Raw genomic sequence first — 56,810 nt, 5'->3', positions numbered from 1 at the left:
CTCGAGGGCGTAGTATTCGCACTGGAGGGGGATGAAGACGGAATGGGCCGCGGCCAGGGCGTTGACGGTGAGAAGGCCGAGCGACGGCGGCGTGTCGAGGATGACGATCTCGTAGCCGAGGATGGGCCGCAGGGCCTCCCGGAGAACGGTCTCGCGGCCGGGGCGACCGGCCAGTTCCATCTCGATGCCCACGAGGTCCACGTTGGCGGGGAGGATGTCGAGCCCCTGGACCTCGGTCGGGCGGATGGCCTCCTCGGGCGCGGCCGAGCCCTCCAGGACGTGGTAGAGGTGGCGATCGAGGGCGGCGGGGTCCAGGCCCACGCCGCTGGTGGCGTTGGCCTGCGAGTCGCAGTCCACCAGGAGCACGGCCTTGCCCAGCAGGGCGAGGCCCGCCCCGAGGCTCACCGCGGTGGTGGTCTTGGCCACGCCGCCCTTCTGGTTGGCGACGCAGAGGATCTTGGCAGAGGCAGTGGGGGTTGTCATCTCAACGGGTGCACCATACCTTAGGAACAGTCGAGCTGACAAGAATGATGGTGCCGCCCCGCGGCGGCGCCGCGCACCTTTCCCGGGAGGATCGCCCGCATCGGCGTCGTTTTCGGAGATACCCGGGGCCTTGCCCCGTCCCAGCGGCGGGCCCTCGAGCGCCTGGCCCGCCGGCGGCTCCCCAAGGACCGCCTGATCACCCCGGAGGTCGGCCAGGCCCTGGCCCGCCTCTCCTTCGATCTCCAGCGGCAGGTGGGGCTCCTCGTGGACCGGGCGGGGTTCGTCCGCCGGGTCCTCGTCGGTGACCATACGAGCATCCTGATCCCCGACCTCTCCGCCTGGCGCCGGGGCGGCGGGGGGTTGCGGGGCCTGCGCTGCCTCCACACCCACCTCGGCCCCGGCCGCGGGCTCGACACCGAGGACCTCACCGACCTCGCCCTCCTCCGCCTGGACGCCATGGCGGCCGTGGAGGTGGGCGAGACGGGCCACGCCGGCGCGGTCCACTTCGCCGCCCTCCTGCCGCCGAATCCCGACGGGCGGCAGTGGGACGTCCAGACCTACCCGCACCCCGCCGCGGTGGACCTCCCCTTCGACGCCTTCGTCCGGGAGTTGGAGGGGGAGATCCGTCGGATCCAGGGCGCCCGGGACGTGGAGGGGCAGGAGGAGCGGGCCATCCTGGTCCATGCCGGCGGCGGGCCGCGCCACGAGGCCGAGCGGAGCCTGGCCGAGCTGGCGGAGCTGGCCCGGTCGGCCAACGTCCGCGTGGTAAAGACGGTCTGGCAGCGGGTGACACGGTACCACCCGGCCCACCTCATCGGGCGGGGCAAGCTCCGCGAGGTCCTCATGGAGGGCCTCTACCTCGGGGCCACCCTGGTGGTCTTCGACCAGGACCTCACCCCGGTCCAGGCGAACAACATCGCCCGGATGATGGACCTCAAGGTCATCGACCGGACCCAGCTCATCCTCGACATCTTCGCCCGCCGGGCCCGGAGCCGCGAGGGGAAGATCCAGGTGGAGCTGGCCCAGCTCCGCTACCTCCTGCCCCGCCTCGTCGGCCGGGGGACGGCCATGTCGCGCCTCATGGGCGGCATCGGGGGACGTGGCCCGGGCGAGACCCAGCTCGAGGTGGACCGCCGGCGGGTGAAGCAGCGGATCGCCGGCCTGGAGCGGGAACTCCGGGCGCTCCGCAAGGGCCGGCGCGAGCGGCGGAAGCACCGGGCCCGCCGCGGCCTCCCGGTGGTCTCCATCATCGGCTACACCAACGCCGGCAAATCCACCCTCCTGAACCGGCTCACCGGGAGCGACGTGCTCGCCGAGGACCGGCTCTTCGCCACCCTCGACCCCACCAGCCGCCGTCTCTCCTCACCGGAGGGGACGACGGTCCTCCTGGCCGACACCGTGGGCTTCATCCGGCACATGCCCCGGGACCTCCGGGTGGCCTTCCGGGCGACCCTCGAGGAGCTGGCCGACGCCGCGCTGTTCCTGCACGTGGTGGACGCCGCCAGCCCCTACCGGGCCGAGGAGATCGCCGCCGTGGAGCGCATCCTCGACGAGATGGGCCTCCAAGACGTCCCCCGGCTCCTCGTCTGCAACAAGGTCGATCTCCTCGACCCGGGCCGGATCAACGGGCCCTGCCGGGGGGCCGTCCTTGTCTCGGCCCTCGAGGGGCGGGGCCTGGACGAGCTGCGGACCCGGCTCTTCGCGGCCCTCCGGGCCGCGCGGCCGGCGGCCTGAGCCGATCGTCCCCCTCCCTCCCCGGCCACTGCCTTCCGGGGCACCCCGTAACGGGCCATCCGCCCAAGGTGGCAACTCGTCGACGATGGCGCCGCAAAAGGTCGCGGGCTGCTCCGTTGCTTCGGATGCTCCCGTCACTGCGGCGTACTGCCGAGCACGCCTCGTTTCCCGCGATGGTCGCGCCTTGTCTTGGCGATTCTCGCCTGTCCACCCCCGCGCCGTGTATTCGGCCATCTTTGCCGAGCCATCCACGCGGAAGCCTTCTTGCGCGCCATCAAAGATTGGCCCGGCACACCGGCAGGTAGCGCCGGGCGGCCTCCGAGTCGGGGAAGCGTTCGAGGTGCGCCAGGGCGCCGGCGAAGTCGCCCGTGTTCATGAGGCTCACGGCGAGGCAGAGGTGGAGCTGCTCGTCGTCGGGGAACCGGGCAAGCCCCGCCTCGAGCACCTCGATGGAGCCGGGAAAGTCCCGCGCCTTCTGCCGGAGCACCCCGAGCCCCAGGTAGGCGGCGGGGAGGGGGTGCCATTCCAGCGCCCGCCGGAAGAGGACCTCGGCCGTCTCCGCCTTCCGCGGGATGTCCCCCACCCGGGCATATTCCCCGTGGCTGAAGGTCATGGCGAGCCGCGAGAGGAAGTCGGCGTGGAGAGGGCGGAGTTCCGGCCGGTCCTCGAGTTCCAGTGATTCGGCGAATTCCGGCAGGCCCTCGTGGAAGGCCCGCTTGAGGCGGCGGCCGAGCCGGTGCACCTTTTCCCCGTCCAGGGCGGGGTCGGTCTCGAAGTAGAGGAGGTCCTCCGCGGGCGAGAGCCACACGTCGTCCGAGACCCGGTGGCGGCGCTTGTACTCCTCGTAGAGCCGGGTGCCGGGATAGATGTCGAGGACGTAGGCGGCCAGGGCCAGGGGCCGGATCTCCCGCATGAGGCGGATGCTGGCGTCGATGGTCTTCCGGGATTCGCCCGGGGCCCCGTAGATGAAGTAGGCCCGGGGGAGGATCCCGAACCGCCGCGTGAGGTCGAAGGCGCGGCGGACCTCGTCGTCGGTGAAGCGCTTCTCGAAGAAGGCCCGGATCCGGGGCGACCCGCTCTCCACCCCGTAGCTGATCTGGCGGCAGCCCGCCCGCCGCATCCAGTAGAGGACCTCCCCGTCCACGCAGTTGACCCGCGAGATGGCCTGCCAGGCCACGGGGAGGCGGGCGTCCGCGATGCGGCGGCAGATCTCGATGACGCGGTCCTTTCGCAGGGTGAAGGTGTCGTCCGAGACGAAGAAGTACGTGACGCCCTTGCGGGCCAGGGTCTCGATCTGGCCCACGAAGTAGTCGGGCGAGTGGAACCGGACGCGGCGCTTCCAGAAGCGGGGCGACCCGCAGAAGCGGCAGTTCCAGGGGCAGCCGCGGGACGAGACCACGTGCTGGAAGGTGAAGCGGCGGGCCGGGTCGGGCAGGGTGTCGAGGTCCTCGATGAAGGGGCGCTCCGCGGTGCGGACCGGCCCCTCGGGCCCGCGGAAGGCCAGGCCCGGCACGGCGGCCGGGGCCGCCCCGCCGCCGGCCTCGAGGTGCGCGGCGAGGTCGGCCATGGTCTCTTCCCCCTCGCCGATCACCACGTAGTCCACCTCGGGAAAGTGCGCCAGGAAGTGGCGCCAGAGAAAGGTGGCGCCCACGCCTCCGAAGACCACGCGGACGGACGGGTCGAGACGCTTGGCCTCCCGCGCCACCGCCAAGGCCCCCCACCGGTTGGCGTTGAAGAGGGAGAGACCCAGGACGTCCGGCCGGAACTCGGCCAGGGTGCGCGCCACCTCGCCGGGCCGGCGGTGGACGTCGTGCCAGTTTGCGAGGCGGACGCGGTGGCCGCGCTCCAGGAGCCGGGCCCCCACGTAGTAGAGCCCGATGGGGACGGCCCGGACGTCTTCGTCCCGAATGCGTTCCTCGGAGAAGGGGGGATAGGCGAGCAGGATCTTCATGCCGGCGGCCTCCGGGGGCATATTACGCGCCGCCGGCCCGGGGGTGCAACGCACCCCGGCGCCCGACCGAATTTCGGAATTCTGCCACCTCGCAATTCGTATAATGCTGTAAATTATTTATTTACTTAAAGAAAGTAATCTTTTTGGTTGCATTGAGAATGTTTCTTGGCTAACATTTTGGGGAAACCGGGCCGCGCGCGGTTGCAGGCCCGGGGCCATCCCAACGCCCGTTTTCAAGCAAGGAGGAACCCATGTCCAAGAGTCCTGCTTCGGCCCTCGTCCAGAGCCTTCCGGGACGGCTCTCTTCCCCCCCGCTGCTGCTCGCCGCGGTCTGCGCCACGGTGAGCGCGGTGGGCCTGGCCTTCGCGGGCCACGCCCTCCTCGTGGGGCATGAACACACCTTCGGGACCACCCGCGAGGTGCCCTGGGGCATCCTCATCGCCTCCTACGTCTTCTTCGCCTCGTTGTCCACGGGCCTTTGCATCGTGGCGGCCCTCGGGCAGGTCTTCAAGATCGAGGCCTTCCAGCCCTTCGTGAAGCGGGCGGTCTTCCTGGCCCTGGCGGCCATCATGACCGGCCTCATGAGCATCTCCCTGGAGCTCGAGAACCCCTGGCGCGTCGGGCTCTACAGCTTCCTCTCCCCGCACCCCGAGTCCAACATCTGGTGGAAGAGCACCCTCTACAGCTCCTACATGTTCTTCATGCTGGTGAACCTCGTGTTGCTCCTCCAGGGACGGACCCGGGCCGCGGCCCGCTTCGGGCTCCTCGGCCTCGTCGCCTGTCTCGCCGCCAACCTGAACCTCAAGGCCGACATGTCCATCATCGGGGCCCGCGGCTTCTGGCGCGAGCAGTACATGCCCGTCTTCTTCCTCACCCTGGCCGCCCTGGCCGGGTGCGCCGCCATGATGTTCCTTTCCTGGGCCTCGGCCAAGCTCCGGGGCCGGGAGCTGGCCCCGGACGAGGAGCGGGCCGTGGGGGCCACCGGCCGCCTGGCCCTCGGTCTCCTGGTGGTGGCGGGTTTCTTCACCGCGTGGAAGATCCATGCCGGCCTGTCCGGCGCCACCGAGAACCCGGAGGCCATGGACCTCCTGGTCAAGGGTGCCTATGCCGGCAAGTTCTGGATCGGCGAGGTGGTGCTGGCCGTGGCGCTGCCCGTGGTCTTCCTCCTCGCCGGCCGCCTGAAGAACGCCTACGCCCTGGCCACGGCGGGGCTCGTGAGCCTGGTGGGCATATTCTTCGTCTACTACGACCTGGTGGTGGTGGGCCAGCTGGTGCCCCACTTCCACAAGTACAACGTGGTGGATCTGCCGCGGTACTTCTCCTACACGCCGTCCCTCCACGAGAACATGATCCTCGCCGGGGCGGTGTTCTTCTTCCTGGCGCTCTACCTGGCCGGAGAGGAACTCCTCTCCGGCGGGCGCCGGTCCGGCTGACCGGCGGCGCCGCCGGCGCCCGAAGGCCCGGGTCGGCCCACGAGGCCTGCCCGGGCCTTTCGCATTCCGGGCCCGGCTATTCCACCGTGACGCTCTTGGCGAGGTTGCGGGGCTGGTCCACGTCGCAGCCCCGGGCCACGGCGATCTCGTAGGCGAGGAGCTGGAGGGGCACGGCGTAGAGGAAGGGATTCAGGGCCGGGTCCGGCGGCCGGGGCACCTCCACCACGTGGTCGGCCGTCTGGCGGAGGGCCTCGTCGCCTTCTTCCCCCAGGGCGATGAGGATGCCGCGGCGGGACCGGACCTCCTCCATGTTGCTCAGGACCTTTTCGTAGACGTGGTCCCGGGGGGCCACGACGGTCACCGGCATCTCGCGGTCGATGAGGGCGATGGGACCGTGCTTCATCTCGCCCGCGGCGTAGCCCTCGGCGTGGATGTAGGAGATCTCCTTGAGCTTCAGGGCCCCCTCGAGGGCGAGGGGAAAGCCGAGGTGGCGGCCGAGGTAGAGGAAGTCCCGGCAGCCGTAGAAGCGGTCGGCCAGCTCCCGGCACCGGGCCTGCCAGGCCCCGAGCCGTCCCTCGAGGATCCCGGGGACGGCCACCAGGGCGCGGATCTTCTCCCGCCGGGCCGCCGCATCCAGGTCGCCGCGGACCTGGGCGAGGTAGAGGCCGAGGAGGTAGAGGGCGGCCAGCTGGCTGGTGAAGGCCTTGGTGGAGGCCACCCCGATCTCCGGCCCGGCGTGGGTGTAGAGGGTGCCGTGGGCCTCCCGGGTGACGGTGCTCCCCACCACGTTGCAGATGCCCACCACGGGCGCCCCGCGCTCCTTGGCCATGCGCAGGCCCGCCAGGGTGTCGGCGGTCTCCCCGGACTGGGAGACGGCCACGGCGAGGACCTGCCCGTCCAGGAGGGGGCGCCGGTACCGGAACTCCGAGGCGAGTTCCACCTCCACGGGGAGGCCGGTCCACTCCTCGATCCAGTACTTGGCCACCAGCCCCGCGTGCCAGGAGGTGCCGCAGGCGATGATGGAGAGGCGGCGGAGGGCGCGGACGGCCGCCTCGTCGAGCCCGAGCTCGGGCAGCCGCACCTCCCCGGTCTCGGGGACGACCCGACCGCGGATGGTGTTCAGCACCGCCTGGGGCTGCTCGTGGATCTCCTTCAGCATGAAGTGGCGGAAGCCGCCCTTCTCCGCCATGGCGGCGTCCCAGGAGATGGCGGTGGCGGCCTTCTCCACCGGCCGCCCGTCGTCCAGGCGGCAGACGGCCGCCCCCTCCCGGGTGAGGACGGCGGTCTCGCCGTCGTCGAGGAAGAGGACGTCGCGGGTGAAGGGGAGCAGCGCCGGGATGTCCGAGGCGAGGAAGGCCTCGTCCGTCCCGAGGCCCAGGACGAGGGGGCTCTGCCTGCGCGCCGCCACGATCCGGTCCGGCGCCCCGGTCCAGAGGACGCCGAGGGCGAAGGCACCCTCCACGTCGGCCAGGGCCCGGCGCACGGCGGCCAGGAGGTCGCCGTCGAGGTACTTCTCCACCAGGTGGGCCAGCACCTCCGTGTCGGTCTCGGACCGGAACCGGTGGCCCTCCGCGGCGAGATCCTGCCGGAGGCTGTAGTAGTTCTCGATGATCCCGTTGTGGACCACCACCACGGAACCCGTGCAGTCCGTGTGGGGATGGGCGTTGGCCTCGGTGGGGGCGCCGTGGGTGGCCCAGCGGGTGTGGCCGAGGCCGATCCCGCTGGCGGCGTCGCGCCGCCCGTCGAGGAGTCCGTCGAGGCCGGTGAGTTTTCCGGGGCAGCGGACCAGCTCGATCCGGCCGTCCTCCAGCCAGGCGACCCCGGCGGAGTCATAGCCCCGGTACTCGAGGCGGCGCAGGCCTTCCATCAGGACCGGGAGCACCCGTCTGCCGCCGACGTAGCCGACGATGCCGCACATGTCCCACCTCCCTCAGGCGGTCTCCCCGCCCGGGTCCGCGTGGGACAGTGACGCCAGGTACCGTTCCCACTCCACGGGGAGGAGGTATTTCTTCCGGTTGTTGCAGTCCTTGCAGGCCGGGACGAGGTTGTGGCGCTCGCTGGTCCCGCCGCGGGCCAGGGGCACCACGTGGTCCATGGTGAGGGCCGCCGCCCCGACGAACCGGCCGCAGTAGTGGCAGCGGCCGGCGGCGCACTTCCGGCGCCACCACCGGGTGCGGCGAAGCTCCCGGGCCCGCTGTTTCTCCCGCCGCAGGCGCTCCTCGTCCGGCGGCCGCGGGGGAAGATGGAAGGATCGCTCCTGCGCCACGACACCACAGGATAGCCGGAAGGTGTTCCCCCTGCAAAGCCGCCCGCGGCGCCGTTTGGGAAATCCATCGAAATGGCCGATAATAGTAAAACGGAGGCAGGTGACGAGCATGCATCTTCCCGGCGAGCCCCCCGAGCCCGGGGTCGAGGTGGACCTCCCCGAGGAGATCCCCCCGTCCCGGCGTGCCGAGCGCACCCTCTCGGCCGCCGTCCAGGCCCTGGTGCCGGCCGATCCCCGTCACCTCCGCGCCCTCTTCGCCCTCTGCGCCCATCCCCACTCGGACGCCGCCGAATTCACCGACGTGATCCTCCGCGATTTCGGCCTCACCCTGCAGCTCCTGCGCCGGGGCAACGCCGCCTTCTTCGGCCGCGGCCGCCAGCGGGTCATCCGGATGCGCCACATCGTGGTGCTCCTCGGCATCGACAACATCTCCAGGGCCATCTCCCCCTTGCCGCTTCTCCCCGAGGGGGATCGGGCCGCCGACGGGGAGGCGGGGCCGCTCCTCCGCCTTCTGGCCCGGTCCGTTTTCGAGGCCACCCTGGCCCGGTCCCTCACGCCCACCGGGCTCGAGGCCCAGGAGGTCACCGCCTGCGCCATGCTCAAGCGGCTCGGGCAGGTGCTCCTCTCCGTGGTCCAGCCGGGGGTCGGCCGGACCCTCTGGGCCCTCCGGGCCAAGCCCGGCCTCCTCGACCGCACCGCCAAGCGGATGACCGGGTGGCGTCCAGGGGAACTCGGTCTCGCCGCCGCCCGGCGCTGGAACTTCCCCGGCATCATCCGCCTCTCCATCGCCCCGGCCCGCCAGCGGCTCCGGGCCGGCCGGGGGCGCGACCGGCGCCTCGTCACCCTGGTGGACGAGGTCCACGCCTGGGTGGACGGGGCGGCCGTCAAGGAGACGAGCCGGCGCTACCTGGAAGAGATCCAGGAGGACCTCTTCAAGCTCACGGGCTTTTCCCCCAAGCGGTTCGAGCGCCTGGTGGCCCGGTCGGTCTTCGACTTCGAGAAGGGAAACCCGGGCTTCTTCCGCCTCCTCCGGGACGAGGGGGTCTTCGACCGCCTGGTGGGCTGAGCCCCGGCGCGGCACCGTGGAGGAACGGGAAGGGTGAGGGGACGGGAGCGGCGCGCCCTCGAAAAACGCCTGCTCGCCATGCTGGGCCGCGCCCCCTGGGCCTTCGGCCTGGTGCCTGCCCCCGGCGGCTGGTTCTCCATTCGGGAGGTCCACCGCGCCCTCCTCCAGGAAGCCGGCCTTCCGCGGCCCACCCTCCAGGGTCTGAAGCAGTTCTTCGCCCTCCACAGGCCGCGGTCCCTCGAGTGGACCGAGGACCGGGTGCGCGCCCGGCCCGAGTTCCAGGTGGAGGGGCTCGGGACCTTCCCGGAGGCGGCGCCGCCGGAGAGCCTCTACACCGCGATCCGCCCGGGGGCCCTTTCCCGGGTCCGGGAGCACGGGTTGCGGGCCCCCCGGGGCGGCTGGGTGGTCCTTTCCGCCGAGACCGAGACGGCCCGGTGCATCGGCCGGCGGCGGGTGGACGCGCCCGTGGTGGCCAGGGTGCGGGCCGGGCGGGCGGCGGCGGCCGGCGTGCGGTTCCGTGCCGCCGGGGAGGGGCTCTTCGTGGCCGAGGCCGTGCCGCCGGAGTGGGTCGAGCTGCCGCCGCCCGGCCGGAAACCCCGGGAGAAGGCCGGGGAACGGCCCCGGGACGGCGCCCGCCCCGCGGGGCGGGCGGAGCTGCCGGGGGGATACCGCCCGGGGCCGGAGGTGCTGCCCGCCCCGGGGCGTCCGCGGCGGCGGGACGGGAGGCGGAAGCGGGGCCCGCGGCAAAAAATGGGTGAAAACCCTTTTCATTCCGGTTGCCTGGAGCTATAGTGGAATTCCCAATTGGTCGAAAAGGCCGTGCTCCCGGGAATCCCTGCATTTTCCGCCCTGGAAGGTCCAGGAATCCCAAAGAGGCGGCCCTTTTTGGACCCAGGAACCCCGGGGGCCCCGTGCCGGCACCGTCCACCCCGGCCGGGGGGGCGATCTCGGCGCGCGAGGTTGTCCGGGACCTTCGGATTGTGTTATAAGAGGCGACGTTGAAAGGATGAGAGGCATGTCGGATCCAGTTCGAGAAGACCACCCGCGGAGTGAGCCCGCGTTCCTGTCCTTCGACGCCCTGCGGCAGGCGGCCGAGTGCCTCCGGTGCATCGCCCATCCGCACCGGCTGCGCATCATCGAGATCCTGCTCAGCGGCGACTACACCGTCGAGGAGGTGGCCAACCTCTGCGGCCTTTCCCAGCCGGCCACCAGCGGTCACCTCCGGCTGATGCAGGGGAAGGGCTTCCTCCAAAGCCGGCGGCGTGGGCGGCGGGTGTACTATTCCGTCGTCGAGCGGCAGCTCGAGAGCATCCTGAAGTGCATCAGCGCCCGTTTCTCGGGCGACGACGGACCGCAGGGGGCCTAGCCGCCAGCACCTTCGGCCTCCCGGGCGGCCCGCCGACCGGTAGGGCGTTCCGGGTCGTGGTACCGAAGACCTTTGGCCTTCCCGGGCTGGATCGGGAGAGACGGAGGTGAAAGGCGTGAAGGTATCCTCGCGCATCGTCGATTTTTCCACCCGGCACCCGTGGGTGGTCACCGGTTCCATGGTGGCCCTCACCCTGCTCCTGGCCCTGGGCGCGGCGCTGCCGACCCTGTGGCCGGAGCGGTTCCCCTTCCTGAAACCCCTCCACGTGGACACGGACCCGGAGAACATGCTCCGGCAGGACGAGCCCGTCCGGGTCTTCCACGACCGGATGAAGCGGGTCTTCAGCCTGCACGACATCCTGGTCCTCGGCGTGGTGAACGAGCGGGATCCCGACGGGGTCTTCAACCCCGACTCCCTCCGGCGGATCTTCGACCTGGCCGACTACGCCAAGGGTCTCCAGTGGGACGACCCGGAGCACCCCGGCCGGAGGGCGGGCGTCATCGCCGTGGACATCATCGCCCCCTCCACCGTGGACAACATCGAGCAGGGCGGGCTCGGCTCCGTGCGCTTCGAATGGCTCATGCCGACGCCCCCGAAGACCCGGGCCGAGGCCCGGGCGATCCGGGACAAGGCCCGGCGCCTTCCCTTCCTCCAGGGGACCCTCGTCTCCGAAGACGGGAAGGCCATCTGCCTCTACATCCCCCTCACCTCGAAGAAGGTGAGCTACCGGGTGGCCTCGCGGCTCCGGGAGAAGATCCGCTCCTTCGGGCAGGTGGACGACCAGTACCACATCACGGGCCTCCCCGTGGCCAACGACACCTTCGGCGTCGAGATGTTCCGCCAGATGGCCATCTCGGCCCCCATGGCCATGGCGATCATCTTCCTGCTCATGCTCTTCTTCTTCCGGAAGCTGGTCATGATCCTCTCCCCCATGATCGTGGCCCTGGTGAGCGTGATCTGCACCATGGGGCTCCTCATCGTGACCGGGAAGACCGTCCACATCATGAGTTCCATGATCCCGGTCTTCATCATGCCCATCGCGGTGCTGGACTCGGTGCACATCCTCTCGGAGTTCTTCGACCGGTACCCGAGGCTCCGCGACCGGCGCCGCACGGTGCTCGAGGTGATGGACGAGCTCTTCATGCCCATGCTCTACACCTCGCTCACCTCGGCGGCGGGCTTCGCCTCCCTGGCGCTCACCCCCATCCCGCCGGTCCAGGTCTTCGGCCTCTACGTGGCCGCCGGCGTGATGCTCGCCTGGGTCTTCACGGTGACCTTCGTCCCGGCCTACGTGATGTTCATCCCGGAGCGGTCCCTGGCGGGCTTCGGGTTCCCGGCCGAGGGGAAGGTGGCGCCGGGCAACCGGCTCTCCCGCTTCCTCGCCTGGCTGGGGAACACCACCTACCGGCGGGCCAAGTTCATCGTGGTGCTGGCCGTGGCCATGATGGGGGCGGCGGCCTACGGGATCAGCCTGATCCAGATCAACGACAACCCGGTGAAGTGGTTCACCCACTCCCACCCCATCCGCATCGCCGACAAGGTCCTGAACCGGCACTTCGGCGGCACCTATATGGCCTACCTCACCCTCACCCCGGAGGCCGGCCCGGCGGAGGACGTCGCCTCCTACGCCGAGGGGCTCGCCGCCCGGCTCGAGGCGGCGGCGAAGCGGTACCAGGACCTCCCCGGCGCCGCGAAGGTCTTCGGCGAGGCGGCGGCCCGGGCCCGGGCACAGGCCCGGCGCGCCGAGAGCGCCGCCGCCCTGCTGGATGACCTCGACGCCTTCGTGGCGGCGGAGACGGACCGCGCGCCCGAGGCCCTGCTCGACGCGTGGGACGAGGTGGCCGCCCTGGTCTCCGGGGAGCGGCAGCGGGGCCAGGTCTTCAAGGACCCGGCGGTGCTTCGCTACCTCGCCCGGCTCCAGGAGGAACTCCTCCGGACCGGCGTGGTGGGGAAGTCCAACTCCGTCACCGATCTCGTCAAGACCGTCCACCGGGAGCTCTTCCTGGGCGACGATTCGCACTTCACCGTGCCCGACACCCGCGAGGCCGTGGCCCAGTGCCTCATCACCTACCAGAACAGCCACCGGCCCCAGGACCTCTGGCACTTCGTGACCCCGGACTACCGCCGGGCCAGCATCTGGGTCCAGCTCCGGAGCGGCGACAACAAGGACATGATGGCCGTGGTGCGCCATGTCGACGCCTTCCTGGCGCAGAATCCCCCGCCCGTCCCCCTCCGGCACGACTGGTACGGGCTCACCTACATCAACGTGGTCTGGCAGGCGAAGATGGTCTCCGGGATGCTCCAGGCCTTCCTGGGAAGCTTCCTCGTGGTCTTCTTCATGATGACCCTGCTCTTCCGCTCCGCCCTCTGGGGCTTCCTCTGCATGGTGCCCCTCACGGTGACCATCGCCTTCATCTACGGGCTCGTCGGCTACGCGGGCAAGGACTACGACATGCCCATCGCCGTGCTCTCGGCCCTCACCCTGGGCCTGGCCGTGGACTTCGCCATCCACTTCCTGGCCCGGAGCCGGAACATGGTGGCGGTGTACGGCACCTGGGAACGGACCGCGGGGCCCATGTTCGAGGAACCGGCCCGGGCCATCACCCGGAACATCGTGGTGATCGCCCTGGGCTTCCTCCCGCTGCTGGCGGCGCCGCTCGTCCCCTACAAGACGGTGGGGACCTTCATGGCCCTCATCCTCTCCTTCGCCGGCATCGTCACCCTGATGCTGCTGCCGGCCCTGGTGCGGCTCCTCGAGCGGCGGCTCTTCCCCGGGGAGCGTCCCGCCATGTGGTGCCGGTGTCTCACCTGCATCATCCTGGCGGTGACCCTGGTGCTCCTGGTGGCGGTCAACCTCCAGCAATACCTCGACCTGGCCTGGCGGGACGTGAGCTGGGCGGGCGTGGCCGCCGTGGTGATCCTCGGCGTGCTCTGCCGGCTCGCCTCGAAGGCGCCCGCCTGCGCCGTTTCCCGGAAGGAGGAATCGAAATGAAGACGCAGGGCAAGATGCTCGGCATCCTCGCGGTGGCAACGTGGATCCTGTGGGCCGCCGGCCCGGCGGGCGCCGCCGGGCCCTCCGTCTCGGAGATCGTGGAGAAGGCCAACCTCATGGCCTACTACCAGGGCCGCGACGGCAAGGCCCGGGTCCAGATGACCATCGTCGATTCACAGGGCCGGAAGCGCGAGCGGAACTTCGTCATCCTCCGCAAAGACAAGGAAGACGGGGGCGACCAGTACTACTACGTCTACTTCCACCGGCCCTCCGACGTTCGGAAGATGATCTTCATGGTCTGGAAGCATCCCGGAAAGGACGACGACCGGTGGCTGTACCTGCCGGCCCTCGACCTCGTCAAGCGCATCGCCGCCACCGACAAGCGGTCGAGCTTCGTGGGCTCCGATTTCCTCTACGAGGACGTCTCCGGCCGGAGCATCACCGAGGACGAGCACGAGCTCGTGGAGACCACCGACCGCTACTACGTCCTCAAGAACACCCCGAAGGATCCCGCCTCCGTGGAGTTCGGCTATTACAAGGTCTGGGTGGACCGGGCGACCTTCCTGCCGGTGCGGGCCGAGTACTACGACCGTGCCGGCAAGAAGTACCGGGTCATCGAGGCCCTGGAGATCCGGACCATCCAGGGGTATCCCACGGTGGTGAAGTCGCGGGTCTCGAACCTCGAGACCGGCAGCGTCACCACCCTGGAGTTCAGCGAGATAAAGTACGATATCGGCCTGAGCGACCGGATCTTCACGGAGCGCTATCTCCGCCGGCCCCCTCGGGAGGCCCGGAGATGAGACGGGCGGTCGTCGCGGCCTGCCTCCTCTTGGCGGGCCTCTTGGCCGGCGTGCCGTCGCCCCGGGCGGCGGCGGTGGACCTCCACGGCTTCTGGGAGGCCCGGGGCGGCTACCGGACCCGGGGCGACGGGGACGAAAAGAGCGCCTCCATCATGGAGACGCGGCTCCAGCTGGACGCCGCCAAGGACTTCGCCTACGGGACGGTGCGGGTGCGGTCCGATTTCCTCTACGACGGCGTCCTCGACCGCCACGGGGTGGACCTCGAGGAGGGCTCCGGCTGGATCGACCTCCGGGAGGCCAACGTCCTCCTCTATCCCTCCGACTTCATGGACCTCAAGGTGGGGCGCCAGATCCTCACCTGGGGCACCGGGGACCTCATCTTCATCAACGACCTCTTCCCGAAGGACTGGAAGTCCTTCTTCATCGGCCGCGACGACGAGTACCTCAAGGCCCCGTCCGACGCGGCCAAGGCCAGCATCTTCCTGGACCTCTTCAACCTGGACCTGGTCTACACGCCCCGCTTCGACGCCGACCGCTTCATCTCCGGGGAGCGGATCTCCTACTGGAACGACGGGCTCGGAAGGCTCGCCGGCCGGGACGCCGTCGTCCGGGCGGACCAGCCGGACGACTGGTTCCGGGACGCCGAGTTCGCCGGGCGGCTCTACCGGACGATCCGCGGCTACGAGGCGGCCCTCTACGGTTACGCCGGCTACTGGAAGAGCCCGGGCGGCCAGGACCCGGTCACCGGAAAGGCCACCTACCCGCGCCTTTCCGTCTACGGCGCCAGCCTCCGGGGGACGGCCCTCGGGGGCATCGTGAGCCTCGAGGCGGGCTACTACGACTCCCGCGAAGACCGAAACGGCCGGGACCCCTTCGTCCGAAACGGCGAGGTGCGCTATCTTGCCGGCTACGAGCGGGAGCTGGCCCGCGACTTCACGGCGGCCGTCCAGTTCTACGTGGAGCACATGCTGGACTACTCGGCCTACCGCCGGTCCCTGCCGCCCACCTTCCATCCCCGGGAGCGAAACCGCCAGGTCCTCACCCTCCGGCTCACCCAGCTCCTCCTGAACCAGAACCTCAAGCTCTCCTTCTTCGCCTTCTACTCGCCCACGGACGACGATGCCTACCTCCGCCCGAAGGCCCACTACAAGTTCACCGACAACTGGTCGGGCGAGATCGGGGCCAATGTCTTCCTCGGGCGGAGCGATTATACTTTCTTCGGCCAGTTCCGCCGGAACAGCAACCTCTACCTGGCCGTCCGCTACGGCTTCTAGGCCCCGGCCCGGGCCCGCCCGGGCCGGGCGCGACGCCCGCTTGGAGAACCGTATCCCGACATACCCGGCCGCCCCGTCTCCCCGGCGCCGCCTTCGGGCGGCGGCCGCGGGGCTCGCCGCGGCCCTCCTGCTGCCGCTGCTGGCCGCACCCCGGCCGGCCCGGGCCATGATGTCGGTGGAGGAGGAGAAGGAGCTCGGCGCCCGCCTGCTCCGGATGGTGAAGGAGCAGGCCCAACTCGTCGAGGACCCGGAGGTGGTGGGTTACGTCCGGGGCGTGGGCCGCAAGGTGCTGGCCCAGGTGGGGACCAGCTTCTTCGACTACCGCTTCTTCGTGATCCAGGACGCGGCCCTCAACGCCTTCGCCATGCCCGGCGGGCTGGTCTTCGTCCACAGCGGGCTGATCGAGGCCGTGGACAACGAGGACGAGCTCCTCTGTGTCATCGCCCACGAGATCGGGCACGTGGAGGGCCGCCACGTGGCGCGGCGGATGGAGCGGATGCAGCGGGTCAACCTGGCCACGGCGGCCATGGCCATCGCCGGGATCTTCCTCGGCAGCCCCAAGGCCGGCAGCGCCATCCTCGCCACCTCCGGGGCGCTCAACGCCTCCATCGCCCTGAAGTACAGCCGGGCGGACGAGGAGGAGGCGGACCGACGCGGCTACGCCTGGATCTGCAAGGCCGGCTACGACCCCGGGGGGCTGATCGCCGTCCTGAAGAAGATGCAGCGTCACCGCTGGCTGGGCTCCGACCGGATCCCGAGCTACCTCTCCACCCATCCCGGGGCCGCCGAGCGGGTGACCTACCTGGAGCACCAGCGGGCCTACCGGCCCTGCCCCCAGCGGGTGCCGCAGGACAACTTCGAGCTCCGGCGGGTCCAGGTCCGGCTCCGGGTCCTCACCTCGGATCCGCGGGTCCTGGTGGAGCGGTACCGGCGCGAGCTGGCGGCCACCCCGAAAGACAGCCTCCTCCGGTTCGGCCTGGCCGAGGCGCTGCTCGCCGCGCGGGACTACGACGCGGCCCTGGCGCTCTTCCGGGAGCTGGCCGAGCAGGAGGGCGATGCCCGCCCGCGGTTTCGCGCCGACCTGGGGCGGGCTCTCTTCACTGCGGGCCGTTACGCGGAGGCCCGCAAGGTGTTGACAACCTACCTGGAGGCCCATCCCGGCGACGACGGCGCCCGCTTCCTCCTGGCGCGGACCCTCCTGGAACTCGGGAACGCCGGGGCCGCCTTGCCCCTCCTCGGGCGCCTGTCCGGGGACTGGCCCGAGGCCCCCGGGCTCGATTTCCAGCTCGGCCGGGCCCTGGCGGCGGCGGGCCGAACGGGGGAGGCCCACTACCACTTCTACCTTCACTACCTGCGGTCCGGGGACGCCCGGGCCGCCGCCTACCACCGGGACCGGGCCCTGGCGTTGCTGCCGGCCGGCAGCCCCCTCCGCCGGAAGCTTGTCCCGCCGGGCGAAAGGAACGCCACCCGGGCAGAGGAGGAGGCCGGGCGATGACCTCCGCCGCCCGTGCCTACGGCGCCTTCGCCGCGGTGGCGGCGGCGGTCGTGGTCGTCGACCAGGCGACCAAGTGGCTGGTGCTCCACGGCTTCGGGCTCTACGAGGTTCGGCCGGTGGTGCCCGGCCTCTTCAACCTCACCCTGGTGTTCAACACCGGGGTCGCCTTCGGCCTGCTGGCGGGCGGCGGCGCCTGGCGGCGCCTCTTCCTCCTGGCCGTGGCCGTGGCGGCCCTGGCCGCAATGGCGGCGGTGCTCGGCCGGCGGCCCGGCCGCTCCGCCCCCCTCCTCTACGGGGCCGCCCTGGTGGCCGGCGGCGCCGCGGGCAACATGGTGGACCGCCTCCGGTACGGGGCCGTGGTGGACTTCCTGGACTTTCACCTGGGCGCCTACCACTGGCCGGCCTTCAACGCGGCCGACTCCGCCATCACCGTGGGGGCCGCCCTGATGGCCTTCCATTTCCTCTTCCGGGAGCCGCGGTAAATTTTTTCTCGCCGGGGTCTTGCATTCGGGAGGCGCGTGTTTATATTAGCACTCGCCTTGGCCGGCTGCTAACAAATCCGGGGCGTTCCACCGGGCCGGCCCCGGGGGTGGCCGCTGGCCCCCTCGGTCTTCACGACAGCGATACGCCATCCAGCACAGTACAACGGGTGGCTCCACGGGATTCGGCGTCGCCGCCGAGGCCGGCTCCGGCCGGGAAGCCCGGGCACCGCGGGACGGGGCCGGGCGGCGCGCCGCGTCACCGGAAAGGGTCACCGGGAAAAGGAGGAGCAGGCATCATGAAGATTCGTCCATTGCACGACCGTATCCTCGTCAAGCGCTTGGAGGAGGAGGAGAAAACCAAGGGCGGGATCATCATCCCCGACACCGCCAAGGAGAAGCCCATCGAGGGCAAGGTGATCGCCGTGGGCAACGGCAAGCTCATGGAGAACGGCGAACTCCGGCCCCTCGACGTCAAGGAGGGGGACCGGGTGCTCTTCGGCAAGTACGCCGGGACGGAGATCAAGATCGAAGGAGAGGATTACCTCATGATGCGGGAGGACGACGTCCTCGGCATCATCGAGGGCTGATCGCTGACGCGCGCGGCGGGGTTTCCGGGCCTGCCGGGCCTGTGATGCCCGCCCATCGCCCAACAGAGCACTTTTGAGCGGAGGTTCAAAGATATGGCTGCCAAGGAAATCAAGTACGATGCAAAGGCTCGCGACGCGCTTCGCCGGGGCGTCAACGCCCTTGCCAACGCGGTGAAGGTGACCCTCGGCCCCAAGGGCCGCAACGTCATCATCGAGAAGTCCTTCGGGTCCCCGGTGATCACCAAGGACGGCGTGACCGTGGCCAAGGAGATCGAGCTCGAGGACAAGTTCGAGAACATGGGGGCCCAGATGGTCAAGGAGGTCGCCAGCAAGACCTCCGACGTGGCCGGTGACGGCACCACCACCGCCACCATCCTGGCCCAGGCCATCTACAACGAGGGCTCCAAGCTGGTGGCCGCCGGCATCAACCCCATGGCCCTCAAGCGCGGCATCGACAAGGCCGTGGACGCCGTGGTGGAAGAGCTGCGCAAGCTCAGCAAGCCCACCAAGGACCAGAAGGAGATCGCCCAGGTCGGCACCATCTCCGCCAACAACGACGAGACCATCGGCAACATCATCGCCGAGGCCATGGACAAGGTGGGCAAGGAAGGCGTCATCACCGTTGAGGAAGCCAAGTCCATGGAGACCTCCCTGGACGTGGTGGAGGGCATGCAGTTCGACCGGGGCTACGTCTCGCCCTACTTCGTGACCGACCCCGAGAAGATGGAGTGCGTGCTCGAGGACCCCTACATCCTGGTCCACGAGAAGAAGATCAGCAACATGAAGGACCTCCTGCCCCTCCTCGAGCAGATCGCCAAGATGGGCAAGCCCCTCATGATCATCGCCGAGGATGTCGAGGGCGAGGCCCTGGCCACCCTGGTGGTCAACAAGCTCCGCGGCACCCTCTCCGTGTGCGCCGCCAAGGCGCCGGGCTTCGGTGACCGCCGCAAGGCCATGCTCGAGGACATCGCCATCCTCACCGGCGGCCAGGTGGTCTCCGAGGACCTCGGCATCAAGCTCGAGAACATCAGCGTCAACGACCTCGGCCGGGCCAAGCGCATCGTGGTGGACAAGGACAACACCACCATCGTGGACGGCGCGGGCACCAAGGAGAAGATCGAGGGCCGCGTCAAGCAGATCCGGGCCCAGATCGAGGAGACCACCTCGGACTACGACCGCGAAAAGCTCCAGGAGCGGCTGGCGAAGCTCATCGGCGGTGTCGCCGTGATCAACGTGGGGGCCGCCACCGAGACCGAGATGAAGGAGAAGAAGGCCCGGGTGGAGGACGCCCTGAACGCCACCCGCGCCGCGGTGGAGGAGGGCATCGTCCCCGGCGGCGGGACGGCGCTCATCCGCTGTCTGCCGGCCCTCGACAAGATCAAGGCGGACGACACCGACGAGATGCACGGCGTGAACATCATCCGCCGGGCCCTCGAGGAGCCCCTCCGCCAGATCGCCAACAACGCCGGCCACGAGGGCTCCATCGTGGTGGAGCACGTGAAGGGCGCCAAGGGGAACGAGGGCTTCAACGCGGCCACCGGCGAGTACCAGGACATGATGGCCGCCGGCGTCATCGATCCCACCAAGGTGACCCGGACCGCCCTCCAGAACGCCGCCAGTGTCGCGGGGCTGCTTCTCACCACCGAGGCCATGGTGGCGGAGAAGCCCAAGGAAGAAGAAGGCAAGGGTGGCGGTGCCCCCGACATGGGCGGCATGGGCGGGATGTACTGAGCCCCCCGGCGGGCCACCGCCGAACACGGAACGTCCAGCGGGCCTCCCGGGAAACCGGGAGGCCCGTTCCTTTCCGGGGGGGTGCGGGCGTGCCGGGAGGGCTTCAGCCGGGGGCGGCGCCCGGGTTCGGGATCCGGAGGTCGTCCCAGGCCACGGCCCGGTTCCGGCCGCCGGCCTTGGCCTGGTAGAGGGCCTGGTCGGCCCGCTCGACGAGGACGCCCTTGTCGTGCCCGTCTTCGGGGAAGACCGCGATGCCGAGGGAGATCGAGACGCGGACCTCGCGGCCTTCCAGCGGGAAGCGGAGTCGGGCCACGCCGGTCCGGATCCGCTCGGCCAGGCGCCGGGCGCCGCCCAGGTCGGCGTCCTCGAGCAGCACGGCGAACTCCTCCCCGCCGTAGCGGGCGGCGAGGTCCACCTTGCGCACCGCGCCCCGGAGGACCCCGGCGACCTCGCGGAGCACCCGGTCCCCGAAGGGATGGCCGTAGGTGTCGTTGACCCGCTTGAAGTGGTCGATGTCGCAGAGGATGAGGGCCATCTTCCCGCCGCGGCGCCCCGCCCGGGCGAGCATCATGTCGAAGGCGTGCTGGAAGGTCCGGTGGTTGGCCAGCCCGGTCAGGCCGTCGGAGGTGGCCATCCGCCGGATCTCTTCGTGGGCCCGGGCCTGGTCGATCTTGACGGCCATCTGGGCCGCGATGAGTTCCAGGATCTCGCGCCGGACCCGGTGGAAGGCGCCGGGCCGCCTGGCCGCCACGGCGAGGGCCCCCACGGGGGCGTCATCGTCGTGCCGGAGGGGGATCACCCGGAGGGACGGGTACCCCGGCAACCCGTGACGGTCGCCGAAGACCGGGGCCCGGCCCCGGCGGACGCCGCCCACCGGCAGGGAGCGGTTGATCCGCAGGGCCTGGCCCACGAGGCCCTCGCGGGCGGCGAAGGCACGGCCCTCGATGCCTTCGGCGCCCGGGCCCACGGCACGGGCCACCCGGTAGCCCCCGTCGGGCTCCACCAGGCAGACCGCGGCGAAGTCGGCCTGGACCAGCACCTTGGCCGACTTGAGCGCCGCGTCGAGGACCGCCTCGGCGCCCAGTGCGCCGTTGAGTTCCCGGAGCCCGGCGCAGAGGCGCTCCGTGATGCCCCGTTCCCGGTCCATGCGCTGGAGCATGCGGGCCAGTCGGATCTCCACGGCCAGCTTCCGCGCGGCGAGTCGCAGGACGCCGGTCTCGGTCTCCGTCCAGGCGTGTTCCGCCGCCCGGTCCACGCACAGGATGCCGAAGGCGGCGCGTCCGGCCTCGTCCGGGATCCGGACGGCGAAGGCGGCGCCCACGCCCCCGCGGTTCCGGTAGTAGGGGAGGCCCGAGAAGTCTCCACGGAGGGGGGCCAGGGCCACTTCCTGCCGCCCCTTGAGAAAGAGGCCGGTGATGCCGGCCCCCAGGGGATAGGGGCCGGGGAGGATGTCCGAGCGCGAGGAGGCCAGGCCCCGGAGTCGGGTGGTCTCTTTGTCGGGGTCCAGCCAGAGGATGGCCGCCGTGGTCAGGGAGAGGGCCCGGTGGACGAGGTCGAGCTGGAGCCGGAAGGATTCCCCCACCACGTGGACCGCGGGGAGGCTGACGGGGCCCGCGCCGTCCAGGGCGTCCAGGGGCGGCAGCTCCCCGATCCCGGCCACGGCGTCTTCCACCAGGCCGAGTTCCCGGGCATGGGCCAGGGCGTCGCGCCGGGCCCGCGCCGACCGGAGCCGTGCCCGGAGGCGGCGCCGGAAGGCCTCTCCCCGGACGAAGAGGCGCAGGGCCAGGGCGGCGGCGACCAGGGCCGCGAGGTCCGCGGCGGCGCCGGCGGGGGTGAGGAGGCCGTGCCAGGCGAGGCCGCCTTCCAGGAGGAGGACCTCGGCGGCCACGCATCCCAGCACCGCCGGCGGGGCCGTGACGGCCAGCCAGGCCGCCAGGCCCGCGGGAACGAGGAAGGCGTGGGGCGAAAGGGGCGCCAGGAGCCGCCAGAGGATCCACGCCGCCGTGGTCCAGGCGAGCGGCCCGGCCACCTCCCCGGCACGCCCCGGGAGGCGCCGTCCCCGCACCCGGCGGACGGCGTCCCAGGCGGCGAGCGCCGCAGCCGCAAGGGCCGCCAGGCCGGCAATGACCTGGGGGCGATCCGGGGCCCGGCCGGCCTCGGCCCATCCCAGGACCACGGCGGCCGCCCCGCCGGCCGCGAGGGCCAGGAGGCCCCATGCGAGGGCGGCCCCGCCGGTGTCCGTTTCGACGGCCTCCTTCACGTCTCTCCCTCCGGGGCCGCCCCGTTCCGGGCCCGGGCGATCCCTTTCCCCGCTTATCGGAATCTCGAAGGCGCGGCACAAAGCCGCCGGCTACCACCCCTTCCTGCGCCCCGGGGCGAGGCGGCCGCCCGGCCGGGCACCCCCGCACGCTCCCCGATCTCCTGAAGATAGGAGCCTTTCTTCCGCCTCCCTCGTACCATGAGCCGGTCCTCCCGGTTGGGCTTGGTGGGGCACCTCCTTGAGTCCTTGACGACCCAAAAGGATGCCCCAGCTTGATCGGGAGGACATCTCAAGTCGGCGTCTTGGGGACGTGCTGGCAACCGGGAGGCGAAGCGGGCGGCACATGCCCCTAGGGGATGCGGCGCTTACAGGTCGTCGAGCGGGCTGCGCGCCCTTGCCTTGAGGTCTCGCACGACGTGGGTATAGATCATCGGGAATCTCTAGAAACTACGAGCACAAAAGGAGGGATGTTATACACGTGGCCTTGGCGGTCTCGATCCGGCTGTACGGGAAGCGCGCTGGCCCTGGCTCCCTCGGGGGTGCCGGAGGACGGCCGGTCCTCCCCGCCGAGGAAGTTCCCCCCGCCGCTATCGGGAGAGGGCCTGCGCGAAGATCCGTTCGGCGGCCACCAGGGCGTCGGTGTCGGCGGGGAGGTCCAGGAGGGAGCGCTGCTCCACCTCGAACTGGAAGAGCCGGTCGCTGGCGGGGACGAAGCCCCCGAGCTCCAGGTCCGTCCCCGCCACCGCCCGGTCCACCTGCTCCCGGAGGGCCGGCGGGATCTGGGCCGGCACCCGGTTCACCACCAGGACCTTGCGGCCGACCTCGACACCGAGGGCGCGGGTGAGGTCGGCGATGCGGGCCGCCGTGAGGACGCCCCGGCTCGAGGGGTCCGAGACCACGAAGAGGGTGTGGACGCGGCGGAGATTGAGCCGGCTGAGGTGTTCCATGCCGGCCTCGTTGTCCACCAGCATCCACCGGTAGCTCTTGGCCAGGGTCTCCATGACCTGGGCCAGGATGGAGTTGGCCATGCAGTAGCAACCCGGCCCCTCGGGCTGCCCCATCACCACGAGGTCGAACCCCGTGGCCTCCACCACGGCCTGGTTGATCCGCATGTTCATGTACTCGGCCTTGGTCATGCCGGGCGGGGTCTCGGTCTTCATGGCGTCGCGGATCTCGCCCAGGGTCGTGGTGACCTCGAGCCCGATCAGCTCGTTCAGGTTGGCGTTGGCGTCGGCGTCCACGGCCAGAACCGGTGTCTCGCCCGCGTCGAGGAGGTGGCGGAGCAGGAGGGCGGTGAGGGTGGTCTTCCCCGTGCCGCCCTTGCCGGCCATGGCGATGATCTTGGCGGAAGGTTCCTTCGAGGGCATGTCAGGGACTCCTGGGGGGCGGCCCGTCCGGGGACACGGCCAGGTGCCCGGTGGCGCCGGCGGGAAGGCGGCGCGTCCCCGGGGCCGGGTCCGCCAGTTCTTCCATGGTGACAAAAAAACCGAGTTCTTCACGCCGCCGGACGAGGCGCCACGCCGCCTTGTCCCCGACGCCGGGCAGCAGGGTGAGTTCCTCCGCGGTGACGGTGTTGGCGTCCATGGGGCGGAAGAAGAGGAGCCGGGCGGCCTGGGAGACGGCCGCCGCCTCCGGGGCCGGCGCGGGGGGGCGCAGGCGGCACGGCGGCGCGGGGCGGAGGGCGGCGAGCGCCGCGAGCACGGCGAGCAGCAGGAAGGCGGCGGCCTCGGCCGCGGCCGGGGCCCTACCCGTCCTTGTGCTCGGACTTGAGGAGCTTGTAGCGGATACCATCGACCAGGGCCTGCCAGCTGGCCTCGAGGATGTCGTGTGAGACCCCCACCGTTCCCCACTTGTCGCGGCCGTCGGTGGACTCGATGAGGACCCGGACCTTGGCGCCGGTCCCGGGCCGCCCCGGCAGGACGCGCACCTTGTAGTCCAGGAGGCTGACCTCGCGGAGCTGGGGGTAGAACGTGTCGAGGGCCTTGCGGATGGCGTTGTCGAGGGCGTTGACCGGGCCGTCGCCCACGGCGGCGGTGTGTTCCACCTGGCCCCCCACCCGGACCATGACGGTGGCCTCCGCCTGGGGGGCCTCGTCCTCGCGCACCTTGTGGTCGATGACCCGGAAGCCCATGAGGTCGAAGTACTTCCGCCGCGTCCCCATGGCCTGGCGCATGAGGAGCTCGAAGGAGGCCTCGGCGCCCTCGAACTGGAAGCCGCGGGCCTCGAGTTCCTTGAGCTGGGCCACGATTTCGAGCACGGCGGGGTCCTGGCTGTCGATGTCGAGGCCGAACTGGCGGGCCTTGGCCAGGACGTTGCTCCGGCCGGCGAGCTCCGAGATGAGGATCCGCTGGACGTTGCCCACCCGCTCGGGCGGGACGTGCTCGTAGGTCTCGGGGTTGCGCTGGACGGCGCTGACGTGGATGCCGCCCTTGTGGGCGAAGGCGCTGGCCCCCACGTAGGGCTGGTACTTGTTGTGGGGCAGGTTGGCGATCTCGCTGATGAACCGGGAGGTCGCGGTGAGCCGTTCGAGGCGTTCGCCGGCCGTGCACCCGAGACCCATCTTGAGGACCAGGGCCGGGATGATGGAGCAGAGGTTGGCGTTGCCGCACCGTTCGCCGAAGCCGTTCATGGTGCCCTGGACGTGGACGGCGCCCGCGCGGACGGCGGCCAGGGTGTTGGCCACGGCCACGTCGGCGTCGTTGTGGGCATGGATGCCGAGGCTCGCCTCCGGCCCCAGTGCGTCCCGCACCCGCTCGACGATCTCCGTCACCTCGTGGGGGAGGGTCCCGCCGTTGGTGTCGCAGAGGACGAGGCGCTCGGCGCCGCCCGCCGCCGCCCGCCGCAGGGTCTCCAGGGCGTAGTCCGGGTTGGCCTTGAACCCGTCGAAGAAGTGTTCGGCGTCGTAGAAGAGGGTCTCCACCCGGGGCCGCAGCCAGGCCAGGGAGTCCTCGATCATGGCCAGGTTCTTCTCGAGGCTCACGCGGAGGGCGTCGCGGACGTGGACGTCCCAGGTCTTGCCGAAGATGGTGACCACCGGGGCCTTGGCGTTCACCAGGGCCTGGAGGTTGGGGTCGTCGTCCGCGGCGGTCTTGGCCGAGTGGGTGCTGCCGAAGGCGGCGATCCGGCTGTGGCGGAGCGCGTAGCTCTGGATCTCGGAGAAGAACTGGACGTCCTTCGGGTTGGAGCCCGGCCAGCCGCCCTCGATGAAGTCGATGCCGAGTTCGTCCAGCTTGAGGGCGATCCGGACCTTGTCCTCCACCGACAGGTGGATGTCCTCCGCCTGGGTCCCGTCCCGGAGGGTGGTGTCGTAGATCTCTATGGACGTCGTCCCGCTCATGTCCCTGGGGCGGCCCCGGCCGGGGCCGCGTCGAGGCCGAAGTGCTCGTGGAGGGCCCGCACCGCCAGCTCCGTGTATTTTTCGTCGATGACGCAGGAGATCTTGATCTCCGAGGTGCTGATCATGAGGATGTTGATCCCGTGGCGGGCCAGGGTGTCGAACATGCGGCTGGCCACGCCGGAGTGGCTGCGCATGCCGACGCCCACGATGGAGACCTTGGCGATCCCCGGGTCCCCGGCCACCGATTCCGCCCCGATCTCGTCGGCCACCCGCCGGACGATCTCCATGGCCTGGTCGTAGTCCGTGCGGGGAACCGTGAAGGTCATGTCCGTGAGGTCCCCGGCCCGGGTGTTCTGGATGATCATGTCCACCACGATGTTGGCCTCGGAGATGGGGGTGAAGATCCGGGCCGCGATGCCGGGCTGGTCCGGGACCTTGGTGACGGTGATGCGGGCTTCGTTCCGGCTGTAGGTCACGCCGGAGACCAGGACCTGTTCCATGGATTCGTCCTCCCTGACGACGAGGGTGCCGGGGTGGTCGTTGAAGCTGGAGCGGACGTGGATGGGCATGCCGTAGCGCATGGCGAACTCCACGGACCGGATCTCGAGGACCTTGGCCCCGAGGCTGGCCATCTCCATCATCTCCTCGTAGGAGATGCGGGCGATCTTCCGGGCCTGGGGGCAGATGCCGGGGTCGGTGGTGTAGACACCCTCCACGTCGGTGTAGATCTCGCAGAGGTCGGCGCCCAGGGCCACGGCCACCGCCACCGCCGTGGTGTCGGAGCCGCCCCGGCCGAGGGTGGTGATGTCGCCCGCGGCGGTGACCCCCTGGAAGCCCGCCACCACGGGGATGGCCCCGGCCTCCAGGGCGGAGCGGAGGGCCTGGGTGGGGATCTCCTGGATGCGGGCCCGCCCGTGGGCGGCATCCGTCCGGATGGGGACCTGGTGCCCGAGGAAGGAGACGGCCTTGAAGCCCCGCTTTTCGGCCGCCATGGCGAAGAGCGAGACGGTGACCTGCTCGCCCGTGGCCAGGAGGACGTCGAGCTCCCGGGCCGGGGGATGGGGCAGGATCTCCTGTGCGAGGGCGATGAGGCGGTTCGTCTCCCCGGCCATGGCGGAGAGCACCACCACCACGTCGTCGCCCTGCCGCCGGCGCTCCGTCACCCGGTCGGCGACCCGCTCGATACGCTCCGTGTCGGCCACGGAGGTGCCGCCGTATTTCTGCACGATGAGGGCCATGCCTAATCGTCCTTCCACCGGTTCCAGATGGGATCCTGCCCGAACTGCTCCATCCAGAGCTCTTCGTCGGACATCCCGCTCCGGTTGGGGGTGAGCTGGATCCGGTACCGCTCCGCGTAGCCCACGAGCAGGCGATAGGCCCAGTTCAGGCGGGCCATCTCGCCCTCGTCGCCGGCCTCGAGGTCGGGGTGGAGCCGCCGGCAGCGGCGGCGGTAGGCATCCTTGATCTCCTCGAGGCTGACTTCCTCTGGCAGCCCGAGGAGGCGGCGGGCCCGGGCGATGTCGTCCCAGCTGTTGTGCGCCATCTCGGCCTCAGGGGGCGGCCCGGGCCCGGCTGTCCCGTTTCGGGTTCGTGTGCCGAGGCCGCGGAGTATGCCGGCCGCCCTCCACGTATTCCGGAATCGGATTAAACTAGCAACCGGGGTGCCTGTTGGCAAGGGAAGCCCCGGATCGGGCGGCAGACGGGGGGGCGGCATGGACGGCACGACGACAAGGGCGGCCGGGGGGTGGAGGCGCCGGGCGGCGCTGGTGCTGGCGTTCGCCTGGGGTCCCCTGGCGGCCCGGCCGGCCCCCGGCCTCGAGGTCTGCCCCCCGGCGGCGGGGCGCGCCCTCTGCGGTACGGTCCGGCGCCATCTCGTCGCCGCCAACGAGACCCTCCCGGACATCGCCCGGGCCAACGACCTGGGCTTCAACGAGATCACCGCGGCCAACCCCGGTGTCGATCCCTGGACCCCGCCGCCCGGCCGGGAGGTCGTGGTGCCCCGGCTCTTTCTCGCCCCCCCGGGGATGGCCCGGGGAGACATCGTGGTAGACCTGGCGGAGATGCGGCTCTACGAGCTGGAGCCGGCGCCCGGCGGCGTCCGGCTCGTGACCGCGCCCATCGGCGTGGGGAGGGACGGGTTCGAGACCCGGGAGGGCGTCTATACCATCCGCAGCAAGGCCCGGGACCCCACCTGGTTCGTGCCGCCCTCGGTCCGGGCCGAGGAGCCGGATCTTCCGGCCCGGGTGCCGCCCGGCCCGGACAATCCCCTGGGGCGGTACATCCTCCGCTTCTCCCGCCTCTCCTACGGCATCCACGGCACCAACCGGCCCTGGGGCGTGGGGCGCAGGGTCAGCCACGGCTGCATCCGCCTCTACCCGGAGGACATCGAGGCCCTCTACCCCAGGGTCCCCGTGGGGACCCTGGTCCGGGTGACCTACCGGCCCATTCGGGCCGGCGCCGCGGACGGCCGGTGCTGGCTCCAGGTGGAGGAGGACTACCTGGGCCGGGTGGCCGACCCCTTCGACGCGGCCCTGGCCGCCCTGGGGGCGTGCGAGGCCGCGCTCGGCCCGCTGGACCTGGACCTGGCGGCCGTCCGGCGGGCCGTCCGCGAGCGGCGCGGCTACCCCGTCCCCGTGGCCGGCCGCCGGGAGGGCGGGGCGGGGGACGAGGTCCCTACTTGGTGAGGCCCTTTTCGAAGATGCGCTCCGTCTTGAGGGCGGTGGCCTCCGCACGGCGCGCGGCATCCATGGCCCGTTTGGTGGCGGCGTCGGCCCTCTCGGCCGCCGTCCCGGCGGCGGCCGCGGCGGCCTCGGCCTTCTGGGCGGCGGCCTCCAGGCGGGCGGCCAGTTCCTCGAGGTGCGAACTCGCCGCTTCCGCCCGGGCCGCGGCGGCCTTGGCCTCTTCCGCGGCCTGGACCGCCTGGTGCATGAGGGCCTTGTCCTCCTTGCTGGGCCCGCAGGCGGAGAGCGGGGCGGCCGCGAGGGCCAGGACCAGGCCCACCTGGACCAGCCGGCGGAGCTGGTGGCGTTTCGGGGGACGTCGGTTCATGGGAAGCCTCCTCCTCTGGGGCCGGGTCCCTCGAGGCCCGGCCGGGGTGGTCGGGGCGCGGCAGGCGTCGGCCGTCCCGGTTGACCGGCTCCCATTATACCCCAACCCGGACCCCGGGGGCCGACGGTCGCGCAAGGGCCCCGGCTGGAGGCGGTGCGTCGTGCCGGACGCCCCGGGCATGGCGCGGGGCCGCCGTCCCCGCCGCGTGGGAGACCGGGCCCGGCCCCTTGCGCGTCCCGTTGTCTCGGGCAATATAGGGGGGCCCGCCCGGGTGGGTCCGTGCGGGGCACGGCCGCGGAGCGGCCCGGCGTTCCGGGAGTGATGGAGTCGACCCGCTTCGTCGCCGGGGACGGCGCCCGCCCGGTGGCCCGGATGCTCGCGGAGACGCCGGCGGGCGGATCGGGAAGGGACAAGGAGGGGCAGGGATGGTGCAGGTGATCTGGCCGGCGGCGGCCTACCTTCTGGGCGCGGTTCCCTTCGGGCTCCTCGTGGCCCGGCGCTTCGGGCAGGACCCGCGGCGTTCCGGGAGCGGCAACATCGGGGCCACCAACGTCACCCGGGTGCTCGGCCGGAGGTGGGGGGCGCTGACCCTGCTCCTGGACGCGGGCAAGGGCGCCCTCCCGGTGCTGGGGTGCCGCTGGGCGCTGGCGGGAGAGCCTTCGGCCGGCTGGTGGGTGGCCGCCACGGGGCTGGCCGCCGTCGTGGGGCACTGCTACCCGGTCTACCTCCGGTTCCGGGGCGGCAAGGGGGTGGCCACGGCGGCCGGCGCCCTCGGGGCGGTCTGCCCCGCCGCCCTCGGGGTGGCGGCGGCGGCCTTCGCCCTGGTGGCGGGGGCGAGCGGCTACGTCTCGGCGGGGTCGTTGGCCGCCGCGGCCCTCATGCCGGCCCTGGCGGCCGTCCTGTGTCCCGCGGCGCCGGTCCTGGCCCTGGCGTGGGGCGCGGCGGTGCTGGTCTGGGTCCGCCACGCGGACAACATCCGACGGCTCCTCCGGGGAGAGGAGAAGGGCTGGCGGCGGCGCGGCTAGACCTCGAGCCCCAGGGCCTTGATCTTCCGGTGGAGGTGCCGCCGCTCCATCCCGATGGCCTTGGCGGTCCGGGAGATGTTGCGCCCGTTCTCGTCCAGCTTCCGCTGGAGGAACGCCCGCTCGAAGCAGGCCTTGGCCGCCTTGAAGTCGTCCACATCGGCCCAGGGGGTCTCCGCCGGCGTGGCGGCCGCCACGCCGGGCGCCGCCGGCGTGTGGCGCCGGATGGCGGGGGGCAGGCCCTCGAGGGTGAGCACGGGGCCCCGGCTGAGGATCACCATGCGCTCGACGACGTTGCGCAGCTCCCGCACGTTGCCGGGCCAGTCGTAGTCCTGGAGGGCCTGGAGCACCTCGGGGCTGGCCTCCAGGGGCCCCCGGCCCGTCTCCCGGCCGTACTCCGCCAGGAATTCCGCCACCAGGAGCGGGATGTCCTCCGTGCGTTCCCGGAGGGGCGGGACGTGAATGGGGATGACGTTGAGCCGGTAGTAGAGGTCCTCCCGGAAGTTCCCCTTCTCGATCTCGGCCTCGAGGTCCTTGTTGGTGGCGGCGATGATCCGCACGTCCACCTGGATGGTGCGGCTGCCCCCCACCCGCTCGAAGCGTTGTTCCTGGAGGATCCGCAGGATCTTGGCCTGGGTCTTGAGACTCATGTCGCCGATCTCGTCGAGGAAGAGGGTGCCGCGGTTGGCGAGATCGAACTTGCCGCGCTTCATGGTGGTGGCGCCGGTGAAGGCGCCTTTTTCGTGGCCGAAGAGCTCGCTCTCGATGAGCTCCTCGGGGATGGCCGCGCAGTTGACCTCCACCAGGGCCCGGTGGTTCCGCTTGCTGAGGCGGTGGATGGTCTGGGCCACCAGCTCCTTGCCCGTGCCGTTTTCCCCCTGGATGAGCACCCAGGCGTCGGTGGGGGCCACCAGCGCCAGCTGCTCCTTGAGCGCCTGCATGGCCGGGCTCTCCCCGGTGAGCGTCCGGTGCGAGACGGCCTTCTGGCGGAGGAGGACGTTTTCTTCCTCGAGGTCCCGGAACTGCAGGGCGTTCTTGATGGTGAGGATGGTCTGCTCGTAGGAGAGGGGTTTTTCGATGAAGTCGTAGGCCCCCAGCTTCGTGGCCTTGACGGCGGTCTCGATGGTGCCGTGGCCGGACATGATGACCACGGGGAGGAAGGGCCATTCCTGCTTGATGCGCTTGAGGACCTCGAGGCCGTCGATGCCCGGCATCCAGATGTCGAGCAGGACCAGGTCCGGGAGGGCCTCGCCCAGCCGGGCCAGGGCCGAGGGCCCGTCGGCCGCGGTCTCGACCCCGAAGCCCTCGTCCTCCAGGATGTCGGTGACCATCTGGAGGATGGAGACCTCGTCGTCGACGACGAGGATCTTCTTCTTCAGGGCGTCGGCGGGCATGGGGAGGGGGATCAGGCGGCGGTCTGCCGACCGGTGGCCTCGGCAGGGTTCTCCAGCGGGAAGCAGAGGATGAACCGGGTGCCCCTGGGCACGTTGTCCTCCACGAGGATTCGGCCATTATGATCGGCCACGATGGAATTGACAATGGCCAGGCCGAGGCCGGTCCCGCCCCGCTTGGTGGAGAAGTAGGGTTCGAAGAGGCGGGCCTTGTCGGGCTCGGGCACCCCCCGCCCCGTGTCGGCCACCTCGAGCTGCACCTCCGGGGCCTCCTCCGACCGCCGGATGGTGAGGGTGATGGTCCCCGCCTCCGCCAGGGCGGCCACGGCGTTGTCCAGCAGGTTGATGAGGGCGCGCTTGACCTGGTCCCGGTCCAGGGGGATCTCGGGCACCGCTCCCTCCGCGCGGACCTCGAAGGTGACGCGGGGGTGGCCCTCGCGGTAGAGGGCGGCCACCTCCTCGGCCAGGGCCCGCAGATCCGTGGGCCGGAGGCGGAGGGAGGGCATGCGGGCGAAGTTGGAGAACTCGTTCACCAAGCGCTTGAGTTCCTCCACCTGGGTGATGATGACCCGGGTGCAGCGGTCGAAGACCTCGCGGGCGTCCTCGTCCAGGCGGTCGAGGTAGCGTTTGCGGAGCCGTTCCGCCGAGAGCTGGATGGGCGTCAGGGGGTTCTTCACCTCGTGGGCGATCCGGCGGGCCACCTCGCGCCAGGCGGCGAGCCGCTGGATCTTCTCGAGTTCCGTGAGGTCGTCGAAGACCACCACCACGCCCAGCGAGCGGCCCTCCCGGTCTCGGAGCAGGGTGAAGCTCATGAGCAGCGACAGCAGCCGGTCCCCGGAGTTCAACCGCACCGGCCGCTGCAGCGTCCCCCTGGGCGAGTGGGTGAGGGCTTCCCGGATCTCGTCGAACTGTTCCACCTGGTCCGGGGTGAGGAGCTCGAAGTAGGCCCGTCCCACGGCCTCGGCGGCGGAGACCCCGAGGATGGCCTCGGCGGAGCGGTTCATGGTGGTCACCACGCCGTCTCGGTCGATGGAGATGACGCCGGCGGCCACGTTGTGGAGGATGATCTCCATGTAGCGGCGTCGCTGGTCGAGCTCCACGTTGCTCCGCCGCAGCTCCTGCGAGGCCGCCTCCGCCCGCCGCTTGGCCTCCCGGAGATCCTGGGTCATGATGTTGAAGGCCCGGACCAGGGAGCTCAGCTCGTCCCGCCCCTCGGCCTCCAGGGTGAAGTCGAGGTCCCCGGCGGCCACCCGGTGGGTGGCCTCCGCCAGCATCCCCACCGGCTCGGTGATGCCCTTGGCCAGGCGGAAGCCGAACCAGGTGGCCGCGAAGAGGATGAGGAGGGTGACGAGGAAGAGGGTGATGAGCAGGGTGACCTTGATGGGGTTCTGGAAGAGGCGGAGCTGGCGGTAGTCCTCGTAGCCGAGGCGGATCTCGGCCAGGCGGTCGGCGGTGTCGCCCGGGACCAGGCTCCCCAGGGCCAGCAGCCCGGCCACCTCGCCGTCGGCCCTGGAAAGGGGCAGGAAGACCCGGACGTATTCCCCGTGCCGCAGGGGGGCCGTGGCCACCACGGGGCGGCGCTCGTCGAAGGCCTTCATGAGGGTGGAGGCCGGCGGCAGCGGTGGGAGCCCGGCGGCCGGGAAGGTGCTCCGGAGCACCTTGCGGGTGTGGGTGGGGGTGACGAACTCGATGGAGTGGAGGCCGGGGGGGAGGGCCGCCGCGGTCTCGGGCGTCTCCGGGGCCGCCGCCGGGGCGAAGAGGGCCTCGAGGGGGCTCCGCCACGCGGCCAGGCAGGCGTCCTGGGCGGCCCGGTCGCCGGCGCGGCACTTCGCCTCGAGGTCCGCCGCCAGTTTCGAGCCGAGGGCCGTGAGGTACCGCTCGCGTTCCTCGTAGAAGGACCGCCCCACGAGGAGGGCGTTGGCCAGGGATTGCTCCACCTTCACGTCGAACCAGTACTTGAGGCTGGTGGATAGGAACATCAGCGAGACCAGGAAGAGGACCACGGTGGGGATGAGCGAGAGGGAGACGAAGGCCACCACCAGCTTGGTCCGGAGCTTGGCGCCGAGGACCCGGCGGCGGTCCTCGAAGACCACCTTCACGAGGTTGCGGACCACGAGGAAGCCCAGGAGCAGGAGCAGCAGGGTGTTCAGGTTGATGATGGCGAAGATGAGGAGGTTGCCGCCCTGCGGCAGCTGCACCGATCCCCGCAGCAGGTGGTAGGCGGTCCAGGAGAGGAGGAGGATGAGGACGGCGGCGGCGACGATGAGGCGCCGTTCGCGACGCCGCCGGCGGGCCTCGCTAGTATCGGAAGCTGATTTCATGCCACCCGGTGGTGAAGCCCCAGGGGGCGAAGATCTCGAGGAGCCCCTGGAACGGGAGGGACGAGGCGACCTTTTCTGCGCCGCCCCGGACGCGCAGCCGGTAGGTGCGTCCGGACTTCAGCCCGGAGAGCGGGACCAGCGGGAGATCGTTCACCTGGCAGGCCATGGCCTCCGCCTCTTCCAGGGATCGGACGGTGGTGGTCTTGGGCGCGGGGCCTTCCTGGACGATCCTGAACTCGTTCTTCAGGCTGTCGTAGGTGATGACCCGCGACAGGCGGACCACGGCCAGCTTCTTGTCCCAGAGGAAGCGGTCCTGGCGTAGTTCCACCTGGTAGGTGAAGCGGACGGGGACGCCCGTTCGGACGGCCTCCACCACCTGGGTGGTGAACCCGTGTTCCAGGGAGAAGTAGGCGAGGAGGCGGTCCTTCGAGTTGGCCACCGTGAGCTCGTGGACCGCGGGCGGCAGCTGCAGCCCCTCGTCGGCCGGGGTGCCCGAGGGGCACAATCCCCACCCCATGGCAATGAACGCCAGGAGCGCCAGGAGCCCCGCCCCGATCTTGAAGGTGCCGCCGGTGGTGTCCATGAGGGGATGATCCACGTCTCCGCTGTGCCTGGCAAGAGGGTACAGAGTTGGCAATGAATTTGCAAGAATCGAACCGGGCGGGGCCGGAAGGCCCGACGATGGGGAATCGTCGGTGCGCTGTGGGCGGATCATCGCCCGAGACGCCGCCCGGTGGGGCCTCCGAGGTCCCCGTCGGGTCATCCCGCCCAAAGCGACGGACGCTTGACAAGCGGAGTCGAAGTCGTTATAAAGGAATCACAAAATGAACATATTCCCCTGCTGGTCCCTCTGTACCATCTCCAACAAAGACGACCAACATACCCACCTCCATCCTTCTTAAGCCAGCAGGGGAACCTTTTCGGGGGGGCGAAAAAGCCCCCCCCTTTTTTTTTACGCCTTCAGCGGTTCGATCCCGGTCCCAAGAGGAGGAAGAGCCGGCCCCTGGCCCGGAGGGCGCCGGCGAGGCGGCCCGCTGCCGGCCCGGTGCCGCAGTAGAGGTCCACGCGGCCCGGGCCTTGGATGGCGGCCCCGGTGTCCAGGCTGACCACCAGGGCGCGGTAGGGGGCGGGCTCGCCCGGCAGCGGGACCTCCAGGTACAGGACCGCCCCCGGGGGGTAGACCGCCGGGTCCAGGGCCACGCTGTGCATGGGGACCAGGCGCTCGCCCAGGCTCCCCAGGGGGCCTTCCTTTTCCCATCGGAAGAAGACGTAGCGGGCGTTGGCGGCGAGGAGCTCCGGGAGCCGTTCCGGGTGGGCCGCGGCCCATGCCCGGATGCCCGGCCAGTCCGCCGCCTCCGGGGCGAGTTGCCCCCGTTGGATCAGCCAGGCGCCCACCGACCGGTACGGCCGCCCGTTGCTGCCGGCGTAGTGCACGAAGCGGGAGGTGCCGTCCGGGAAGTCGAGGATCCCCGATCCCTGGACGTGGAGCTCGAGCCCCGCCATGGGGGAGGCCACCCAGGCCAGGACCTCGGCGCCGGCCAGGGCGCCCTCCCAGTCGATCTGGCGGCGGGTGTAGTAGGGGCGGAGCCGCCCGTGGTCCACCCGCCCCCAGAGGGTCGCGTCCGGGAGCCCGGGGTCGAAGTCCCGGAGCGGGACCCGAACGAGGTCGCGGGGGCGGCCGTAGAGGGGATAGGTGTAGCCGGGGGCCCGGTGCCGGGAGGCCCGGAGCCGGGGCTGGAAGTACCCGGTGACGAGGACGTCCCCGGCCTCACCCCCGGGGGCCGCCGGGGCGAGGAAGGCGAAACGCCGCCGGATCTCCGCGTCCAGGCGCTCCGGGGGGAGCCCCGCGGCGAGGAGGCGGCGGAGTTCGGCGGCGGTGTCCCGGAGCGCCGCCGCGGTGGTGACCGACCGGCCCCGCGGCCCCGGCGGCGGCAGGGGCGTCTCCGGCGCGAGGCGGTCGAGGTGGCGCAGGGCGGCCGCGAGGGCGGCGTCGATGCCGGGGCCGGGGTGGACGGCGAGGTCCGCCGGGGGGGCGGCGGCCCGAAGGGGACCCACTTCCGGGCCGGGACGCCACTTAAGGTGCATCACGAGGGCCAGCACGAGCAACCCGGCCGCCAGGGCCGCCGGGATCCACCGCCGGAGGGCGTGGGGGGGCCGGCGCATGGCGGTCCGCCGGCGCCTCAGAGCCCCGTGGCCGCCACCTGCCGCTGGACGGCCTCCACGGAGAGCTGGAGGTGCCGCCTTTCTTCGTCGGTCAGGGGGAATTCCAGGACGCGTTCCACGCCCTCCCGGCCGAGGACCACGGGGACGCCGAGGAAGAGGCCCCGGATGCCGAACTCTCCCTCGAGGAAGGCGGCGCAGGGCAGGACGCGTTTCTGGTCCTGGAGGATGGCCCGGGCCATCTGAAGGGCGGCGAGGCCCGGGGTGGTGAAGGCGCTGCCGGTCTTGAGGTGTCCCACGATCTCCGCCCCCCCGTGCTGGGTCCGGCGGACGATCTCCTGGATCTCTTCGGGGGGGAGCAGGGCCTCGAGGGGGACCCCGCCCACGCTGGCCAGGCGGGTCAGCGGCAGCATGTGGTCGCCGTGGATCCCCATGACGAGGGCGGTGACGTCCTCCGGGGCGACACCCAGCGCCTGGGCGATGAAGGTGCGGTAACGGGCCGAGTCGAGGACGCCGGCCATGCCCACCACGCGGTTGCGGGGAAGGCCGGAGGTCTTGTACACGGTGTAGACCATGGCGTCGATGGGGTTGGTCACCACCACGAGGCAGGCGTCCGGGGACCGGGTGACCACCTCTTCCGTCACCTGGCGGACGATCCGGACGTTGGTGTCGAGGAGGTCGTCCCGGCTCATCCCGGGCTTGCGGGCGATGCCGGCGGTGATGATCACCACGTCGGATTCCGCGGTCTCGTCGTAGTCGTTGGTCCCGACGATGCGGCCGGTGAAGCCGCACAGCGGCGCGGCCTGGGAGATGTCGAGGGCCTTGCCCTGGGGGACGCCCTCCACCACGTCCACCAGGACCACGGTGTCGGCCGCCTTCTCCGCCACGGCCCAGTGGGCGGCGGCGGTGCCCACCGCCCCGGCCCCGATGATGGAGAGCTTTTTCCCTTGTGGCTGTCCGCAGTTCATGTCCGATGGCCTCGCATGGGGATTCGAGATGGGCGGCGCCGGCGCCCGAGCCGGGCTCTCCTGTCCGGCCGCCGGTGCCCGGCCGGCCGCCGGCCTCCGCCGGGGTTCCTTCTCTCTTACCCCACCCCGGGGGTGCCTTGCAATCGGTGCCCCGATGATGCAAGGTGCGACCTGTCATGTCCTACGCCAGCCTGAACCGGATCGTGGTGGACCTCGAGGCCCTCCGGGCCAACTTCGCCCTGCTCCGGGAGCGGCTCGCCCCGGGCGCCGGGGTCCTCGCCGTGGTGAAATCCGATGCCTACGGCCACGGGCTCGTGCCGGTGGCCCGGGCCCTGGCCGAGGCCGGGGCCTGGGGGCTCGGCGTCTCCGAGGTGGAGGAGGCGGTCCGGCTGCGGGAGGCCGGTCTTCGCTGCCCGGTGGTCCTGCTCTCGGGGCTCGTCCCGGAGGCCGCCGAGGAGGTGGTGCACCACGGCCTCCTGCCCGGGGTCACGGACCGCGCCACCCTGGACGCCCTGGAGGGTGCGGCGGCCCGGGCGGATCGTGCCGTCCCGGTGCACGTCAAGGTGGACACGGGGATGGGACGGCTCGGGTTCATGCCCGGGGAACTGGCGGAACTGGCGGCGGCCCGGGCGGATCGCTGGCCCCACCTCCGCTTCGAGGGACTCTACACCCACCTGGCGGCGGCGGACGACCCGGCCGACCCGCTCAACCGGGAGCAGATCCACCGGTTCCGGGAGGCCCTGGAACTCGCGGAGGCGGCGGGCTGGCGGCCGGGGCTCCGCCACGTGGTCAATTCCGCGGGGCTCCTCCACTTCCCGGAGGCCCACTTCGATCTGGCCCGCCCCGGGATCGCCCTCTACGGGGCCCATCCCGGGCCCGTGGACCCGGATCTCCCGCTCCGGCCGGTCATGGCCGTCACGAGCCGCATCATCTCGGTGCGGGACGTTCCGGCGGGATGGCCCGTGAGCTACGGGCACGCCTTCGTGGCGGACCGGCCCACCCGTGTCGCGGTGATCCCGGTGGGCTACGACGACGGGTACCTGCGGCGGCTCTCCCCGGGGGCGCGGGTCCTGGTCCGCGGGCGGCCCTCCCCGGTCATCGGGCGGGTCTGCATGAAGGCGCTCATGGCGGACGTGACCGACGTGGCGGGGGCGGCACCCGGGGACGAGGCGGTGTTGCTGGGCCGGCAGGGGCGGTATGATATCCGCATCGAGGAACTGGCCGACCGGGCCGGGACCATCAGCTACGAGCTGCTCTGTCTCCTGGGCCGGCGGAACCAGCGCATCTACCGGGGGGCGCCGTGTTCGGGATAGGCTTGCCGGAACTCCTCGTCATCTTCGTGGTGGCCCTCCTGGTCCTCGGGCCGGAGCAGCTGCCGGCGGTGGCCCGCCGCCTCGCCCGCCTGGTGGTGGATCTTCGAAGGACCGCCGAGGAATTCCGGGCGCAGCTCAACATCGAGGACCTCGAGGAGGACCTCGATGTCGGGGCCGAGGCCCCGGCGGCGGACGAGGCGCGCCGGAAGGCCGCGGAGGAGCTCCTGAAGGCGCGGCCCGATCTCAGCCAGGCGGACCGGGAACCGGGCGGGGCCGGCCCCGAGTGGAAGCGCGCGGCGCGGCGCCGGGACGACGACGCCGACAAGGGGCCGGGCGGGGAGGCGGCCCCGCCCGAGGCGGCGGACGAGGCGGACGGCGCGGCCCCGGCCCCGGAGCCCGGGGATCCCTCCGCCTGAGGTCCGCTCCCATCGCCCGGTGACGCCGTGTCCCTCGAATCCTTTCCCTTCAAGGCCCATCTCGGGGAGATCCGCCGCCGGCTCATCGCCTGCGTGGTGGTGCTGGGCGTGGCCTTCGCGGCGTGCTACGCCCTTTCGGGCCCGCTGGTGGCCTTCCTCGGCGCGCCCCTGCGCACCGTCCAGCCCGGCCAGGGGATGGTCTTCACCGCGCTGCCGGAGGCCTTCCTGGTCTACCTCAAGGTGGCCTTCTGGGCGGCGCTGATCCTTTCGGCCCCGTTCTTCGTCTACCAGGCCTGGGCCTTCGTGGCGCCGGGGCTCTACCCCCATGAAAAACGCCGGCTGCGGTGGGCCCTCCTCTGGGGCGGCGGCCTGTTCGTCGCCGGGGCCGTTTTCGGCTACGCGGTGGTGCTGCCCGCCGCCTTCTCCATCACCATGGACTACGCGAGCGAGGGGCTCCAGGCCCTGCCGCGGCTCCAGGACTACATGCTCTTTTCCCTGAAGGCCATGTTCGTCTTCGGGCTGGTCTTCGAGATCCCCTTCCTCATGATGTTCGCCGTCCGGAGCGGCCTCGTGGCCCCGGACTACTTCCGCCGGGGCCGCAAGGGCTTCTACGTGGCCCTCTACCTGGTCGCCGTCCTGGTGGTGCCCTCGGACGTCTTCACCCAGGTGCTGATCTTCCTGCCGATGATGGCGCTCTACGAGGTGGGCCGCTGGATGGGTGGCCGCCGCGGCCCTTCGGCCGGCGGCGCGGGGTGAGCGCGGGGCGGGTTCAGGGGGCCTCGGCCGGCGCCTCCGCGGCCTGGCACTCGGGGCAGGTGCCGATGAAGGTGATTTGCTTGCCCTGGAGGCGGAACCCGGATCGCTCTTCCGGGGGGATCCGCACCCGGTAGTCCCGCATGACGTCCACGATCTTGTAGCAGCTGGCGCAGACCAGGTGGTGGTGGGGCTTGGTGTTGGGGTCGAAGCGCTTCTTGGCCGGGTCGAGGTTCAGCTCGACGATCTGGCCGCGCTCCCGGAGGGCGTCCAGGGTGTTGTAGACGGTGGCGAAGGACATGCTGGGAAAGGAACGGGAGACGTTGGCGTAGATCTCCTCTGCGGAGGGATGAGAGGTGTTGCCGTCCAGGAAGTCGAGGATGGCGAGGCGCTGGGGCGTGAGCTTGAGGCCGAGCTCGCGGAGTTTTGCAAATTTTTCTTTTTTCTCCATGGCAGAAGGTCTCCCAATCCCGTCAATGCTAGCAGAACGGGCGCATTTGTCAATGAGCGGCGGTTCAGCGCCGCCTCCTCGCCCGGCCCCGGATCCCCCTTTTCGCCGGTCCCGCCCGCCCCGGGCCCGGCATTCCCGGCCTCGCCCGGCGGCGGCCCGCGGTTGCTTTTCGGGACGGCCCCTGCTAATTTTTTGACATGAATTCCGCCGGATGCGCCGCCGTCTACTATCCCCTCTTCGCCGATCTCCGGGGGCGCCGGGTCGTGGTGGTGGGAGGCGGCCGGGTGGCCGAGCGCAAGGTGGAGGCGCTGCTCGAGGCCGGTGCCCGGATCGTGGTGGTCAGCCCGGAGGTCACGGAGACGCTGGCCCGGATGGCCGGCGAGGGCCGCATCCAGCACGTGCCGCGTCCCTTCCGCCCCGGAGACCTCGACGAGGCCTGGCTGGTGGTGGCGGCCACGGACGATCCCGCGGCGCAGCGCCTGGCCTACCGCGAGGCCGAGGCGCGGCGGGTCTTCTGTAACACCGTGGACCAGCCCCACCTGTGTTCCTTCATCGTCCCGGCGGTGGTCCGCCGGGGGGACCTCTGCCTGGCCGTCTCCACGGCGGGCCAGAGCCCGGCCCTCGCCCGGCGGCTGCGGGAGGACCTGGAGCGGGCGTTCGGCCCGGCCTACGGGGCCTACGTAGGCCTGGTGGGGGCGCTCCGGCGCCTGCTCCTCGAAAGGGGACTCGACGCCGAGGGCCATCCCGGCGTCTACCGTGACCTGGTGGCGCCCGAGGTCCTCTCCTGGGTGGAGGCGGGGCGGTGGGAGCGCGTGGCTCGGTGGGCCGAGGCCTTGTGCGGCACCGGCGCCCGGGAGGTGGTGGAACGCCTGGCGGCGGAGCACGCCGGGGGGCCGGCGGCGGAGGGGGGGCGGTGGCACTGAGGGTGCTTTTCCAGTCGGCGCTGGGGCTCTACCTCGTGGCCACGGCGGCCTTCCTCGTCCACATCGTCACCCTGCGCAAGTGGGCCGAGCGATGGGGAACGGGCCTCTTGGCCGTGGGCTTCGCGGTCCATGCCGCCGCCATCGGCGTCCGGTGGCGGGTGGCCGGGCACCCGCCGGTGACCAACCTCCACGAGGCCCTCTCCTTCGTGGGGTGGGCCGTGGTGGGGGCGTACCTCCTGGTCCAGTGGCGCCAGCGGGTCAAGGCCCTGGGGGCCTTCGTGACCCCCCTGGCCGCCGTCCTCATGGTGGCCTCCTCGCTCCAGCCGGCCGCCGTGCCGGACCTGCCGCCCGCGCTCAGGAGCTACTGGCTCCCGGTGCACGCCACCATCTGCCTCCTGGGGGACGCGGTCTTCGCCCTGGCCTTCTGCCTGGCGGTGATGTACCTCCTCCAGGAGCGGCAGATCAAGCACAAGCGCCTCGGCGGCATCTTCCGGCGGCTGCCGTCCCTGGACGTCCTGGACGCCCTGAACTACCGCTGTCTCACCCTGGGCTTTCCGCTCCTCACCGTGGGGATCGTCACCGGGTCCATCTGGGCCGAGCAGGCCTGGGGCTCCTACTGGAGCTGGGACCCGAAGGAGACCTGGTCCCTCATCACCTGGCTCCTCTACGCCGCCCTCCTCCACCAGCGCCTCACCGTGGGGTGGCGCGGGCGGCGGGCCGCCATCATGACCATCCTGGGCTTCGGCGCGCTCTTCTTCACCTTCCTCGGGGTGAGCGTGCTTCTCCCGGGGCTTCATTCCTATGCCAACTGGTTCGAGTAGATCCCGCCTCCTCCTCCTGGGGGTGAACCACAAGACCGCCGGCGTGGAGGTGCGCGAGTGCCTGGCGCTGGGGGGCGCCCCGCGCCCGCCGCTCGAGATCTTCGCCGGGCTCCCGGCCTGCGAGGAGGTCCTCTTCCTCTCCACCTGCAACCGGGTGGAGGTCCTGGCGGCGAGCCCCGACCCCAAGGCCGCGGCCGCGGCCATCCGGGAGGTCTGGTGCACCGTGGGGGGCGGCGACCCCGGCACCCTGGACCGCTCCCTCTACGTGCACCTGGACGAGGCCGCCGTGCGCCACCTCTTCCGGGTGGCCGCGAGCCTCGACTCCATGGTGGTGGGCGAGCCCCAGATCCTGGGCCAGCTCAAGGAGGCCTACCGGAAGGCGGCCGAGGCCAAGACCCTGGGCCTCGTCCTGAACCGCCTGCTCAACCGGGCCTTCTCGGTGGCGAAACGGATCCGGACCCAGACCCGCATCGCCAGCCAGGCGGTCTCCATCAGTTACGCCGCCGTGGAGCTGGCCCGGAAGATCTTCGGGGACCTCTCGGACAAGCGGGCACTGCTCATCGGTGCCGGGGAGATGGCGGAACTGGCGGCCCGGCATCTGCTTGCCAACGGGGTCCGGGGCCTCGTGGTGGCCAACCGGACGCTGGCCCGGGCGGCGGACCTGGCCCGGGAGCTCGGCGGCGAGGCCGTGGGCCTCGACGAGCTGGAGGCGGCTCTGGAGGGCGCCGACATCGTCATCAGCTCCACCGGGGCGCCGGGCCTCGTCATCCAGGAGGAGATGGTGCGCCGGGTCATGCGCCGCCGCCGCCAGCGCCCCCTCTTCTTCATCGACATCGCCGTGCCCCGCGACGTGGATCCCGCGGTCAACGAGGTGGACAACGTCTACCTCTACGACATCGACGACCTCAAGGGCGTGGTGGAGGGCAACAAGGCGGAGCGGGAGCGGGAGGCCCGGAAGGCCGAGCGGATGCTGGACCTCGAGGTGCTGAAGTTCCAGGCCTGGCTCGAGTCGCTGGACGTGGTGCCGCTCATCCGGCGCCTCCAGGACAAGGGCGAGGCCATCCGCCGCCGCGAGCTGGAACGCAGCCGTTCGGCCCTCGGGGAGCTCACCCCGAAGCAGGCGGCGGCCCTGGATCGGCTCACCACCTCCATCGTGCAGAAGCTCCTCCACGACCCCATCGTCACCCTCCGCCGGTCGGCGGGGGCCGAGGAGGGGCGCGAGCTCCTGGACGCGGCCTACCGCTTCTTCAACCTGAACGGGGCCGAGCCCGCCCCGGACGCCGGCGGCGCCCGGGGCAAGGAGGCCGCTCCCGCGGGCCCGAAGGGGCCGGAGGGCCGGCCCCGCCGGGGCTAGAAGGGGACGTCGTCTTCCTCGGGCGGCGGCGGGGGGCCGAGTTCGTCGCCCCCGGCGGCCCCTTCCCCGCGGCCGGAGCGGCTGTCGAGGATCTGGATGTCCCGGGCCACGATCTCGGTGGACCACCGCTTGTTGCCGTCCTGGTCTTCCCAGGACCGGGTCTGGAGGCGCCCCTCCACGTAGACCAGCCGGCCCTTTCCGAGGTACTCCCCGCAGATCTCGGCCAGCCGGTTCCAGGCCACCACCCGGTGCCACTCCGTCACCGTCTCCCACTGGTCGCCCCGCTTGACCGGGGAGTCCGTGGCGATGCGGAGGTTGGCCACGGCGGTGCCGCTGCTGGTGTAGCGGATCTCGGGGTCCGCGCCGAGGCGGCCGATGAGCATGACTTTGTTGAGGCCCCTTGCCATTCTTCACTCCTTCCCCTGGTGGTGTGGGTTCCGGCGGGCCGGTGAGGCCGTGCCCGCCGCCGGTTTCAGCACGCGAACTTGAATTCCCCCTTGCCGAGGAGGTCGTGGAGGTGGACGATGCCCAGGAGACAGCCGTTGTCGCCGAGCACCGGGAGCACGGTGATGAGGTGGTTCTCCATGAGGGCGAGGGCGTCGGCGGCCAGGGCATAGGGCGGCACGCTCTTGGGCTGCGGGGTCATGATCTCCTCCACCCGGCAGTCGGCCAGGGGCCGCCCGGCCACCAGGGCCCGCCGGAGGTCCCCGTCCGTGACGATCCCTACGAGCACGCCGTCGCGGTCGACGACCAGGACGGCCCCGAGGCGTTTCCGGTCCATCTCGTGGAGTGCCGAGGCCATCTCCGTCCCCACGGGCACCTTCGGGATGGCCTCTCCCGTGAGCATGACCTGGGCGACCTCCACCTTGAGCCGCTCGCCGAGGCTGCCGGAGGGGTGGTTCCGGCGGAAGTCCTGCTCGCTGAAGTGCCGCCGGCGCAGGAGCACCACCGCCAGGGCGTCGCCCACGGCCAGGGCCGCGGTGGTGGAGGCGGTGGGGGCCAGCCCCAGGGCGCAGGCCTCGCGTTCCACCCCGGTGTCGATGACGGCCGCGCTCTGGCGGCCCAGGGTGGAGCCGGGCCGCCCGGTGAGGGCGATGACCGGGATCCCGCGGTTTCGGAAGGCGGGGAGGAGGAGGTTCAGCTCCTGGGTCTCGCCGCTGTTGGAGATGGCGATGACTACGTCGCTCGCGGCCACGATGCCGAGGTCCCCGTGCATGGCCTCCACGGGGTGCAGGAAGAGGGCGGGGGTCCCGGTGGAGGCCAGGGTAGCGGCGATCTTGCGGCCGATGAGGCCGGACTTGCCGATGCCCGTCACCACGACCCGGCCCTGGCAGGCGAGCAGGATCTCCACCGCCCGGACGAAGCCCTCGCCGAGGTTGCCGCGGACCTTCTCGAGGCCGGCGATCTCGATGTCGATGGCCTCGGCGGCCTCCCGGAGGACGGCCTCCGGGCTCTCGATGGCCCGGGGCGGCTGGGTCATGGGGCCGCCCTCCCCTCGAGCTGGAATTTTCCCGCGCCCTCCTCCACGGGCAACGGGTAGTTTCCGTTGAAGCAGGCGAGGCAGAAGCGGTCGCCCGGCCCCCCCACCGCCCGGAGCATGGCGTCGATGCCGAGGTAGTGGAGGCCGTCGAGTTCGAGGTAGCGGCGGATCTCTTCCACGTCCTTCTGGGCTGCGATGAGCTCGTGGGGGTCGGCGAAGTCGATGCCGTAGAAGCAGGGGTGGCGGATGGGCGGGCAGCTCACCACCATGGTGATCTCCTTGGCCCCCGCCTCCCGCATGGCGCGGACGCGGGTGCGGCTGGTGGTGCCGCGCACGATGGAGTCCTCCACGATGACCACGCGTTTGCCGCGGATGACGTCACGGGCGGGGTTCAGCTTGATCCGGACGCTGAAGTCGCGCATGGACTGGCTGGGCTGGATGAAGGTCCGGCCCACGTAGTGGTTCCGGATGACGGCGAGCTCCAGGGGGAGGCCCGATTCCTGGGCGAAACCGACTGCGGCGTAGTTTCCGGAGTCGGGGAAGGGCATGACGAAGTCGGCCGACACCCGGGCCTCGCGGGCCAGGGCCGCGCCCAGGGCCTTTCGGACGCCGTAGACGTTCTGGCCGAAGATGTTGGAATCGGGGCGGGCGAAGTAGATGAACTCGAAGATGCACAGGGCGCGGGATTCGGCCTCGGCCCCCTGGAAGGATCGCAGCCCCTTGGCGTCGATCACGACCACCTCCCCCGGCTCGATGTCCCGGACGTATCGGGCCTGGATGAGGTCCAGGGCGCAGGTCTCGGAGGCGAGCACGTAGGCCCCGCCGTTCATCCGGCCGAGGACGAGGGGCCGGAACCCGCGCGGGTCCCGGAAGCCGATGAGCCGGTCCTCCGAGAGCATCACCACCGAGTAGGCCCCCTGGATGCAGGCCATGGCGGCCCGGATGGCCTCGTCCTGCCCGCGGTGGGCGGCCTTGGCCAGGAGATGCACGATGATCTCGCTGTCCATGGTGGTCTGAAAGATGGAGCCCTTGTCCTCCAGCTCGCGCCGGATGCTGCGGGCGTTGACGAGGTTGCCGTTGTGGGCCACGGCCAGGGTGCAGCCGGAATGGGTGACGCAGAAGGGCTGGGCGTTCTGGACCACGGAGGAGCCGGTGGTGGAGTAGCGGACGTGGCCCACGGCGAGGTGGCCGGAAAGGCCGGCCAGCGTGGGCTCGTCGAAGACCTCCGAGACGAGGCCCATGGCCTTGTGGCCTCGGACCGCGCGCCCGTCCGAGACCACGATGCCGGCGCTTTCCTGCCCCCGGTGCTGGAGGGCGTAGAGGCCGAAGTAGGTCAGCTTGGCCGCCTCGGGATGCCCGTAGATCCCGAAGATGCCGCATTCCTCCCTCGGACCGTGAAACGGCGGCCTGGACAACGGCCTTGCCTCCTCGAAAGAGTTCCGCCCCGCCGCCGGCATGGTGGCCGGCCCCGATCGGAAAACCAAGACTATAATCCGTATGCCGCGCTGAGGGAAGGGGCCCGGGCCGCGGCGTCAGGCCGCGTAGGGGGCCCGGACGGTCCCGGCCTCGTAGTACTCCTGGAGGGAGCGGACCTCCAGGGGGGTCCGGCGGAGGGCCGCGATGGCCTCCGCCGCCGCCCGGGCCCCGGCCACCGTGGTGAAGTAGGGGATGTCGAGTTCCAGGGCGGCCCGGCGGATGTAGTAGGCGTCGGAGCGGGTCCGGCGGCCGCTCGGGGTGTTGATCACCAGCTGGACCTCGCCGTTCTTCATCTTGTCGAGGACGTTCGGGCGGCCCTCGGAGACCTTCAGCACCCGCTCGGCGGGGATGCCGTGCTCGGAGAGGTAGAGGGCGGTCCCGTGGGTGGCGATGAGGTGGAAGCCGGCCTCGAGCAGGGCGCGGGCCACGGGGAGGAAGGGCTCCTTGTCGCCGCGCTTGATGCTGAGGAAGGCCGTCCCCCCGGTGGGGAGATCCAGGCCGGCGGCGAGCTGGCTCTTGGCGAAGGCGAGGCCGAAGGGGCCGTCGAGGCCCATGACCTCGCCGGTGGACTTCATCTCCGGGCCGAGCACGGTGTCCACGCCGGGGAAGCGGCGGAAGGGGAAGACCGATTCCTTGACGGCGGTGTGGCCCGGGATCCGCTCCTCGGTGAGGCCGAGCGCGTCGAGGGTGCGTCCCACCATGACCCGGGTGGCCACCTTCGCCCAGGGGATCCCGGTGGCCTTGCTCACGAAGGGCACCGTCCGGGATGCCCGGGGGTTGACCTCGAGGACGTAGAGCCGCCCGTCCTTGACGGCGTACTGGACGTTCATGAGGCCCACCACACCGAGTTCCGCGGCCATGGACCGGGTGGCGGCGGCGATCTGGCGCAGGATCTCCTCGCCCAGGGTCCGCGGCGGCAGGACGCAGGCCGAGTCCCCGGAGTGGATCCCCGCCTCCTCGATGTGCTCCATGATGCCGGCGATGAGGGTGCGGCGGCCGTCGCTGACGGCGTCCACGTCCACCTCGATGGCGTCCTGGAGGAACTGGTCCACCAGGATGGGGTGCCCCTCGGCGGCCTGGACGGCCTCCCGCATGAAGGCCCTGAGCTGGCCCTCGTCGTAGACGATGCGCATGGCCCGGCCCCCGAGCACGTACGAGGGGCGCACCACCACCGGGTAGCCGATCTCCGCCGCCACGGCCAGGGCGCCCTCGAGGGTGGTGGCGGTGCCGTTGGCGGGCTGGACGAGGTCCAGCTTGTGGAGCATGGCCTGGAAGCTCTTCCGGTCCTCGGCCCGGTCGATGCTGGCGGGGCTCGTCCCCAGGATGGGGACGCCCGCCGCCTCGAGGGCCACGGCGAGGTTCAAGGGGGTCTGGCCGCCGAACTGGACGATGACGCCCTCGGGCCGCTCCGTCTCCACGATGTGCAGGACGTCCTCCAGGGTGAGGGGCTCGAAGTAGAGCTTGTCGGAGGTGTCGTAGTCGGTGGAGACCGTCTCCGGGTTGGAGTTCACCATGATGCTCTCGAAGCCTTCCTCCCGGAGGGCGAAGGCCGCGTGGACGCAGCAGTAGTCGAACTCGATGCCCTGGCCGATGCGGTTGGGCCCGCCGCCGAGGATCATGACTTTTCGGCGGTCGGAGGGGCGGGCCTCGTCCTCGGCCTCGTAGGTGGAATAGTAATAGGGCGTGTAGGCCTCGAACTCGGCGGCGCAGGTGTCCACCAGCTTGTAGACGGGGCGCAGCCCGGCCGCCTGGCGCAGCTCGCGGACCTCCGCCTCGGAGAGCCCCGTGCAGTGGGCCACCTGCCGGTCCGAGAAGCCCTCCCGCTTGTAGTGGGGGAGCCGCTTGGGGAGGGTCTCCGGGGTCTCGGCGCGCAGCCGCGCCCCCTCCTCGCGGATCCGGTCGATCTGGTGGAGGAACCAGGGGTCGATGCCGGTCAGCTCCCGGATCTCCTCGATGGAGAAGCCCTGTTCCAGGGCCAGGGGGAGGTAGAAGATCCGCTGGGAGTTCGGGGTCCGAAGCCGCCGGGCGATCTCGTCGCGGTCGGGGACGCGGCCGTCCATCTCCCAGGGGTCCCGGCCGTCGAAGCCGAGCCCGGCGCGGCCGATCTCCAGGGAACGGAGCCCTTTCTGGAGCGCCTCGCGGAAGGTCCGCCCGATGGCCATGGTCTCCCCCACGCTCTTCATGGCCGTGGTGAGGACGTCCTCGGTCTCGGGGAACTTCTCGAAGGTCCACCGGGGGATCTTCACCACGCAGTAGTCGATGGTGGGCTCGAAGGAGGCCATGGTCTCCCGGGTGATGTCGTTGGGGATCTCGTCCAGGGTGTAGCCCACGGCGAGCTTGGCCGCGATCTTGGCGATGGGGAAGCCGGTGGCCTTGGAGGCCAGGGCCGAGGACCGGGAGACCCGCGGGTTCATCTCGATGACCACCATCTCGCCGTTTTCGGGGTTCACGGCGAACTGGATGTTGGAACCGCCCGTCTCCACCCCGATCTCCCGGATGATGGCCAGCGCCGCGTCGCGCATGGCCTGGTACTCGCGGTCCGAGAGGGTCTGGGCCGGGGCCACGGTGATGCTGTCGCCCGTGTGGACGCCCATGGGGTCGAGGTTCTCGATGCTGCAGACGATGACCACGTTGTCCTTGGCGTCGCGCATCACCTCCAGCTCGAATTCCTTCCACCCGATGACGGATTCCTCCAGCATCACCTCGTGGATGAGGCTGAGCTCGAGGCCCCGGGCGGCGATCTCCTCGAGGTCTTCGCGGTTGTAGACCACGCCGCCCCCCGTGCCCCCCAGGGTGAAGCTGGGCCGGACGATGAGGGGGTAGCCCACCTCGGCCGCCGCGGCCCGGGCCTCGTCCATGGAGCGGACGATGGCGCTTCGGGGGATGCGGAGCCCGATGCGTTCCATGGCGGCCCGGAATCGCTCCCGGTCTTCCGCCTTGTGGATGACCTCGGAGGAGGCGCCGATCATCTCCACGCCCAACCGTTCGAGGACGCCGGAGTCCGCCAGTTCCACGGCGGTGTTGAGGCCGGTCTGGCCGCCCAGGGTGGGCAGCAGGGCCTGGGGGCGTTCCTTCTCGAGGATGCGGGCCACCACGGGCGGCGTGATGGGTTCCACGTAGGTGCGATCCGCGGTCTCGGGGTCGGTCATGATGGTGGCCGGGTTGGAGTTGACCAGGACCACCTCGTAGCCTTCCTCCTTGAGGGCCTTGCAGGCCTGGGTGCCGGAGTAGTCGAACTCGCAGGCCTGGCCGATGACGATGGGGCCCGAGCCGATGATGAGGATCTTTTCGAGGTCGGTGCGTTTCGGCATGGCCGGCGCGGCTATCCTTTCGGGACCTCCCGCATGAGCGCCACGAAGTCGTCGAAGAGGTACTCGGCGTCGTGGGGACCGGGGGCGTTCTCGGGGTGGTACTGGACGGAGAAGGCGGCCAGGGAGGGGTGCCGGATGCCTTCCACGGTCTGGTCGTTCAGGTTCACGTGGGTGACTTCCACCTCGGCGGGGAGCGAGTCGGCGTCCACGGCGAAGCCGTGGTTCTGGCTGGTGATCTCCACGCGCCCCGTTCGGAGGTTCTTCACGGGCTGGTTGCCGCCCCGGTGGCCGAACTTGAGCTTGTAGGTGCGGCCGCCGAGGGCCTGGCCGAGGATCTGGTGCCCGAGGCAGATGCCGAAGACGGGGCGGCGGCCGAGGAGGGCCCGCACCGTCCGGACCACGCCGGTGAGGGCCGCCGGGTCGCCGGGGCCGTTGGAGACGAAGATCCCGTCGGGCTCCGCCGCCAGGAGGTCCTCCGGCGGGGTGCCCGCCGGGAAGACCCGCGGGCGGCAGCCCCGGGCCTCGAGGAGCCGGAGCTGGTTGCGCTTGAGGCCGCAGTCGAGGACGGCCACGGTGAGCCCTTCTTCCCGACCGGCGCCGCCGGGTTCCACCGCCCGGCCGCCGTGCCACTCGTAGGGCCGGCGGCAGGTCACCTCGCGGACGAGGTCGCGGCCCTCGAGCCCGGGGGAGCGCCGGGCCTTGGCCACCAGGGAGCCGGGGTCGAGGTCCACGGTGGAGACCACGGCCCGCATGGCGCCCGCCCGGCGGATGTGGCGCGTGATGGCCCGGGTGTCCACCTGCTCGACGCCCAGGACGCCGTGCGCCTCGAGGTAGTCCCGGAGGCTCGCGCGGGCCCGCCAGTTGCTGTAGGCGTCTTCGTATTCCCGGACCACGAAGGCCTGGACGTGGACGCCCTCCGACTCGTCGTCTTCGGGGGTGACCCCGTAGTTCCCCACCAGGGGATAGGTGAGTGTCACGATCTGCCCCTTGTAGGAGGGGTCGGTGAGGATCTCCTGGTAGCCGGTCATGCTGGTGTTGAAGACGATCTCGCCTTCGGTTTCACCGGAACCGGCGAAGGCGCGGCCCTCGAACAGGCGGCCGTCCTCCAGGGCGATGAGCGCTTTCACGATGGGATGCCTCTTCGAAGAAGGAGGTGCCCCCGGTGCCCTCCGGGGGCGGCGACGTCGAACCGGCGGGGCGGCCGGTCTCGTGCCGGCGGCCCCCGTCTTCCCGGGCGGCGGCGGGCGCCGGGCCAAAATCACGCAACTATAAACGCGGGCACGACCCTCGTCAACCGGGCCCGCGGCGGCCGCCGCCGGCCCGCTTCCAGCCCGCGAAGAGGCCCCACGGGTGGCCGAAGAAAAGCGCCCCGGGATTCGGCACGAAAAAAGGGGCGCCGCAGGGGCGCCCCCTCGGGTGTTTCCATGCCCGGCGCCTCAGGCCGCCCGGACCTCGATGCGGCGCGGCTTGACGGCCTCCACCTTGGGGAGGGTCACCCGCAGGACCCCGGCCTCCATCTTGGCCTCGATCCGGTCCACGTCGATCTCGGGCCCCACGGTGAAGGAGCGCGCGTACTCGCGGCCGGAGAACTCGGCGTAGAGGGGCCGGGCCTCCTCCGGGACGTAGTCGCCGATGCGGCCCCGGAGGGTGAGGACGTCCTTGTCGATCCGGACGTCCACGTCGTCCTTGGCCACGCCCGGCATGTCGGCCATCAGGGTGATGGCGTCGTGATCCTCGTACACGTCCACCGGCGGCACCAGGGGAGCGGGCGCCGCGGCCTGCCTGGGTTCGCGCTCGGCGGTCTCCTGCTTGACGGCGATGTCGCTCATGGCGTCGTCCTCCTTGTCGTCGCTGGACTCTCCGGTGGGTCCCTAGACCTTCACCTCGATCTTGCGCGGCTTGGCCTCCTCCCGCTTGCCGATGGTGACCTGGATGATGCCGTCCCGGGCCACCGCCTCCACCTTGTCCGGGTCGATCTGCTCCGGCAGGGAGATGATGCGCCGGAAGCGCCCGTGGAACCGCTCGCGCCGGTGGTAGCCCTGGGCCTGCGGTTCGCCCTCGGCGGGGGCGCCGGCGAGGTCGGTCTTTCGCTCGGCGGCCACGGTGAGGAGGTTCTTGTTGAGGGAGATCTCTACCTCGCCGGGGGGGATCCCGGGCGCGAAGACGTAGACCAGGACGTTGTCCTGTGTCTCCACGACGTTGACCGCCGGGAAGGTGCCGCGGACCACGCCCCGGATGTCACCCCGGGGGGCGGCGAGATCGAAGAGCCGCTCGAGTTCCCTCTGGAGCCTGGCAAAGTCGTTCCAAACGGGGGTTTCAAGCCATGTGCCCAGCATGACGCTACCTCCTTCCGAAAAGCTGCGGATTCCACGCGCTGGCCAGGCCAGGGCGTGACCTTTCGGCGATCAGAAGGTAAGCATTCGAGCCGGCGCGTCAACCGGGCAGGGGCGGGCACGGGGAGGAGGGGCGTCAGTGTTCCACCACCTCCTGGGCCACCTCGACCTCGAGTTCGCAGAAGCTGGTGCCGCAGTCGTAGCACTTGACGTCGATGCGGTCCGGGGCCTGGAGAGAGACGTAGATCTCGTCGCAGCCGCACGCGCACTTTCCCGGGACCGATTCCTGGATGACCTCGGTCAGGGACTCGTGGGCCTGCGCGGGGATATCTGGATCAAAGACGATCTTCACGGTATCGCCTCCTTGGCGGCATGTCGGGACGGCCCGGCGGGGCTGGATGCTGAGCATCATACCAATTGCCACCGAAGATTGTAAAGGACCTTCACAGTTGGACATTTCAACCCGTGGGCGGCCGTCCGGCCGTGGGCGGCGCCTTCCCGGGGTCGGCCCGCCTTCGCCGGGCGCCGGCCGCGCCATTTCCCGATTGACAAACACGCCCCCCCGGTATAGAAAATTCCGGTGAATCTCCATTCATTCCCGGGGCGAGCCCGGGGGGCCCTGCCGGGGCCGCGGCCGGAGGCGGCGGCGCCCCGTGCGGGCCACATCCAAACCGCAAGGAGGAGCAAAGGGCATGAAGAAGAACATCCTGACGTGGCTGGTGGTAGGACTGTTCGCCGTGGCGGGCGCCGGCGTGGCCATGGCCGGAGAGGGTCCCGCGACCATCGTGTTGAAGGCCAAGAAGGGGGACGTCACCTTCGCGCACCACAAGCACCAGGCCCGGATGGACTGCGGCCAGTGCCACCACGGCGTGGCAAACGGCAAGCGGGTTCCCTTCAAGAAGGGCCAGGCCATGAAGAAGTGCGAGGAGTGCCACAACAGCTCCATGGCCAACAAGAAGGTCAACAAGCCCATGAAGGTCTTCCACGAGAACTGCAAGAACTGCCACAAGCAGCACAAGGCCGAGGGCGCGCCCACCAAGTGCAACGGCTGCCACAAGAAGTAGCCACCGTTCGGCCGGTCACCGGGGGCGGCGCCCGCCTTCCGGTGTGACGGAAGCGAGAGGCCTGCCGTGATCCGGCAGGCCTCTTTTTCGGGGGCTCGGATGCTCTCCTCCCTGCTGCGCCACAAGTTGAGCTGCCTCCGCGGCGCCGGCGACGCCTCCCTCCGGGCCGAGCTCAAGGCCATGCTGGCCTCCCCGGCCGAGCCGGCCGCCGGCTGGCAGGCCCCGGGCCGGGACCTGCTCTCGGATTTTCTCGGGCGGATGGGCCGGGAGGAGGGCCTGCCCGAGTGGGCCGACCCCGTCCGGGATCTCCGCGACCGGGTCCCCAACTTCGTGAGCAATGCCCTGGCGGGGCTCACCGAGGTGCTGGTGGCCCCCCTGCCTGCGCATCCCCAGGAGGCCAAGGAGACCGCCGTCCACCTGCTGCTCAAGATCGCCGAGTGGATGGCCCGCAACTACGACCACCGCTGCCTCTACGGGGAAGAGGGAGAGGCGCGGGCCCGGGCCCTCTTCGACGGCGTGCCCATGGGGGTGGAGGTGTGGGGGGACCTGGACGAGGTCTGGCTGGCGGTGCACGAGGCGTGCGCCGGGCTCGGGCTCGAGCGGGACTTCCAGGCGGCTCTTCCCGTCTTCGGGTGCCGCGGCTACGGGGCGGAGGTCACGGTGACGGCCCCCGCGGTGCTGGGGGCCCCGGATTTCTGGGCGGGCAGGCCGCTGCCGGCCTCGGCCGTCCTGACCCTCGCCCTCCGTTCCGGCCTGGTGGACCAGGTGGAGGTCCGGTGCCGCCTCCGGGGGCGGGGCGCCGCCGCGGCGAGCTCCGGCCGCCTCGAGGGACGGCTCCTGGCGGCCCTGGTGGAGTCTTGCGGCGCCCCGGAATCGGGCTGAACGTAAAGGGGGCGGCGGGACCTGCGTCCCGCCGCCCCCGAAGAAGCGATATCCGCGCGGCCGGCGGCCCTATTCCCCGTGGCCGCCCTCTCCTTCCTCGCCGCTCAGCTTGTAGAGCCGGTTGTAGCCCTTCACCCCGATGTGGCAGACGGCGCACCGGGTGTTGGAGGCGAAGGCCGTCTCCCCGTCGTGGCAGGTGCCGCAGTATTTCCCCTGGTAGAGCGCCTCCATGGTGAAGTCCCCGTTCTCCTCGGCCGTTCCCGCGGCCATCTCGAAGGGGTCGTCGTGGCAGCTGTCGCACTCGAGCCCCTGGTCGATGTGGGTCTGGTGGCTGAAGAGGACGGCCTTGACGGGCTTGGTGAAGATGATGTCGCCCCCGTGTTCCTGCTCCTCCTCGGCGAAGCCGGCCGGGCCGAAGTGGAGGACGAGGCCGGCGACGAGGGCCGCGACTCCGATGCAAAGGACCTTTTTCATGTTTTTCCCCTCGCTGGATTCCTGGCTGGGGGCCCGGGTCCGCCGCGCGGTCGCCGGGGCGGGCCGGCCCCTTGATTCCTTGTTCCCGCGGTTGGCCGCCGCGGCTCAACCCTTGGTGTAGAAGACGTTGGGCATGGCGCCCGTCTCGGGCCGGAGCACCCAGACCACCCGGGTGGGCTCGTGGACGAGCTTGTAGACGCGGCTGTCGGGGTCTGCGATGTCGCCGAAGATCCGGACGTCGGCCGGGCAGGCGGCGGCGCAGGCCGTCAGCTTCTCCCCCTTGGAAAGCCGCGTGTCGAAGCAGAAGTTACACTTGTCGATGGCCCGCTTCTCCTCGTTGAAGTACCGGGCGTTGTACGGGCAGGCCGCCATGCAGGTCTTGCAACCGATGCACTTTTCGTAGTGCATCATGACGATACCCGTCTTCTCGTCCTTGTAGGTGGCCTTGGTGGGGCAGACCCGGACGCAGGGGGGGCGGTTGCAGTGGTTGCAGAGGACGGGCATGAACTCGCGCTGCTTCTCCCCCGGGCCGACCTCCAGCTCCCGCTCGAGGATGGTGGTGCGGTAGCCGTACTCGGGCACGTCGTTGGTCTTGACGCAGGCGTCCATGCAGCGCTGGCAGTCGATGCAGCGGTCTTCGCGGATCACCATGCTGTAGTGGGGCTTGTAGGGGTCCTTCCGGAGCATTTCGCCCCCCACGAGGGCCCCCCGCGCCGGGCGGCTCGAGGTGAGGGACAGGACGGTCCCGCCTGCAAAGACGCCCGTGACCGTGAGACCGAGGCGGAGAAAGCGCCGCCGTTCCGCAGAGGGCAGGGTGTCGGCCCCCTCGTTTTCCAGTTTCGCGAAATCCTCAATCCTTTTCTTCATCTGTGGCCTCCGTGGAAGGACCGCCTCGGGCCGGAATCCCCCGCCCGGGCGGTGTCTGGTTTCGGGCCGCCCACGTGACAACCCAAAATTCCGCTATTTTTCACCGGCAAGCGCCAATGTAAGGGCTTTTTGCCACGCCTGTCAAGGGAGACGGGGGCCGAACCCAGGTTGTGGCCGCGGCGGAATGCGGGTAAGACAAGACTGAAAGGCCTCGTCAAGAGGCCGCCGAACAGATGGCCGGGCAAAGATCGCCGAGTCTTTGCGGCGCCATCGAGACGATCGGCCGGTCCGGCCCGCCGAGGCGGAGGCCGCACCCGGCCCGGGATCGACGTCCATGACCGACGACATCCGGCCGGCCCGCATATCCGACGCCGTCTTCACGGTGGACGCCCACTGGCGGATCTCCTCCTTCAGTCCCGGGGCCGAGGCCCTCTTCGGCATCTCAGCCGCCGAGGTCGTCGGCCGGGACTGCCACGAGGTGGTGGAGGCCACCCACTTTTCCGGCCTCTGTACCATCAAGGAGAACCTCGCCGCCGGCCGCGCCGTGAAGGACTACCGCATGGTGGTGCCCGGGCCGGACGGCGGGCAGCGGGTCATCACCGTCTCCGCCATGCCCGTGCCCGACGTGGACGGGCTCATGTCCGGGGCCGTGGTGGTGCTCTCCGACGTGACCGACGAGGCCGGGGCCTCTCCCTACCAGCTCGACAGCATCGCCGACGGGGTCTTCACCGTGGACCGCGACTGGCGGATCACGTCCTTCAACCGGGCGGCGGAGGAGATCACCGGGTGGAAGCGGGAGGACGCCCTGGGGCGGCCCTGCCAGGAGGTCTTCCGCTCCAGCGTCTGCGGCGACGCCTGCATCCTCGGCCAGGTCCTCCGGGAGGGGAAGGCCTCGGTGAACCGGGCCATCTTCATCCACCGGGCCGACGGCCGGAGCCTTCCCGTGAGCATCAGCGCGGCTCCGCTCCTCGACCAGGAGGGCCGGGTGATCGGGGGGGTGGAGACCTTCCGGGACATCACCTCTCTCCTCGAGAAGAACCTCATCCTGGACAGCGTGGCCGACGGGGTCTTCACCGTGAACCGCCAGTGGCGGATCACGTCCTTCAACCGGGCGGCGGAGGAGATCACCGGGTGGAAGCGGGAGGACGCCCTGGGGCGGCCCTGCCGGGAGGTCTTCCGCTCCAGCGTCTGCGGCGACGCCTGCATCCTCGGCCAGGCCGTGACGCACGGGCGGCCGGTGATCAACCGGACCATCTTCATGAAGCGGATCGACGGCCGGAACGTCCCGGTGAGCATCAGCGCGGCGCCCCTGGTGGACCATGCGGGCCGGGTGATCGGGGGGGTGGAGACCTTCCGGGACGTCACCGCGAGCCTCGAGCGCGACCTCATCCTGGACAGCGTGGCCGACGGGGTCTTCACCGTGGACGAGGACTGGCGGATCACGTCCTTCAACCGGGCGGCGGAGAAGATCACCGGGTGGAAGCGGGAGGAGGCCGTGGGGCGGCCCTGCCGCGAAATCTTCCACTCGAGCATCTGCGGTGAGGCTTGCGCCATCGCCCAGTGCATGGTGACCGGGGCGCCCACGGTGGAGCGGCCCATCACCATCCAGCGCAAGGACGGAAAGGCCCTCTCGGTGAGCATCAGCGCGGCGCCCCTCACCGACCACGAGGGGAACGTGATCGGGGGGGTGGAGACCTTCCGGGACCTTTCCCTCCTCACCAGCCTCCGCAAACAGCTCGCCCGCCGCTACACCTTCGGGGACATCATCAGCAAGAGCCCCGCCATGCAGCGCATCTTCGACATCCTGCCGGAGATCGCCCGCAGCGACAGCAACGTGCTCATCACCGGGGAGAGCGGGACGGGCAAGGAACTCATCGCCCAGGCCATCCACGACCTCAGCGAACGTCGGAAGGGCCCCTTCGTGGCGGTCAACTGCGGGGCGCTCCCCGACACCCTCCTCGAGTCCGAGCTCTTCGGCTACAAGGCCGGCGCCTTCACCGACGCCAAGCACGACCGGCCGGGGCGGCTGGCCGCCGCGGAGAAGGGGACCCTCTTCCTGGATGAGATCGGCGATATCTCCCCGGCCATCCAGGTGAAGCTCCTCCGCGTCCTCCAGACCCGGATGTACGAGCCGCTCGGCTCCAACCGGCCCGTCAAGGCCGACGTCCGGATCCTCGCCGCCACGAACCGGGACCTCCAGGCCCTGGTGGCCGAGGAACGGTTCCGCGAGGATCTCTACTACCGGCTCAACGTGGCCCGGGTGCATCTTCCGCCCCTCCGGGAGCGGATCGAGGACGTGCCGCTGCTCGTCAACCACTTCATCGAAAAGTTCAACGCCCAGAAGGGCAAGGCCGTCGCCGGGATCTCGGACGAGGCCCTCCGGGCCCTCATGCACTACGACTTTCCGGGGAACATCCGGGAACTGGAGAACATCATCGAGTACGCCTTCATCCTGTGCCACGGGGGGTTCATCGAGCTGGAGCACCTGCCGGAACCCTTCTCCGGGACGGGGGGCGAGGTCCCGGCCGGCCTCGATCTCGACCAGGCCCTGAGCCTCGAGGAGATCGAAAAGCGGGCCATCTACCAGGCCCTGAAGCGCAACCGCTGGAAGCGCCTGGCCACCTGCCGGGAACTCGGCATCTCGAAGGACACCCTCCGGCGGAAGATCCAGAAGTACCGGCTGGAGGTGCCGGAGGACTAGGCCGGCGGTTTTGGCCGAAAGCGG

The 56,810-nt window shown here is 70.9% G+C and carries 50 protein-coding genes (1 of these 50 running past the window's edge); 23 read left to right on the top strand and 27 right to left on the bottom strand.

Annotation, left to right across the window (positions count from 1 at the left end):
- Positions 1-483: the 5' portion of a ParA family protein gene (locus HCU62_RS00250; protein ID WP_163297725.1), read on the bottom strand. It extends 306 nt beyond the left edge of the window; 483 of the gene's 789 nt are visible here — the first part of the coding sequence; it begins with the start codon at positions 481-483; its stop codon lies beyond the left edge, outside the window.
- A gap of 252 nt (positions 484-735) precedes the next feature.
- Between HCU62_RS00250 and hflX the strand changes: the two genes are divergently transcribed.
- Entirely contained in the window at positions 736-2,217 is a 1,482-nt protein-coding gene (gene hflX, locus HCU62_RS00245; RefSeq protein ID WP_169755330.1) for a GTPase HflX, read from the top strand.
- A gap of 274 nt (positions 2,218-2,491) precedes the next feature.
- On the opposite strand, the gene HCU62_RS00240 is transcribed toward hflX, so the two are convergent.
- The gene (locus tag HCU62_RS00240) at positions 2,492-4,168 is read right to left on the bottom strand and encodes a B12-binding domain-containing radical SAM protein (protein WP_163297727.1); all 1,677 of its coding nucleotides are present in this window, start codon (positions 4,166-4,168) and stop codon (positions 2,492-2,494) included.
- A gap of 251 nt (positions 4,169-4,419) precedes the next feature.
- On the opposite strand from HCU62_RS00240, the gene nrfD reads away from it, so the two are divergent.
- A complete protein-coding gene (gene nrfD, locus HCU62_RS00235) occupies positions 4,420-5,601 on the top strand; it encodes an NrfD/PsrC family molybdoenzyme membrane anchor subunit (RefSeq protein WP_163297728.1) in 1,182 nt (393 codons plus the stop codon).
- A 76-nt stretch (positions 5,602-5,677) separates the two neighbouring features.
- On the opposite strand, the gene glmS is transcribed toward nrfD, so the two are convergent.
- Positions 5,678-7,519 carry a glutamine--fructose-6-phosphate transaminase (isomerizing) gene (gene glmS, locus HCU62_RS00230; protein ID WP_163297729.1) on the bottom strand — a complete coding sequence of 614 codons (1,842 nt, stop codon included), beginning with the start codon at positions 7,517-7,519 and terminating at the stop codon, positions 5,678-5,680.
- Positions 7,520-7,531: 12 nt separating this feature from the next.
- Complete coding sequence (locus HCU62_RS11715) at positions 7,532-7,867, bottom strand: HNH endonuclease (RefSeq protein ID WP_309474759.1); 336 nt, start codon at positions 7,865-7,867, stop codon at positions 7,532-7,534.
- Positions 7,868-7,976: 109 nt separating this feature from the next.
- Here HCU62_RS11715 and HCU62_RS00220 point away from each other — a divergent pair, with 109 nt between their 5' ends.
- The 10 genes from HCU62_RS00220 (at position 7,977) to groL (ending at position 19,660) form a co-directional block, all read left to right on the top strand.
- Complete coding sequence (locus tag HCU62_RS00220; protein WP_163297731.1) at positions 7,977-8,933, top strand: HDOD domain-containing protein; 957 nt, start codon at positions 7,977-7,979, stop codon at positions 8,931-8,933.
- 33 nt (positions 8,934-8,966) lie between these two features.
- Positions 8,967-9,725: an RNA 2'-phosphotransferase family protein gene (locus tag HCU62_RS00215; RefSeq protein ID WP_163297732.1), complete on the top strand. Its 759-nt coding sequence runs from the start codon at positions 8,967-8,969 to the stop codon at positions 9,723-9,725.
- Positions 9,726-9,948: 223 nt separating this feature from the next.
- Complete coding sequence (locus tag HCU62_RS00210) at positions 9,949-10,299, top strand: ArsR/SmtB family transcription factor (protein ID WP_163297733.1); 351 nt, start codon at positions 9,949-9,951, stop codon at positions 10,297-10,299.
- Between the two features lie 115 nt (positions 10,300-10,414).
- Entirely contained in the window at positions 10,415-13,291 is a 2,877-nt protein-coding gene (locus HCU62_RS00205; RefSeq protein ID WP_309474760.1) for an efflux RND transporter permease subunit, read from the top strand.
- Positions 13,288-14,091 carry an outer membrane lipoprotein-sorting protein gene (locus tag HCU62_RS00200; protein WP_163297734.1) on the top strand — a complete coding sequence of 268 codons (804 nt, stop codon included), beginning with the start codon at positions 13,288-13,290 and terminating at the stop codon, positions 14,089-14,091. Before HCU62_RS00205 ends, HCU62_RS00200 begins: the two co-directional genes overlap by 4 nt.
- Positions 14,088-15,365: a hypothetical protein gene (locus HCU62_RS00195; RefSeq protein WP_163297735.1), complete on the top strand. Its 1,278-nt coding sequence runs from the start codon at positions 14,088-14,090 to the stop codon at positions 15,363-15,365. The genes HCU62_RS00200 and HCU62_RS00195 overlap by 4 nt, the downstream gene beginning before the upstream one ends.
- Positions 15,366-15,405: 40 nt before the next feature.
- Entirely contained in the window at positions 15,406-16,860 is a 1,455-nt protein-coding gene (locus HCU62_RS00190) for a beta-barrel assembly-enhancing protease (protein ID WP_163297736.1), read from the top strand.
- On the top strand, positions 16,857-17,342 hold the full coding sequence (gene lspA / locus HCU62_RS00185) for a signal peptidase II (RefSeq protein ID WP_163297737.1): 486 nt from the start codon (positions 16,857-16,859) through the stop codon (positions 17,340-17,342). The genes HCU62_RS00190 and lspA overlap by 4 nt, the downstream gene beginning before the upstream one ends.
- A 296-nt stretch (positions 17,343-17,638) precedes the next feature.
- Entirely contained in the window at positions 17,639-17,929 is a 291-nt protein-coding gene (groES, locus tag HCU62_RS00180; RefSeq protein WP_163297738.1) for a co-chaperone GroES, read from the top strand.
- Between the two features lie 93 nt (positions 17,930-18,022).
- Positions 18,023-19,660 carry a chaperonin GroEL gene (gene groL, locus HCU62_RS00175; RefSeq protein WP_163297739.1) on the top strand — a complete coding sequence of 546 codons (1,638 nt, stop codon included), beginning with the start codon at positions 18,023-18,025 and terminating at the stop codon, positions 19,658-19,660.
- A 103-nt stretch (positions 19,661-19,763) separates the two neighbouring features.
- Here the strand turns inward: groL and HCU62_RS12785 are convergent, their stop codons facing one another.
- From HCU62_RS12785 to HCU62_RS00145, 6 genes are all read right to left on the bottom strand, one after another.
- On the bottom strand, positions 19,764-21,920 hold the full coding sequence (locus HCU62_RS12785; protein WP_163297740.1) for a GGDEF domain-containing protein: 2,157 nt from the start codon (positions 21,918-21,920) through the stop codon (positions 19,764-19,766).
- A gap of 587 nt (positions 21,921-22,507) precedes the next feature.
- Positions 22,508-23,287 (bottom strand): ATP-binding protein, encoded by a 780-nt coding sequence (locus tag HCU62_RS00165; RefSeq protein ID WP_163297741.1) that lies wholly within the window; start codon positions 23,285-23,287, stop codon positions 22,508-22,510.
- Between the two features lies 1 nt (position 23,288).
- Complete coding sequence (locus tag HCU62_RS12780) at positions 23,289-23,621, bottom strand: ComEA family DNA-binding protein (protein ID WP_163297742.1); 333 nt, start codon at positions 23,619-23,621, stop codon at positions 23,289-23,291.
- 43 nt (positions 23,622-23,664) lie between these two features.
- Positions 23,665-25,257, bottom strand: a complete 1,593-nt coding sequence (gene cimA, locus HCU62_RS00155; RefSeq protein WP_163297743.1) for a citramalate synthase — start codon at positions 25,255-25,257, stop codon at positions 23,665-23,667.
- Positions 25,254-26,495 (bottom strand): aspartate kinase, encoded by a 1,242-nt coding sequence (locus tag HCU62_RS00150; RefSeq protein WP_163297744.1) that lies wholly within the window; start codon positions 26,493-26,495, stop codon positions 25,254-25,256. The genes cimA and HCU62_RS00150 overlap by 4 nt, the downstream gene beginning before the upstream one ends.
- 2 nt (positions 26,496-26,497) lie before the next feature.
- On the bottom strand, positions 26,498-26,800 hold the full coding sequence (locus HCU62_RS00145) for a J domain-containing protein (RefSeq protein ID WP_163297745.1): 303 nt from the start codon (positions 26,798-26,800) through the stop codon (positions 26,498-26,500).
- Positions 26,801-26,969: 169 nt separating this feature from the next.
- On the opposite strand from HCU62_RS00145, the gene HCU62_RS00140 reads away from it, so the two are divergent.
- Positions 26,970-27,941 carry a L,D-transpeptidase family protein gene (locus tag HCU62_RS00140; RefSeq protein WP_181448348.1) on the top strand — a complete coding sequence of 324 codons (972 nt, stop codon included), beginning with the start codon at positions 26,970-26,972 and terminating at the stop codon, positions 27,939-27,941.
- Here HCU62_RS00140 and HCU62_RS00135 read toward each other — a convergent pair.
- Positions 27,931-28,305, bottom strand: a complete 375-nt coding sequence (locus HCU62_RS00135; RefSeq protein ID WP_163299585.1) for an alanine-zipper protein — start codon at positions 28,303-28,305, stop codon at positions 27,931-27,933. The two genes, HCU62_RS00140 and HCU62_RS00135, sit on opposite strands and share 11 nt — an antisense overlap.
- A 425-nt stretch (positions 28,306-28,730) precedes the next feature.
- Between HCU62_RS00135 and plsY the strand changes: the two genes are divergently transcribed.
- Positions 28,731-29,330, top strand: a complete 600-nt coding sequence (plsY, locus tag HCU62_RS00130; RefSeq protein WP_163299583.1) for a glycerol-3-phosphate 1-O-acyltransferase PlsY — start codon at positions 28,731-28,733, stop codon at positions 29,328-29,330.
- Here plsY and HCU62_RS00125 read toward each other — a convergent pair.
- The 5 genes from HCU62_RS00125 to mdh form a co-directional block, all read right to left on the bottom strand.
- Positions 29,327-30,721, bottom strand: a complete 1,395-nt coding sequence (locus tag HCU62_RS00125) for a sigma-54-dependent transcriptional regulator (protein ID WP_246325158.1) — start codon at positions 30,719-30,721, stop codon at positions 29,327-29,329. The genes plsY and HCU62_RS00125 overlap by 4 nt on opposite strands.
- A gap of 11 nt (positions 30,722-30,732) precedes the next feature.
- Positions 30,733-33,039, bottom strand: coding sequence for a sensor histidine kinase (locus HCU62_RS00120; RefSeq protein WP_169755329.1), 2,307 nt, complete (start codon positions 33,037-33,039; stop codon positions 30,733-30,735).
- Entirely contained in the window at positions 33,017-33,637 is a 621-nt protein-coding gene (locus HCU62_RS00115; RefSeq protein WP_163299342.1) for a DUF4390 domain-containing protein, read from the bottom strand. The genes HCU62_RS00120 and HCU62_RS00115 overlap by 23 nt, the downstream gene beginning before the upstream one ends.
- Positions 33,638-33,999: 362 nt before the next feature.
- Entirely contained in the window at positions 34,000-35,202 is a 1,203-nt protein-coding gene (locus HCU62_RS00110) for an MltA domain-containing protein (RefSeq protein ID WP_163299341.1), read from the bottom strand.
- 17 nt (positions 35,203-35,219) lie between these two features.
- Complete coding sequence (gene mdh / locus HCU62_RS00105) at positions 35,220-36,167, bottom strand: malate dehydrogenase (protein WP_163299340.1); 948 nt, start codon at positions 36,165-36,167, stop codon at positions 35,220-35,222.
- 176 nt (positions 36,168-36,343) lie between these two features.
- Here mdh and alr point away from each other — a divergent pair, with 176 nt between their 5' ends.
- The 3 genes from alr to tatC are packed head-to-tail and all read left to right on the top strand — an operon-like array spanning position 36,344 to position 38,652.
- The gene (gene alr / locus HCU62_RS00100) at positions 36,344-37,480 is read left to right on the top strand and encodes an alanine racemase (RefSeq protein ID WP_163299339.1); all 1,137 of its coding nucleotides are present in this window, start codon (positions 36,344-36,346) and stop codon (positions 37,478-37,480) included.
- The gene (gene tatB / locus HCU62_RS00095; protein WP_163299338.1) at positions 37,468-37,896 is read left to right on the top strand and encodes a Sec-independent protein translocase protein TatB; all 429 of its coding nucleotides are present in this window, start codon (positions 37,468-37,470) and stop codon (positions 37,894-37,896) included. The genes alr and tatB overlap by 13 nt, the downstream gene beginning before the upstream one ends.
- A gap of 27 nt (positions 37,897-37,923) precedes the next feature.
- Entirely contained in the window at positions 37,924-38,652 is a 729-nt protein-coding gene (gene tatC, locus HCU62_RS00090; protein WP_163299337.1) for a twin-arginine translocase subunit TatC, read from the top strand.
- Positions 38,653-38,665: 13 nt separating this feature from the next.
- Here the strand turns inward: tatC and HCU62_RS00085 are convergent, their stop codons facing one another.
- Positions 38,666-39,100: a Fur family transcriptional regulator gene (locus HCU62_RS00085; protein ID WP_169755328.1), complete on the bottom strand. Its 435-nt coding sequence runs from the start codon at positions 39,098-39,100 to the stop codon at positions 38,666-38,668.
- 197 nt (positions 39,101-39,297) lie between these two features.
- Between HCU62_RS00085 and HCU62_RS00080 the strand changes: the two genes are divergently transcribed.
- The 3 genes from HCU62_RS00080 to hemA are packed head-to-tail and all read left to right on the top strand — an operon-like array spanning position 39,298 to position 42,198.
- Positions 39,298-40,023, top strand: a complete 726-nt coding sequence (locus HCU62_RS00080; protein ID WP_169755327.1) for a precorrin-2 dehydrogenase/sirohydrochlorin ferrochelatase family protein — start codon at positions 39,298-39,300, stop codon at positions 40,021-40,023.
- Positions 40,014-40,844, top strand: coding sequence for a c-type cytochrome biogenesis protein CcsB (gene ccsB / locus HCU62_RS00075; protein ID WP_169755326.1), 831 nt, complete (start codon positions 40,014-40,016; stop codon positions 40,842-40,844). The genes HCU62_RS00080 and ccsB overlap by 10 nt, the downstream gene beginning before the upstream one ends.
- A complete protein-coding gene (hemA, locus tag HCU62_RS00070) occupies positions 40,825-42,198 on the top strand; it encodes a glutamyl-tRNA reductase (protein ID WP_163298199.1) in 1,374 nt (457 codons plus the stop codon). The genes ccsB and hemA overlap by 20 nt, the downstream gene beginning before the upstream one ends.
- Here the strand turns inward: hemA and HCU62_RS00065 are convergent.
- From HCU62_RS00065 to HCU62_RS00030, 8 genes are all read right to left on the bottom strand, one after another.
- Positions 42,195-42,605: a single-stranded DNA-binding protein gene (locus HCU62_RS00065; protein ID WP_163298198.1), complete on the bottom strand. Its 411-nt coding sequence runs from the start codon at positions 42,603-42,605 to the stop codon at positions 42,195-42,197. The genes hemA and HCU62_RS00065 overlap by 4 nt on opposite strands.
- Positions 42,606-42,670: 65 nt before the next feature.
- A complete protein-coding gene (locus tag HCU62_RS00060) occupies positions 42,671-43,678 on the bottom strand; it encodes a KpsF/GutQ family sugar-phosphate isomerase (RefSeq protein ID WP_163298197.1) in 1,008 nt (335 codons plus the stop codon).
- Entirely contained in the window at positions 43,675-45,093 is a 1,419-nt protein-coding gene (gene purF, locus HCU62_RS00055; RefSeq protein WP_246325157.1) for an amidophosphoribosyltransferase, read from the bottom strand. Before purF ends, HCU62_RS00060 begins: the two co-directional genes overlap by 4 nt.
- 117 nt (positions 45,094-45,210) lie before the next feature.
- Positions 45,211-48,465: a carbamoyl-phosphate synthase large subunit gene (carB, locus tag HCU62_RS00050; RefSeq protein ID WP_163298195.1), complete on the bottom strand. Its 3,255-nt coding sequence runs from the start codon at positions 48,463-48,465 to the stop codon at positions 45,211-45,213.
- Positions 48,466-48,476: 11 nt separating this feature from the next.
- Positions 48,477-49,592, bottom strand: a complete 1,116-nt coding sequence (carA, locus tag HCU62_RS00045) for a glutamine-hydrolyzing carbamoyl-phosphate synthase small subunit (protein WP_163298194.1) — start codon at positions 49,590-49,592, stop codon at positions 48,477-48,479.
- A gap of 309 nt (positions 49,593-49,901) precedes the next feature.
- Positions 49,902-50,294, bottom strand: a complete 393-nt coding sequence (locus HCU62_RS00040) for an Hsp20/alpha crystallin family protein (protein WP_163298193.1) — start codon at positions 50,292-50,294, stop codon at positions 49,902-49,904.
- Positions 50,295-50,336: 42 nt separating this feature from the next.
- Positions 50,337-50,801: an Hsp20/alpha crystallin family protein gene (locus HCU62_RS00035; RefSeq protein WP_163298192.1), complete on the bottom strand. Its 465-nt coding sequence runs from the start codon at positions 50,799-50,801 to the stop codon at positions 50,337-50,339.
- A gap of 133 nt (positions 50,802-50,934) precedes the next feature.
- Positions 50,935-51,150 (bottom strand): hypothetical protein, encoded by a 216-nt coding sequence (locus tag HCU62_RS00030; RefSeq protein WP_163298191.1) that lies wholly within the window; start codon positions 51,148-51,150, stop codon positions 50,935-50,937.
- Between the two features lie 340 nt (positions 51,151-51,490).
- Here HCU62_RS00030 and HCU62_RS00025 point away from each other — a divergent pair, with 340 nt between their 5' ends.
- Together HCU62_RS00025 and HCU62_RS00020 are read left to right on the top strand one after the other, a co-directional pair.
- A complete protein-coding gene (locus tag HCU62_RS00025) occupies positions 51,491-51,862 on the top strand; it encodes a cytochrome c3 family protein (RefSeq protein WP_163298190.1) in 372 nt (123 codons plus the stop codon).
- 99 nt (positions 51,863-51,961) lie between these two features.
- Positions 51,962-52,744: a hypothetical protein gene (locus HCU62_RS00020; protein ID WP_163298189.1), complete on the top strand. Its 783-nt coding sequence runs from the start codon at positions 51,962-51,964 to the stop codon at positions 52,742-52,744.
- Positions 52,745-52,813: 69 nt separating this feature from the next.
- Here the strand turns inward: HCU62_RS00020 and HCU62_RS00015 are convergent, their stop codons facing one another.
- Together HCU62_RS00015 and HCU62_RS00010 are read right to left on the bottom strand one after the other, a co-directional pair.
- Positions 52,814-53,218: a c(7)-type cytochrome triheme domain-containing protein gene (locus HCU62_RS00015; RefSeq protein ID WP_163298188.1), complete on the bottom strand. Its 405-nt coding sequence runs from the start codon at positions 53,216-53,218 to the stop codon at positions 52,814-52,816.
- A 105-nt stretch (positions 53,219-53,323) separates the two neighbouring features.
- Positions 53,324-54,085 carry a 4Fe-4S dicluster domain-containing protein gene (locus HCU62_RS00010; RefSeq protein WP_163298187.1) on the bottom strand — a complete coding sequence of 254 codons (762 nt, stop codon included), beginning with the start codon at positions 54,083-54,085 and terminating at the stop codon, positions 53,324-53,326.
- Positions 54,086-54,419: 334 nt separating this feature from the next.
- Between HCU62_RS00010 and HCU62_RS00005 the strand changes: the two genes are divergently transcribed.
- A complete protein-coding gene (locus tag HCU62_RS00005) occupies positions 54,420-56,786 on the top strand; it encodes a sigma 54-interacting transcriptional regulator (protein ID WP_167522304.1) in 2,367 nt (788 codons plus the stop codon).
- Positions 56,787-56,810: the final 24 nt, after the last annotated feature.

It is taken from the genome of Dissulfurirhabdus thermomarina, assembly GCF_012979235.1.
GTDB classification, from domain to species: Bacteria; Desulfobacterota; Dissulfuribacteria; order Dissulfuribacterales; family Dissulfurirhabdaceae; genus Dissulfurirhabdus; species Dissulfurirhabdus thermomarina.
Note: the sequence above shows the minus strand (reverse complement) of the source record. Positions and strands in the feature narration are given on the sequence as shown.

Coding starts and splice junctions, on each gene's coding strand:
- HCU62_RS00240 (WP_163297727.1), bottom strand. CDS start 4,168: ATGAAGATCCTGCTCGCCTATCCCCCCTTCTCCGAGGAACGCATTCGG.
- nrfD (WP_163297728.1), top strand. CDS start 4,420: ATGTCCAAGAGTCCTGCTTCGGCCCTCGTCCAGAGCCTTCCGGGACGG.
- glmS (WP_163297729.1), bottom strand. CDS start 7,519: ATGTGCGGCATCGTCGGCTACGTCGGCGGCAGACGGGTGCTCCCGGTC.
- HCU62_RS00220 (WP_163297731.1), top strand. CDS start 7,977: ATGCATCTTCCCGGCGAGCCCCCCGAGCCCGGGGTCGAGGTGGACCTC.
- HCU62_RS00210 (WP_163297733.1), top strand. CDS start 9,949: ATGTCGGATCCAGTTCGAGAAGACCACCCGCGGAGTGAGCCCGCGTTC.
- HCU62_RS00200 (WP_163297734.1), top strand. CDS start 13,288: ATGAAGACGCAGGGCAAGATGCTCGGCATCCTCGCGGTGGCAACGTGG.
- HCU62_RS00195 (WP_163297735.1), top strand. CDS start 14,088: ATGAGACGGGCGGTCGTCGCGGCCTGCCTCCTCTTGGCGGGCCTCTTG.
- lspA (WP_163297737.1), top strand. CDS start 16,857: ATGACCTCCGCCGCCCGTGCCTACGGCGCCTTCGCCGCGGTGGCGGCG.
- groES (WP_163297738.1), top strand. CDS start 17,639: ATGAAGATTCGTCCATTGCACGACCGTATCCTCGTCAAGCGCTTGGAG.
- groL (WP_163297739.1), top strand. CDS start 18,023: ATGGCTGCCAAGGAAATCAAGTACGATGCAAAGGCTCGCGACGCGCTT.
- HCU62_RS00165 (WP_163297741.1), bottom strand. CDS start 23,287: ATGCCCTCGAAGGAACCTTCCGCCAAGATCATCGCCATGGCCGGCAAG.
- cimA (WP_163297743.1), bottom strand. CDS start 25,257: ATGAGCGGGACGACGTCCATAGAGATCTACGACACCACCCTCCGGGAC.
- HCU62_RS00150 (WP_163297744.1), bottom strand. CDS start 26,495: ATGGCCCTCATCGTGCAGAAATACGGCGGCACCTCCGTGGCCGACACG.
- HCU62_RS00145 (WP_163297745.1), bottom strand. CDS start 26,800: ATGGCGCACAACAGCTGGGACGACATCGCCCGGGCCCGCCGCCTCCTC.
- HCU62_RS00140 (WP_181448348.1), top strand. CDS start 26,970: ATGGACGGCACGACGACAAGGGCGGCCGGGGGGTGGAGGCGCCGGGCG.
- HCU62_RS00135 (WP_163299585.1), bottom strand. CDS start 28,305: ATGAACCGACGTCCCCCGAAACGCCACCAGCTCCGCCGGCTGGTCCAG.
- plsY (WP_163299583.1), top strand. CDS start 28,731: ATGGTGCAGGTGATCTGGCCGGCGGCGGCCTACCTTCTGGGCGCGGTT.
- HCU62_RS00125 (WP_246325158.1), bottom strand. CDS start 30,721: ATGCCCGCCGACGCCCTGAAGAAGAAGATCCTCGTCGTCGACGACGAG.
- HCU62_RS00120 (WP_169755329.1), bottom strand. CDS start 33,039: ATGAAATCAGCTTCCGATACTAGCGAGGCCCGCCGGCGGCGTCGCGAA.
- HCU62_RS00110 (WP_163299341.1), bottom strand. CDS start 35,202: ATGCGCCGGCCCCCCCACGCCCTCCGGCGGTGGATCCCGGCGGCCCTG.
- mdh (WP_163299340.1), bottom strand. CDS start 36,167: ATGAACTGCGGACAGCCACAAGGGAAAAAGCTCTCCATCATCGGGGCC.
- alr (WP_163299339.1), top strand. CDS start 36,344: ATGTCCTACGCCAGCCTGAACCGGATCGTGGTGGACCTCGAGGCCCTC.
- HCU62_RS00085 (WP_169755328.1), bottom strand. CDS start 39,100: ATGGAGAAAAAAGAAAAATTTGCAAAACTCCGCGAGCTCGGCCTCAAG.
- HCU62_RS00080 (WP_169755327.1), top strand. CDS start 39,298: ATGAATTCCGCCGGATGCGCCGCCGTCTACTATCCCCTCTTCGCCGAT.
- hemA (WP_163298199.1), top strand. CDS start 40,825: ATGCCAACTGGTTCGAGTAGATCCCGCCTCCTCCTCCTGGGGGTGAAC.
- HCU62_RS00065 (WP_163298198.1), bottom strand. CDS start 42,605: ATGGCAAGGGGCCTCAACAAAGTCATGCTCATCGGCCGCCTCGGCGCG.
- HCU62_RS00060 (WP_163298197.1), bottom strand. CDS start 43,678: ATGACCCAGCCGCCCCGGGCCATCGAGAGCCCGGAGGCCGTCCTCCGG.
- carB (WP_163298195.1), bottom strand. CDS start 48,465: ATGCCGAAACGCACCGACCTCGAAAAGATCCTCATCATCGGCTCGGGC.
- HCU62_RS00040 (WP_163298193.1), bottom strand. CDS start 50,294: ATGAGCGACATCGCCGTCAAGCAGGAGACCGCCGAGCGCGAACCCAGG.
- HCU62_RS00035 (WP_163298192.1), bottom strand. CDS start 50,801: ATGCTGGGCACATGGCTTGAAACCCCCGTTTGGAACGACTTTGCCAGG.
- HCU62_RS00025 (WP_163298190.1), top strand. CDS start 51,491: ATGAAGAAGAACATCCTGACGTGGCTGGTGGTAGGACTGTTCGCCGTG.
- HCU62_RS00020 (WP_163298189.1), top strand. CDS start 51,962: ATGCTCTCCTCCCTGCTGCGCCACAAGTTGAGCTGCCTCCGCGGCGCC.
- HCU62_RS00015 (WP_163298188.1), bottom strand. CDS start 53,218: ATGAAAAAGGTCCTTTGCATCGGAGTCGCGGCCCTCGTCGCCGGCCTC.
- HCU62_RS00010 (WP_163298187.1), bottom strand. CDS start 54,085: ATGAAGAAAAGGATTGAGGATTTCGCGAAACTGGAAAACGAGGGGGCC.
- HCU62_RS00005 (WP_167522304.1), top strand. CDS start 54,420: ATGACCGACGACATCCGGCCGGCCCGCATATCCGACGCCGTCTTCACG.